Annotated in this window: 51 protein-coding genes (2 of these 51 cut by a window edge); 32 read left to right on the top strand and 19 right to left on the bottom strand. The window is 45.4% G+C overall.

Going from position 1 to position 57,671, the window contains the following annotated elements:
* Nucleotides 1-190 carry the 3' portion of a DUF2188 domain-containing protein gene (locus L0U89_RS14925; protein ID WP_234862250.1) on the top strand. It extends 38 nt beyond the left edge of the window, so the window shows 190 of its 228 coding nt (coding positions 39-228); its start codon lies off the left edge, out of view; its stop codon occupies nt 188-190.
* Between the two features lie 47 nt (nt 191-237).
* Nucleotides 238-1,134 carry a pPIWI-associating nuclease domain-containing protein gene (locus tag L0U89_RS14920; RefSeq protein WP_234862249.1) on the top strand — a complete coding sequence of 299 codons (897 nt, stop codon included), beginning with the start codon at nt 238-240 and terminating at the stop codon, nt 1,132-1,134.
* Nucleotides 1,135-1,295: 161 nt separating this feature from the next.
* On the opposite strand, the gene L0U89_RS14915 is transcribed toward L0U89_RS14920, so the two are convergent.
* From L0U89_RS14915 to hsdR, 7 genes are all read right to left on the bottom strand, one after another.
* Complete coding sequence (locus L0U89_RS14915) at nt 1,296-1,733, bottom strand: hypothetical protein (RefSeq protein ID WP_234862248.1); 438 nt, start codon at nt 1,731-1,733, stop codon at nt 1,296-1,298.
* Between the two features lie 23 nt (nt 1,734-1,756).
* A complete protein-coding gene (locus L0U89_RS14910; protein WP_234862247.1) occupies nt 1,757-2,077 on the bottom strand; it encodes a hypothetical protein in 321 nt (106 codons plus the stop codon).
* A gap of 134 nt (nt 2,078-2,211) precedes the next feature.
* Nucleotides 2,212-2,649 (bottom strand): helix-turn-helix domain-containing protein, encoded by a 438-nt coding sequence (locus tag L0U89_RS14905; protein WP_234862246.1) that lies wholly within the window; start codon nt 2,647-2,649, stop codon nt 2,212-2,214.
* A gap of 2 nt (nt 2,650-2,651) precedes the next feature.
* Entirely contained in the window at nt 2,652-2,972 is a 321-nt protein-coding gene (locus L0U89_RS14900; RefSeq protein WP_234862245.1) for a hypothetical protein, read from the bottom strand.
* Between the two features lie 132 nt (nt 2,973-3,104).
* Nucleotides 3,105-4,418 carry a restriction endonuclease subunit S gene (locus tag L0U89_RS14895; RefSeq protein WP_234862244.1) on the bottom strand — a complete coding sequence of 438 codons (1,314 nt, stop codon included), beginning with the start codon at nt 4,416-4,418 and terminating at the stop codon, nt 3,105-3,107.
* Nucleotides 4,415-5,878: a class I SAM-dependent DNA methyltransferase gene (locus tag L0U89_RS14890; RefSeq protein WP_234862243.1), complete on the bottom strand. Its 1,464-nt coding sequence runs from the start codon at nt 5,876-5,878 to the stop codon at nt 4,415-4,417. Before L0U89_RS14890 ends, L0U89_RS14895 begins: the two co-directional genes overlap by 4 nt.
* 6 nt (nt 5,879-5,884) lie before the next feature.
* Nucleotides 5,885-9,121: a type I restriction-modification system endonuclease gene (gene hsdR / locus L0U89_RS14885; protein WP_234862242.1), complete on the bottom strand. Its 3,237-nt coding sequence runs from the start codon at nt 9,119-9,121 to the stop codon at nt 5,885-5,887.
* A gap of 242 nt (nt 9,122-9,363) precedes the next feature.
* Between hsdR and L0U89_RS14880 the strand changes: the two genes are divergently transcribed.
* Genes L0U89_RS14880 through L0U89_RS14855 form a run of 6 tightly spaced genes read left to right on the top strand, consistent with a single transcriptional unit; the run spans nt 9,364 to nt 18,612 of the window.
* Entirely contained in the window at nt 9,364-9,810 is a 447-nt protein-coding gene (locus L0U89_RS14880; protein WP_234862241.1) for a response regulator transcription factor, read from the top strand.
* An 11-nt stretch (nt 9,811-9,821) separates the two neighbouring features.
* Nucleotides 9,822-12,377 (top strand): hypothetical protein, encoded by a 2,556-nt coding sequence (locus L0U89_RS14875; protein WP_234862240.1) that lies wholly within the window; start codon nt 9,822-9,824, stop codon nt 12,375-12,377.
* 2 nt (nt 12,378-12,379) lie between these two features.
* A complete protein-coding gene (locus tag L0U89_RS14870; protein WP_234862239.1) occupies nt 12,380-13,627 on the top strand; it encodes a hypothetical protein in 1,248 nt (415 codons plus the stop codon).
* Between the two features lie 6 nt (nt 13,628-13,633).
* Nucleotides 13,634-13,933 (top strand): hypothetical protein, encoded by a 300-nt coding sequence (locus tag L0U89_RS14865; protein WP_234862238.1) that lies wholly within the window; start codon nt 13,634-13,636, stop codon nt 13,931-13,933.
* A 10-nt stretch (nt 13,934-13,943) separates the two neighbouring features.
* Nucleotides 13,944-15,113: a hypothetical protein gene (locus tag L0U89_RS14860; RefSeq protein ID WP_234862237.1), complete on the top strand. Its 1,170-nt coding sequence runs from the start codon at nt 13,944-13,946 to the stop codon at nt 15,111-15,113.
* A gap of 34 nt (nt 15,114-15,147) precedes the next feature.
* Nucleotides 15,148-18,612 carry a M15 family metallopeptidase gene (locus tag L0U89_RS14855; protein ID WP_234862236.1) on the top strand — a complete coding sequence of 1,155 codons (3,465 nt, stop codon included), beginning with the start codon at nt 15,148-15,150 and terminating at the stop codon, nt 18,610-18,612.
* Nucleotides 18,613-18,769: 157 nt separating this feature from the next.
* Here L0U89_RS14855 and L0U89_RS14850 read toward each other — a convergent pair whose 3' ends face one another.
* Nucleotides 18,770-18,955, bottom strand: a complete 186-nt coding sequence (locus L0U89_RS14850; RefSeq protein WP_234862235.1) for a hypothetical protein — start codon at nt 18,953-18,955, stop codon at nt 18,770-18,772.
* Nucleotides 18,956-18,991: 36 nt separating this feature from the next.
* Here L0U89_RS14850 and L0U89_RS14845 point away from each other — a divergent pair, with 36 nt between their 5' ends.
* A complete protein-coding gene (locus L0U89_RS14845) occupies nt 18,992-19,777 on the top strand; it encodes a sterol desaturase family protein (protein ID WP_234862234.1) in 786 nt (261 codons plus the stop codon).
* A gap of 60 nt (nt 19,778-19,837) precedes the next feature.
* Here the strand turns inward: L0U89_RS14845 and L0U89_RS14840 are convergent, their stop codons facing one another.
* Entirely contained in the window at nt 19,838-20,779 is a 942-nt protein-coding gene (locus L0U89_RS14840) for a succinylglutamate desuccinylase/aspartoacylase family protein (protein ID WP_234862233.1), read from the bottom strand.
* A gap of 44 nt (nt 20,780-20,823) precedes the next feature.
* Here L0U89_RS14840 and murB point away from each other — a divergent pair, with 44 nt between their 5' ends.
* Nucleotides 20,824-21,873, top strand: a complete 1,050-nt coding sequence (gene murB / locus L0U89_RS14835; protein WP_369413256.1) for a UDP-N-acetylmuramate dehydrogenase — start codon at nt 20,824-20,826, stop codon at nt 21,871-21,873.
* On the opposite strand, the gene L0U89_RS14830 is transcribed toward murB, so the two are convergent.
* Nucleotides 21,870-22,361 (bottom strand): deoxycytidylate deaminase, encoded by a 492-nt coding sequence (locus L0U89_RS14830; protein WP_234862270.1) that lies wholly within the window; start codon nt 22,359-22,361, stop codon nt 21,870-21,872. The two genes, murB and L0U89_RS14830, sit on opposite strands and share 4 nt — an antisense overlap.
* 221 nt (nt 22,362-22,582) lie before the next feature.
* On the opposite strand from L0U89_RS14830, the gene L0U89_RS14825 reads away from it, so the two are divergent.
* On the top strand, nt 22,583-23,122 hold the full coding sequence (locus tag L0U89_RS14825) for a Crp/Fnr family transcriptional regulator (protein WP_234862231.1): 540 nt from the start codon (nt 22,583-22,585) through the stop codon (nt 23,120-23,122).
* A gap of 73 nt (nt 23,123-23,195) precedes the next feature.
* Nucleotides 23,196-23,759: an SRPBCC domain-containing protein gene (locus L0U89_RS14820; protein WP_234862230.1), complete on the top strand. Its 564-nt coding sequence runs from the start codon at nt 23,196-23,198 to the stop codon at nt 23,757-23,759.
* A gap of 28 nt (nt 23,760-23,787) precedes the next feature.
* Here the strand turns inward: L0U89_RS14820 and L0U89_RS14815 are convergent, their stop codons facing one another.
* On the bottom strand, nt 23,788-24,993 hold the full coding sequence (locus tag L0U89_RS14815; protein ID WP_234862229.1) for a succinylglutamate desuccinylase/aspartoacylase family protein: 1,206 nt from the start codon (nt 24,991-24,993) through the stop codon (nt 23,788-23,790).
* A complete protein-coding gene (locus L0U89_RS14810; RefSeq protein WP_234862228.1) occupies nt 24,990-26,834 on the bottom strand; it encodes a glutamate-cysteine ligase family protein in 1,845 nt (614 codons plus the stop codon). The genes L0U89_RS14815 and L0U89_RS14810 overlap by 4 nt, the downstream gene beginning before the upstream one ends.
* A 328-nt stretch (nt 26,835-27,162) precedes the next feature.
* Here L0U89_RS14810 and L0U89_RS14805 point away from each other — a divergent pair, with 328 nt between their 5' ends.
* Nucleotides 27,163-27,534, top strand: coding sequence for a hypothetical protein (locus L0U89_RS14805; protein ID WP_234862227.1), 372 nt, complete (start codon nt 27,163-27,165; stop codon nt 27,532-27,534).
* Between the two features lie 7 nt (nt 27,535-27,541).
* Here the strand turns inward: L0U89_RS14805 and L0U89_RS14800 are convergent, their stop codons facing one another.
* Both L0U89_RS14800 and L0U89_RS14795 read right to left on the bottom strand, forming a co-directional pair.
* On the bottom strand, nt 27,542-28,228 hold the full coding sequence (locus tag L0U89_RS14800) for a dioxygenase family protein (RefSeq protein WP_234862226.1): 687 nt from the start codon (nt 28,226-28,228) through the stop codon (nt 27,542-27,544).
* An 80-nt stretch (nt 28,229-28,308) separates the two neighbouring features.
* Entirely contained in the window at nt 28,309-29,436 is a 1,128-nt protein-coding gene (locus L0U89_RS14795; RefSeq protein WP_234862225.1) for an aldose epimerase family protein, read from the bottom strand.
* A 129-nt stretch (nt 29,437-29,565) separates the two neighbouring features.
* Between L0U89_RS14795 and L0U89_RS14790 the strand changes: the two genes are divergently transcribed.
* Nucleotides 29,566-30,420 (top strand): OmpA/MotB family protein, encoded by an 855-nt coding sequence (locus L0U89_RS14790; RefSeq protein WP_234862224.1) that lies wholly within the window; start codon nt 29,566-29,568, stop codon nt 30,418-30,420.
* A 95-nt stretch (nt 30,421-30,515) separates the two neighbouring features.
* On the opposite strand, the gene L0U89_RS14785 is transcribed toward L0U89_RS14790, so the two are convergent.
* The gene (locus L0U89_RS14785; protein ID WP_234862223.1) at nt 30,516-31,970 is read right to left on the bottom strand and encodes a PhoPQ-activated pathogenicity-related family protein; all 1,455 of its coding nucleotides are present in this window, start codon (nt 31,968-31,970) and stop codon (nt 30,516-30,518) included.
* A 183-nt stretch (nt 31,971-32,153) separates the two neighbouring features.
* Here L0U89_RS14785 and L0U89_RS14780 point away from each other — a divergent pair, with 183 nt between their 5' ends.
* Nucleotides 32,154-32,606: a GxxExxY protein gene (locus L0U89_RS14780; protein ID WP_234862222.1), complete on the top strand. Its 453-nt coding sequence runs from the start codon at nt 32,154-32,156 to the stop codon at nt 32,604-32,606.
* A 640-nt stretch (nt 32,607-33,246) separates the two neighbouring features.
* Here L0U89_RS14780 and L0U89_RS14775 read toward each other — a convergent pair.
* Nucleotides 33,247-35,961, bottom strand: a complete 2,715-nt coding sequence (locus L0U89_RS14775; protein ID WP_234862221.1) for a M14 family metallopeptidase — start codon at nt 35,959-35,961, stop codon at nt 33,247-33,249.
* Between the two features lie 199 nt (nt 35,962-36,160).
* Here L0U89_RS14775 and L0U89_RS14770 point away from each other — a divergent pair, with 199 nt between their 5' ends.
* The 7 genes from L0U89_RS14770 (at nt 36,161) to L0U89_RS14740 (ending at nt 44,234) form a co-directional block, all read left to right on the top strand.
* Nucleotides 36,161-37,024: a dienelactone hydrolase family protein gene (locus tag L0U89_RS14770; RefSeq protein ID WP_234862220.1), complete on the top strand. Its 864-nt coding sequence runs from the start codon at nt 36,161-36,163 to the stop codon at nt 37,022-37,024.
* A gap of 119 nt (nt 37,025-37,143) precedes the next feature.
* Nucleotides 37,144-37,380: a hypothetical protein gene (locus tag L0U89_RS14765; RefSeq protein ID WP_234862219.1), complete on the top strand. Its 237-nt coding sequence runs from the start codon at nt 37,144-37,146 to the stop codon at nt 37,378-37,380.
* Nucleotides 37,381-37,759: 379 nt separating this feature from the next.
* Nucleotides 37,760-38,269 carry a YcxB family protein gene (locus tag L0U89_RS14760; RefSeq protein ID WP_234862218.1) on the top strand — a complete coding sequence of 170 codons (510 nt, stop codon included), beginning with the start codon at nt 37,760-37,762 and terminating at the stop codon, nt 38,267-38,269.
* A 416-nt stretch (nt 38,270-38,685) separates the two neighbouring features.
* Nucleotides 38,686-39,795, top strand: a complete 1,110-nt coding sequence (locus L0U89_RS14755) for a DUF6544 family protein (RefSeq protein ID WP_234862217.1) — start codon at nt 38,686-38,688, stop codon at nt 39,793-39,795.
* Between the two features lie 114 nt (nt 39,796-39,909).
* The gene (locus L0U89_RS14750; RefSeq protein ID WP_234862216.1) at nt 39,910-40,893 is read left to right on the top strand and encodes an NAD-dependent epimerase/dehydratase family protein; all 984 of its coding nucleotides are present in this window, start codon (nt 39,910-39,912) and stop codon (nt 40,891-40,893) included.
* A complete protein-coding gene (locus tag L0U89_RS14745; RefSeq protein ID WP_234862215.1) occupies nt 40,883-41,680 on the top strand; it encodes an SDR family NAD(P)-dependent oxidoreductase in 798 nt (265 codons plus the stop codon). The genes L0U89_RS14750 and L0U89_RS14745 overlap by 11 nt, the downstream gene beginning before the upstream one ends.
* A 268-nt stretch (nt 41,681-41,948) precedes the next feature.
* Nucleotides 41,949-44,234: a hypothetical protein gene (locus L0U89_RS14740; protein ID WP_234862214.1), complete on the top strand. Its 2,286-nt coding sequence runs from the start codon at nt 41,949-41,951 to the stop codon at nt 44,232-44,234.
* A 644-nt stretch (nt 44,235-44,878) separates the two neighbouring features.
* Here L0U89_RS14740 and L0U89_RS14735 read toward each other — a convergent pair.
* Nucleotides 44,879-45,229, bottom strand: a complete 351-nt coding sequence (locus tag L0U89_RS14735) for a winged helix-turn-helix transcriptional regulator (RefSeq protein ID WP_234862213.1) — start codon at nt 45,227-45,229, stop codon at nt 44,879-44,881.
* 96 nt (nt 45,230-45,325) lie between these two features.
* Between L0U89_RS14735 and L0U89_RS14730 the strand changes: the two genes are divergently transcribed.
* The 6 genes from L0U89_RS14730 (at nt 45,326) to L0U89_RS14705 (ending at nt 52,493) form a co-directional block, all read left to right on the top strand.
* Nucleotides 45,326-45,733, top strand: a complete 408-nt coding sequence (locus L0U89_RS14730) for a DoxX family protein (protein WP_234862212.1) — start codon at nt 45,326-45,328, stop codon at nt 45,731-45,733.
* Between the two features lie 353 nt (nt 45,734-46,086).
* Nucleotides 46,087-46,827, top strand: coding sequence for a DUF3667 domain-containing protein (locus L0U89_RS14725; protein ID WP_234862211.1), 741 nt, complete (start codon nt 46,087-46,089; stop codon nt 46,825-46,827).
* A 141-nt stretch (nt 46,828-46,968) separates the two neighbouring features.
* Nucleotides 46,969-47,778: an alpha/beta fold hydrolase gene (locus tag L0U89_RS14720; RefSeq protein WP_234862210.1), complete on the top strand. Its 810-nt coding sequence runs from the start codon at nt 46,969-46,971 to the stop codon at nt 47,776-47,778.
* Between the two features lie 141 nt (nt 47,779-47,919).
* Entirely contained in the window at nt 47,920-48,282 is a 363-nt protein-coding gene (locus L0U89_RS14715) for a DUF2200 domain-containing protein (RefSeq protein WP_234862209.1), read from the top strand.
* 261 nt (nt 48,283-48,543) lie between these two features.
* On the top strand, nt 48,544-51,249 hold the full coding sequence (locus L0U89_RS14710; RefSeq protein ID WP_234862208.1) for a phosphoenolpyruvate carboxylase: 2,706 nt from the start codon (nt 48,544-48,546) through the stop codon (nt 51,247-51,249).
* A gap of 374 nt (nt 51,250-51,623) precedes the next feature.
* Nucleotides 51,624-52,493, top strand: a complete 870-nt coding sequence (locus tag L0U89_RS14705; protein WP_234862207.1) for a LamG-like jellyroll fold domain-containing protein — start codon at nt 51,624-51,626, stop codon at nt 52,491-52,493.
* 58 nt (nt 52,494-52,551) lie between these two features.
* Here the strand turns inward: L0U89_RS14705 and L0U89_RS14700 are convergent, their stop codons facing one another.
* Nucleotides 52,552-53,550, bottom strand: coding sequence for a Gfo/Idh/MocA family protein (locus L0U89_RS14700; protein ID WP_234862206.1), 999 nt, complete (start codon nt 53,548-53,550; stop codon nt 52,552-52,554).
* 169 nt (nt 53,551-53,719) lie between these two features.
* On the opposite strand from L0U89_RS14700, the gene L0U89_RS14695 reads away from it, so the two are divergent.
* From L0U89_RS14695 to L0U89_RS14680, 4 genes are all read left to right on the top strand, one after another.
* Nucleotides 53,720-54,445, top strand: a complete 726-nt coding sequence (locus L0U89_RS14695) for a 3-keto-disaccharide hydrolase (RefSeq protein WP_234862205.1) — start codon at nt 53,720-53,722, stop codon at nt 54,443-54,445.
* Between the two features lie 116 nt (nt 54,446-54,561).
* Complete coding sequence (locus tag L0U89_RS14690; RefSeq protein WP_234862204.1) at nt 54,562-55,374, top strand: LytR/AlgR family response regulator transcription factor; 813 nt, start codon at nt 54,562-54,564, stop codon at nt 55,372-55,374.
* A gap of 97 nt (nt 55,375-55,471) precedes the next feature.
* Entirely contained in the window at nt 55,472-56,092 is a 621-nt protein-coding gene (locus L0U89_RS14685; RefSeq protein ID WP_234862203.1) for a hypothetical protein, read from the top strand.
* Nucleotides 56,093-56,096: 4 nt separating this feature from the next.
* Nucleotides 56,097-57,248 carry a serine hydrolase domain-containing protein gene (locus tag L0U89_RS14680; RefSeq protein ID WP_234862202.1) on the top strand — a complete coding sequence of 384 codons (1,152 nt, stop codon included), beginning with the start codon at nt 56,097-56,099 and terminating at the stop codon, nt 57,246-57,248.
* Nucleotides 57,249-57,266: 18 nt separating this feature from the next.
* On the opposite strand, the gene L0U89_RS14675 is transcribed toward L0U89_RS14680, so the two are convergent.
* Nucleotides 57,267-57,671: the end of a PIG-L deacetylase family protein gene (locus L0U89_RS14675; protein ID WP_234862201.1), read on the bottom strand. Its footprint extends 453 nt past the window's final position; only the last 405 of its 858 coding nucleotides appear in the window; its start codon lies beyond the right edge, outside the window — the gene reads right to left on this strand; the stop codon is at nt 57,267-57,269.

Genomic DNA, 57,671 nt, shown 5'->3' with positions numbered 1-57,671 from the left:
AGACGGCTGGGCTGTCAGAGGTGAAGGAAATGGAAAGGTAACACGAGTTACCGAGACGCAACGGGAGGCTATTCAGATAGCTCGGGAAATCGCTCAGAACCAGCAATCCGAACTACTGATCCATGGAAGGAATGGACGGATTCGAGAACGCGATTCATTTGGAAATGATCCATTTCCACCGAAGGGGTAATAGCCCCTTCTTTTATTCTCTTTGACTAACTACTAACTGAAATAAAAATGGCCAAAAAATTCAACGCTGCTCAATTCAGAAGCAAAATCAATCAAATTCAAAACCAGCAACGTAGTGCTATCAATAAGTTAAATCAGCAAATTAGAGATCATAATCGAAAAGTCACCCAAGCTGTAAATACCTATAATCAGGCCGTTAGACAGCATAATGCCAGAGTTAGAGCAAATCGGCAAAGATTGAATTCAGCGATAGCAAGGTTGAATTCACAGGCATCAATGCGGTATTCAGTTACCAGCTCATCGGCGATCAGACTCTATCAAAGTTACCAGCAATTGGATAATCGCTATGAGTCAGGGTATTTAAATGACAGTTATGGGGATTGGATTGACCTGGCAGAAAGAGAAGCCGCCAATAGTGCTGAGCTTTCAAATTCCTTACAAGTACCAGCTGAGTCTAGTCAATTTATTGGCCCAGCGATCACTTCAACCATATCCTACGAGCTAAAAGTAATATCTGAGGATCTTGATAATCGATGGAAGGGAGCCATATTCTCACTTAGTCCGCATAATCCGGATGCTGCAAGGCATTTTTGTACCAGTTCCAGAGAAGTAATAATTCAGCTCATTAATTTGAAGGCTCCTGATGATGAGGTTAAAAGAAACTTTAGCTCCGTAAAGTTAACTGATAAAGGTGAGCCGACGAGGAGATCAAAAATTGAATACATACTCCATCTAAATCAACGTGATGCTTTGGCAGATTTTACCGAATCAAATATTGATGACGTAATGAATCTATTTGGAGAATTCAATGAAGGGACTCATGGCTCCGCCGGAAGATATTCCTATGATCAGCTTCTGAAATTGAAGACTAGGGTGGAGGATTCGATAAAGTATTTGTATCAGGTTGCATATCAAAAAAATACATTAACCTGGAGTAAAGAGTAGAATCACAGTTAGGAGGTCGGGAGAGTATGAGTGCCAAATTAAAGCAGCTATATAGCTACTTTTTAGGAGGCGCTGGTTTAGCCGGAGGGGTAGGGATTGTTCGGCCTTTGTTCCCTTTGTCTGGATTTGCTGGTTTGATAATTGGTTGTGGACGATGTTCTTTAGCCATGATTATAAGCGTTTATTGCTGCGAATAGTAAGATGCTTGCTATGCCAATTCCAAGTGAAATAATTGAGATGATGTTCAATACTGAAATCACATTGTTCCTGTCTTTTATTTTACAAGTGAGTTTATCATGGACCATTCCCTCGTCTAAATTCTGAATAGTCTTCTCATTGAATCGGCTTGATAAATAGTGGGAAATTAGGTTGATCAATAGAGTTGAAGCCAGAAATCCCCAACCAGCTATTAGAATCCATTTATGGGTAGAATGATCGAGAGGACTGATTTTCTCCACAAAAGTAAGTGTGATGATAAGGGCTCCTGAGGATATGAACGTAATGTATTTTTCAAAGTCATCATCACTTTTAGCCTTCTGTTCGAGAATTGATAATCTATATTCTCTCCATTCTTGAATTGCTTTTTTGCTTTTCCCCATGCATACTTAAGGTTTGAAAATCGCTAGCTCTCTTTTTCTAGTTCCCCGGCCTTATCTCTCAACAACTGCGAAATATCGATCGGAGGCAATAAATACCCTCCCATAGGTCCAAGGTTGGTGATTTGATACATGATGTTTCTGAGGTTATTGATCATCATGTTCAGGGTAGAAAACTGGCTAAGATTATTTCTCAACCCTTCATCTACATTTTCAGGATCTTGAATTCGGAATGTTCCTCCTCCTTCAACCATTAATTTATATCCGGGCAAAGATTTCTTCTTTCCAAAATTCACTTCGATTTTGGTAAATAGTTGGATTTCACCCTCCCCATCTGTTTTTCCCATTCCAAAATCAATGTCAACCGAATAGCTCTGAAAAAGGTCTTTAACATTGAAGCCCTCTTCTTCCGGGACGATAAATTCGTAGTGTGACTCCAATAATTTGAAATCCAATAATTGTAGAGGGGAAAATTTAGCTTTCATCCGGCCATAGCGATTGAATCCTGATCAGCATAGCTTACCGCCATTACCGTATGAGGATTAGTGACTTGGTTTTTTAATTTTAGGTACTCTTGGGTCTTTGACCATCGCTGATGATAAGCCATAAGCTCCTCCTGAACTTTGTCCTGGAGAAGTTCCTCGGTCATGACTTTAAATTCCAGACCTAACTCCATGGACATTCTTGCCAGAATATTCCAGTTGGGCTTCTTATCCCCACGGAATAACTGGGTAATGAAGGATGCTGAGGTTCCGATTTTTTCGGCCAACTCCTTTTTGGAGATTTTTTCAAGCTCCATCTTTCGATCTACCAATCCCAAAAACTGTAAAGCCAATACATCGGCCAAAGAGGAAACGCGGTCCTCATAAGAAATCTCATTGAAGAGATTTTCCCATTCATTTTTGATAGAATCTGTCATGATTAAGGGTTTAAGTCGTATTCGTACTTGGACACTCTTCTGATAATTGCTTTTTCTGTCGATGTCAGTTTTTGGGATTTCTTCTTTTCTAGAAGTTCTATCCCAATGATGACAAATCGCTCCGTGTCGCCATCAGCAAATTGCTGGCAATAGATTCTGGGATTTTTCTTCCCTTTAAACAGTTTAATAGCGGTAACCTTTTCACAACCTTTTTCAAAATCCTCCTTGTCGTACAAATCCCTAGGAGCTTGGTGGTTTAAAATCATTTCGACGGCTGTGTTGAACTTCTTTAAGTTTGCCGAATCTGATTTCAAAAAAGCCATGATTTCCCCAGAATTTTCCTCGTCCAGGTAAAGAGCTTTTTTTCCATCTTTCGAAACTTTGATCAGTTCTGCCTTTCTTTTCACGTCAAAATTAAGCAATAGGTTAATTTAATCAAACCATTTATCAAAAATCTACTCTTTCCCATAATCTTCCATCCCCTCCGCCACCATCCCCAATTCCCCAATCTCCCTCACATACTCCTTCACTTCCTGCCTGACCAACTCCCCACGAAATGCCTTCGCCAAGATCGCCTGTGGCATTTGATCAATCTTGGCTTTTAGGCTTTGATATTGGGATTCGATTTTGTCGGCTATGTTAAAAAGGGAATCAACGCGTGAAACAATTTCCTTTTGTTCTGCTTCAGGCGGAACAGAAATCTCCCACTCTTTGATTTTGCTTAAATTCAAATTTGGTTGATTTCCTCCTTCGGCTTTAGCTCTAATATCATTGTATTGACTTAAGCAATAGTAAAAGACATAGGTTCGGGTGTGGATTGGCATTGTTTCATTTACTAATGCGGCAATCGCTTGGTTCGTTGTAGCTTCTATTTTAAGCCATCCAACCTGCCCTCTGGTTTTGCCTTCACCATACATTGCAACTAAAAGAGTGTCAATCGGGAAAATCTTAACATTTGAGTCGTTTATTGCCAAATCTGTAATGAATTCGTCTGCTTCAAAAATTAGCTCATTTTTAACTAGACCTGATTTAACCCAAGGAATAGTTCCACCATCATAATACTCTTTAACGCCCCTTCGTGGAGTACCTCCAGTTTTAACTTCAAATAATTCACCGATTGTAGTTTCCTCCCATTCCCCGAAATCCTTCCCTTTTCTCCATTCCCTCGTCAACTCCCCCGTCACCGCTTGGGTCAGGACCTGCTGACGGAAGTTTTTTAGTAACTCGGGTATTCGGTCCAGCTTTTCCTGCACCCGATCCAAATGTCCAAATACCGCATCCAACTTCGCCACAATCCGCTGTTGTTCTGGGAGGGGAGGAAGGATTACAGGGGCATTTTCAAATTTTGATTTATTTACCATTGAAATTGTAGTCGAAGTTGAATTTTCAATCAACCAGCCTTTCAAGGTTAAAGACCAATAGTATATGTACTTAAAGTCAGCTATTTTTTCATCAACTACAATAGAGTTGATCTGCTGATTTGTTGCTAATTCTTTTCCTGCGACAGTGATATTTCCCAAGTCTCCAATGCAAGTGACTATGACTGACCCAGGAGGAATCAACCTTGCTTTTTCAGCTCCAAGCTCAGTTAAGGTTTCCTCAGTTTGAAAAACTATCCTGCTTTTTTTTACGTCTCCCGGTTTAACCCAAGGAATGTTTCCATTAAAGAATTCGGGATTACTTTTTGAAGGTGTATTGCCAGTTACCACTTTTCCAATCTTTGAAATAGTGAGTTTTCTCCACCCCTTCGGCAATTTCTCCACGCTCATCCCAACAGTCCGATTATCTGATCCAACTCTCTTTTGATTGCATCCAATTCGGAGGCGGCTTCCCGCGCGATGGCCAAGGGATTGCCCAAGTCGGAGTTTTTGCTGATGTTCTCGTCCTCGATCAGGCCGATATCCAGGGAATCGTTTTTGGCTGCAATCTGCTCCCGGGTAAAGACCTGCCATCTTGGATCATTTATGGCTTTTCGCTTGGCATCGTCGATTTCTCCGGCATAGGCTTCCCGCACTTCTTCCAGTGGGATCCCTCCGGTATAGGCTTTCACAAAGTCAGCAAAGGCCTCCCGGGTAAAGGGAGTGCGCTTTCCATAGCTCGGGGCATTGGTCCGCATATCATAAAACCATACCCGTTGGGTGTTTCCTGTTTCCTTTTTGCCACGGGTGAAGAAGAGCACATTGGTCTTGACCCCCGCCGCATAGAATATCCCCGTGGGCAGTCTCAGGACGGTATGCAGGTCGCACTTATCCATCAAGTCACGGCGGATCTTTTGCCCGTCGTTATCTTCGAAGAGCACGTTGTCCGGCAGCACCACCGCTGCCCGCGCCGTACCGGTATCCCGTCTCAGGGAGCGATAGATATGCATCAGGAAGTTGAGCTGCTTGTTCGAAGTTTTGATGGTAAAGTCATCCCGGGTGGGTCGCTCTCCGCCCTGCTTGGTACCGAAGGGAGGATTGGCCAGTACGCCGTCGAAGTTTTTGAATTCCTTTCCTAGTTCGGTCAAGGTATCGCCCATGGCGATTTTGCTTTCCAGCCCATGCAGCTTGGCGTTCATCAAGGCCAGTCGGTGGGCATCCTGTACCAGTTCGCAGCCGGAAAAGGCCTCGTAGACTTGGAACATTTTTTCCTTGGCACTTAGGGCATAGTAATCGTCGGTCTTTCGCTTGAGGTATTCATCCGCCGCGATCATAAAACCATAGGTTCCCGCTGCCGGGTCATTCCATCTTTCTCCCACTTTGGGTGCCAAAAGCTCCACCATCACATTGATCAAGGGTCTTGGGGTAAAGTACTGCCCAGCGCCGCTCTTTTTCTCCCCGGCGTTTTTCTCCAGGAGTTCCTCGTAGATGCTCGCGATCTTGTCCTGCTCCTCGTCCTCGAACCAGTCGATCTGATCGATATTGGTGATCAGGGTCCGCAGGTTGACAGGCTTGCGCAGGGTCGTGGAGGCATTGGTGTAGATCTCGGTGATCGCCTCATTGGAGGAAAGGGTACCCAGATTGGCCAGCAAATCCCGGTAGGTGTCAAAGAGCTCCTTGTTGTCCTTGATCTCCTTGAGCTTGGTCCAGCGGTACTGCTCGGGAATATCCTGATCAAACTTCTTAACTTCCGACAATCTCAAAAACAGGATATAGGTCAGTTCATTTAAATACTGGTGATAGGTGACTCCGTCATCCCGGAGGACATTGCACAGTTCCCACAGCTTCTTGGCAATTTGCTCAGCACTCATTGTATGTTAGGCATATAGATTTTGGTTCAGCTGAGCGATTACCTGCTCGAGTTGATCCTCAAATAATTTATTCAATCGCTCAAATCCCCCGGCCTCATTAAATGGCGGGGCATCCAAGTCTTCTTTTCTTAAAATCGATTCTTTCAGCAGTTGCAGTTCAAATCTGTCGATCCATTTGAGTTGGATTTTGTTCCAGGCTTTCATGGTTCGGATTGACTCCACCGCCCGCTTGATCCGCTCCTCGTGGCTGACCAGGGAACTCCCCAAGGAAAGCGTACGGATAAAGGAAATGATGTCCGCGGCAATGTCTTCGTTTTTGGCTTCCTTCCAGGCGGATTTCAGCATGGGCGCATTGAAGCCTGCCTGATCCAAGGCCAACAGCAGTTCTTTCAAAGACTTTCGGTCGAGTTCGGCTGGTCGGCTCGTCACGATCTTCAGTGCCTCGATGCGGTTTTGGTTTTCCCTAATGAACTGGGCGAAATTATCCAAATAATCGGCAGGTTTTTGCCCTTTTCCATAGCCCCGCTCGATTCCGTAAAGGCGATCCTCATGATCGGAGACCAAGGTTCCTGTAGGCGAAGGTTTTAACTCGTCCAAAAATTTCCAAAGTCCGGGAATGGATTTGATTTTTTCCACGGCCTTCTTGGAGCCCTCGGACTTCAGGAATTGGATGAGTTCTTCTGGATTTTGGCCACGCGTGTTGTACCGAAAACGCTCTTCCTTGTCTTCTTTCAGGTATTTGCGTTTGCGTTGAATCTTGGCGATGACCTGCTCGATCTGCCGCTTGAGTCGGTCTTCTTTTTCAATTTGATCCAGCTCATCGATGAGTTGTTGGAAGCTTGCATTGGGATTGGCGACCACGGGTTTCATTTGGGTAAAATCCTCCAAGGTCTCGTAGATCTTGACTGCATCGTAAATCTGAAAGACTTCCTTGCCGATCTCATCGCAGCGGCGGGTCGCCCGTCCGAGCATCTGTTCATAAAGGATTCTGGATTTGATCCTTCGGAGAAAAACCAGGTTACAAATCGCCGGAACATCCACCCCCGTGGTCAGGAGATCCACAGTGACGGCGATATTGGGGTACTTTTCGTTTTTGAATCGGGCTACTTGCTCTTCGGGATTATAGGATTTGCCGGTGATCTTTTGGATGGCATCGTCGGCTACTTCCACTCCGATGGCTTCAAATTCCTCCTTGAGGTATTGAACCACGCGATCGGCGTGTTCATCGGTAGCCGCAAATATCAAGGTCTTTTCCTCCCCATCGGGATCAAGTTCCTTCACCAAGTGCTGGATGACGGTACGGTTGAAATTCTCCGTGATCACCTGCCTGTTGAATCCGGCGATATCGATCTTGAGTTCATCCTCAAGCTGCTCCAATTCCAAAATAGCGTTGGATTCTTTGTCGTAAGCCTTGGGTTTTTCCCCTTTCTCCCATTTGATACCTTCTTCCCCTAGTTTGGTTTTGATAAGGATAGGCGGATCGTGATCAATCAGATAACCGTCAATGACTGCTTCTCGGTAAGAATAGGTATACACTGCCGAACCAAAAATCTCCGTCGTGTGAAGGGCGGGTGTGGCAGTCATGCCAATGGCATAGGCGTCGAAGTAGTCCAATACCATGCGGTACTTGCTCACATAATCCCGCTGATCCCGGAATTCCAGATCCTCCTCGTCAATTTCTCGATCCATCAAATAGCCTCGATGGGCTTCATCGACGATGATGCAGTCATACTGATCGATGGGCGGAATATCCTCACCTTCGTTGTAGAAAATTCGCTTGACCATGCCCTGCACCGTCGCAAAATGGAGCCTTGTGTCTAGTTCTGGAAGAATATGATTCAGTCCCTTGATATTATAGATCTCAGCGAAAGTATTCAGCCCAATGATTTTATTATCCTTGAAGGCATTGATGGCTTGGTTTGCAAGCAAAGTCCGGTCAACCAGAAAAAGGATTCGCTGAAAGCGGTTGGATTGAATTAGGCGGTAACAAAGACCGATGATGGTTCGAGTCTTGCCAGTTCCCGTGGCCATGGTAAGTAAGATGCGTCGGTCCTCGGGAGACTCGATGAGTTTTCGTTCTACCGCGGTGATGGCTGCCACTTGGTATTTTCTGAGCCCGAGTCCGGATTCTGATTCGAGGAAATCCGCCGATTCGGATTGGAGTTTGGTTTCTGCAGCGGCTTTGTCTTTTTCAAAAAGCTTGATCAGACCTTCCGGACTATACCAGCCTTGGAGGGCCCGTGATCGGGAATGGGGATTTCGTACATCCAAGAACCAAACCCCCGACTTGGTTTTGATTTGCTCGAGGTAGGGTCTCCCATTGGTAGAAAACAGGAAAGGGGCCCGATAGCCGCTCCAGGTTCCCAGCAATGTTGCTTCGTGCTGTTGGGTAAGCCGCTCGGCATAGATTTTTGCCTGCTGCAAGTCTGTGGAAATATCCGATGCGTATTTCTTTGCTTCGACTATTCCATACAGTTCAAAGCCCACAAACAGGGCATAGTCCGCCCATTTTTCTCCGCAGGGCCATTCGGCGATGGCGATATTTTTCCCACGTTGGGGAAGGGTTTTGTTTTTCTTGAAGTTGAGGGAATTCGTGTCCACTTCCCATCCTGCCAGTCTGAGTTGCTCGTCGATGAGCGTGCGGGTTTCCGCTTCCGACATCTCGATTTTGCTGGCGGCGATTTGGGATCTGGATTGGATCTCCTTGATTTTCTCCTCAGATAGGGAAGTTTTGTCCCGCTCGGCCATCAAACTGTCAAACCTTTCCTGAAGCTCCGCATAATCCTTTTCAAGGAGGTAGAGCGCGTGACGGGCATCCAGCTTCTCAGGGACAACGAACTTGATCCCATTGATATCCTCGTATTTTTCCGAATAAGTCTGATAAAACCACTTGGCAACCTTGAATGTCGAAAAAAGCAAATTCCTGGCATCTTCCGCAGTGCCTTTGTTTTGGTGAACAGCAATATTTCCCTTTTGCTTGATGGTGTGCATCAGGTCCTTTACCTGGGCTGGTAGCAGTTGCTCCATTTCCAAGGTCTTCAGGCGGTTGTGAAAGGAATTTTCAAATGGGAAATCCAAGCGATGTTCTTCAAACAAAATCTCGGTAATTCGTTCGGCAAATTGCCGCAGCTTAAAGATGCAAGTGACTGGATCCTGGTGGAGGTTAAATTCGGCTGATTGGCCAATATTGAACAGGATCGGGAAATCAATTTCTAAGAAGGAAAAATTCGAATTGTGCTGCATGCTTCTGGTTTGAAAAAAACAAAACCTCCTAGATCAATTTGACACTAATATATTCATTACTGATTTTAATCAAAAGATAATTTTGTTGGGGAAGTCAGAGAAACGTGAGGGATGGAATGGCTTGGGGTCCGTAAATGAATGTTGATTATTGATTCCCGCCAAAATTTAAAATATCCTTATTGAATATTGCTACCGAAAAGTAGATAATCAAAAGTAGTTTTGGATAAATAAACATTTTTTAAATGTCCGCATGTGTTTCCATAACTCTTTCCAACCAAAAAGCAGCTGGTTCGTTCGAAATGATTTTTTTCGAGGCTGAAAAATGGAACCAACAATCAGAGCAAGCGCTGCTGCAACAGCTAAAACAGATTCTTGACCTACTACATCAATTTTCAGATTCTTTTGTTATAAAGATCGCGTTTGAGGTTGAGGACATTGATGGGGCAAAAATTCGTCTCAACAAGTTACTTAAAGGCACAGCCCCATCGCTACATTTCAAACTGAGTTGTAAAGAAATTGAGGTGCTTGCATTATTGATGCAGGGATTGACGACAAATGAAATAGCCGAAAGACTCTTCGTATCGTTTCAGACCGTCAAATCACATCGAAGGCATATTCTTGAAAAAACAGGAGCGAAAAATACTGCAGCCCTAATCAATTATTACCATCAATCCTTCTTTGAGAAGTAAATATCACCCTTTTGGGTGATTGCCATAGACCTCGTTGTCGAAATACCTTTACACAAAACATTTTCAAGTACTTAACCGGCACAATTATGGCTACTCAACAGTTTGAAACCCCCTTTAGCGACACGCTCTATGGCCAAACAATCGAGAAGGAGTCTGAATTTAAGACCAATTACTCGCTCGTATTTCAAGTGGCGGAGGATAGTCCCTTCTCTAGGACATATAACCCGGGTTTATTTCAGCAGAATACTTCACTTGCCCAAGAGGAATTTGTAAGTCTTTTGGCGGAACTAAATAACCGGGAATTTGCTGAGACCCTTTTTGATTTGGCTCATGAATTCGAAAGCCATTTGGAGGAAGAGGTGAAGATTGAATTTTTTGATGGGGAATCCCAAATCGTGAAATCCAAGTTTAAAAAATATATCGATCCTGTTGTCACGGAAACTCACGCCATGATCGATAAAGTCTCCGATTTCTTTACAGAAAATCAGTTTTCCGAAGCAAGTGAAACTGAATTTGAATTATACCTTCAAAACCTGGAATTTGAGCACATCCGCTTTTCTCCTGCGCAGGAGCAATTTCTCGGAAAAGTCTTTGATAAAGTCAAGTCTGTAGCAAAAAAGGGAATTGAGCTCGCTAAAAAGGGGGTAAACGCAGTCGGGAAGATATTGCCGATTCAACAAGTCCTCGAAAAAATCAAGGGATTGGTTAGACCATTGTTGGAAAGAATACTCAAATTTTCCATCGGTAAATTGCCTAAGAATCTCCAGCCCCATGCTCAAAATCTGGCGAAAAAATTTCTTAAACTTGAATTTGAAGTTTATGAATTTGAGGGAACTGACGATTTGGAGGCGATCCAATATGAATTCGACGTCCAAATGACTCAATATCTCTTTGGTGGGCGACATAGTTCCAATGAGCTTGTTACTTTTGAATTTGAATATTTCGATGAACATGCAACCTCGCCGCAGGTATCCAAAAATGATGGGGAAAGCCTCCATCTGGCAAAATCCAAACTAATCCAGGGTCTACAATCCCTTGAGCCCGACGGAGACCCGACTCAACTCATTGAAAACTTTCTTCCTGTTGCAATTGCTGCACTTCATCCTGCGATCAAGATTGCCATCAACATTGCTGGAAGACAAAGAGTGATAGCTTTTCTAGCGGATATACTCGCTAAATTGATCAGAAACTATGTGCCAGAATCGGTTACTAAACCTCTTGCGTCCAGCATTATCGATCTCGGTATGGGAGCGATCGGTTTTGAGGTTCATGAACAAAACCGAGCAGATTTAGGGTATGAGGCTATCGTCAATACTTTGGAACAAACGGTTAGGGATTTGAATCTTGACAGCATCCAAATTGATAATGAGAATCTAGCTTCCGCATTTCTGGAATCATTTGAAAAAGCCGCTTCTGAAAATTTCCCGCCAAAGTATATCAAAGAAGAATTGAGGTCTGAAAAGACCAATGGGCTTTGGGTTGCCATGCCTAGAAGTACTCCACGTAAACGATACAAGAAATTTTCAAGGGTTTTTGATGTAGTTATTCCTCCAAGAAACCTTGCAGTCATAAAGACTTTTCGAGGTCTCCCTCTGGCTAATTTCCTAACCGATAAATACGGGATAGAAACCAATAAACCAATAAAAGCAAAAGTACACCTATATGAACTCTTAAATGGTGGAAGGCTAGACCATATCAGTAATGCGGAAAACATCCCTGGTTTGAACAAATCCCAACCCAAGTCCTGGGTCCAGCTTTTGCCTCTTACCAGGGAAGCAAGTACTATCATTTTTGGTGAACCAACTTTAGGAAGAGAAGTAAGTCCGGATGATATCCGAAGCAGGTACCAAAATGAAGATGGCAAAAGATTTTATTTTCTTGAATTAGAGGAAGCCAAACTAAGGATACCAGCCGTCAACCGATCTAGTCACAGACATATAAATTCATCGATTTATTCAAGTATTACTGAAAGTCGTTCGGCAGATGTTCAAGCTGTTATTGACTTCATTAAGGCAGAAATCAAGTTCAATTATTTTTTCAGTGAAGAGGATGCCAAACGCATCGTGGAGAAATTGAACAAAAACGATTTCACCGGAACGGCTTTGTCCATAAGAAACTCCTTTAAAAAGGTTTTTGAAAAAATGCTGAAGGGAAATATTTCCTCAAAAGTTAAGATCGTCCACGAATCGATCCCAGAATTATACCTTAATTATAGAGACGTCCAGCAGGAAGACTTTGTCGGTCTTGCAAACTTAGTTGAATCGGCGGGACAGTCATTGATCAGGAAGATCATTGAACAAATAGTTGAAGTACTTTCTCAAAAAGCTTACCATGGCGTATTAGAATACTTCAAGACCAGGGCAAAAGAGTTTAAGGAAGCTCAGGCTCAACCACAAGACGGAGTAACATTGAGAGTGACTTGGTCAAATATCGTCGGATTGAGCACATTCAGACAGGTCATCTCTACAATGCTAGCTAAGGGGCCTTTCGGGTCTCTAGCAGATTTATCTGTTCCGCAGTTTAGGAATCCAACTATCAAAATTTTCCCAGGCAAAAAATTCGAATAGTCATGATTTCCTACACCATATCAGAAACCACGTCCAAGCGCCAAGTATATCATTGGCTCCAGGCTTCTTTAAGGCTAGCTCAAATTGAGAATCTTGCTTCAGGATATGCCTGGCATGGACTAGATGAGAAAGTTTCTAGATTGATTAAGGAAGGACTTTCACAAAGCCTTGAAGGGCTTGTGAATATGGCCCAGACATTGGTTGATAATTTTCATCGCCATCCTGTTCAATCTTCCCTTAATGATCGCTTATTTGAACTTAGAAATCGATATGTCAGAGTGGAGGAAACAGTACATTTCTATACGATAGCGATCAATTCCCGAACCAATCCGACAGTATCTGCTCTACTTCGAGCATGTGATATCCTATGTGTAAAAAGTATGAAGTCCATCTTGCAAGATTTGGAGCACCCATGCCCATTAGTATTGACCTATGTGGAAAAAGGTCTTGGTGCTTCAATTCTTAAGTCCGGTCTACGTTTATGGGACGGAAACACCAGTAGAGTTGCAGCTATCAAGGTGACACAGCACAATTTGTATCGCCCAACGGCGATCATTCATGAAACAGGCCACCAGGTTGCACATATTTTGGATTGGAATGCTGAATTATCGGAAGGTTTGAAAATGGGCTTGAAAAACTTCCCGGAAGATATATCGGACACATTTGCTTCCTGGGCGAGTGAAATTGCAGCAGACGCTTACGCATTTGTCCACACAGGATATGCCGCTGTCGCAGCCTTACATGACGTAGTTAGCGGGAGTCCAAATGCAATTCTTGCCTTCCATCCTAAAGATCCCCACCCGGTTGCATTTGTCAGGGTGCTTATGAATATCGAGATGTGCCGACAAAAGTTTGGCCATGGCCCTTGGGAGGAATTGCAGGAATCATTTTTAAATCAATATGGAGCTGAACTAAACTCCAATCCAAATCTACGCTTTGTCAATCAATGCTTGGATGCACTGCCTTCCGCCGTTCGGATAATTCTGGACCAGCGATACCGCGCCTTTCGTGGGAAGTCTCTCTCTGAGTTGATCGATCCAGAAAAGGTAAGTCCATCTCAACTGTTTAACCTTGAAAAGTCTGCAGGCCCATCGCTCTACCATTCGCATGCCTGGATTTGGCAAGAAAGCATTAGGATATTAGCACTCGGAGGGCTAAAGATAGGAATGGCTCAGGGAGATCTTCAAAGCCTTTATAAACAGCAAGAGGAATGGATGATTAGATTGGGGTATACAGGAAATTTAAACTAAAAAACCATGAGCAAAAGTGTAGAAAGTATCCAAAAATGTCTTGACAAGCTTGGGATCGAATATTCAAGCCTAGAGAAACAAATGGCGGGTGTAAATGAAAAGAATGTCAAGGACATAAATGTAACTGAACTGGCAAAGCGACTTACAGAATGTCAAAATGAAATTGAGGCACTCACTAAGAAACTAGAGGAAATCAAGATGTCATCCGTAGAATTAAATGACGTGGGCCAAGACAAAGTTAATTATGAAAGACGAAGCAGGTCTTATTTAAAGGTAAGAAGGCTATATCCAATATTAAACATTTAAAATTAAGAATATGGAAATTATCGAACAACTATTCAATTCTTATGGAGGAAGCAAAAACCCTCCGAGTAAGGAAGAATTTATATATGAAGATGACAGCTCTAACTTAGAAAAGAGTATTAGTCAACATTGGGAATCCCTTATCAATGGAAAAATTCCTGACTATTCTCTGGAAGAGGTCCCTCCCTACCATCTTATCTACGCATACTTTTTGGAAAATACCAGAATTTATCAAATTGTTGAAAAGCTGATTTTTATGTTTAGAAATGATGAAGAATTAGGCGTGGCCATTGCAAATAATCAGATTCATAAACAGGCTTTCAATTGGATAACGAATACTGAAAACATCTTCTTCAAAACTCTTCCTAATACCAGCTACCTAAATTATTCCGGCAACTTAAGACCAAATCCTGAAGCGAGTAGGAGAAATGCATATTTCAGACTGCTGGGTATGGATCTGGCTTTTGGTATGCCCACAAATCCTTCTTCTAATGAGTTTGTCTACCATAAGCCAAAATTTGCAAACCGGGAATTCATTCTTCTTTTCGAGCAATTTTTATCCGAAGTGTGGCAGGCATATATCAATGCATCCAACTCAAGTGGCGCTAATACTACTGATTACGAACGAATAAAAAACATTGTCACCAAGATTCGGCTGATGCTGATGGCAAGAAGAGGGGGATCTGGATTTATCAACCTTGCTGATTACAGATATATGAATCTATCAAAGGAAGAGTTCAACTCGGTCATCCTGATGTATTGGCTTTTGTACGTCTTTTTATCCAATTCGCCCCTAATTGTCATGTTGGGTTGCCAAGCCAACTCTCCTTCGGAAAGATTGGAGATTCTGGGTCAAAAAGTTGGCCTTCCAGCACACAAGAAGTCCATGGCCTTGATGGAACTATCGGGACCCTCTGCAGCTGTATTGAGAGCTATTGAATATGGGACATTTGAACTTACATCGCCTGATCTTTGGATTCAAAAAGCGATAGAAAGCAGGAGCGCCTTGGGCAGTCCGGTTGCTTCAGATCCTCAAAAACAAGCATTGACAGATCTCCTAAACATCATCAACAATTGGGAAAATGCTACTGGACATCGGATCAAGAATCCGGAAGGTGGAATTTCTGGTAGGGTGAGTTTGAATGGCCAAAAATCAGTGCCTGAAAGTTTAGCTCAAAACTAGGTAGTAATTGGTCATCTTATAAAAACAAACCCCAATGAAATCACCGTTTCAGAACTTCCAGGAAGATGGTAAGGGACTATCGTTCGATCTAGAAAAACAAGGTAATCTGGAACGGTTCACTCCGTTTAGCAAACTTTCTGAAAAGGAATCAATTGATCAAGATCAGGATGTGAAGATTTTTGATTTTATTCCCAAAATTGACATTCCAAAAACCTATTCTAACCTATTAGACATTTTTACCTACCAGTTCCAATACAGTCCTATATGTTTTAAAGAGGTTGCTACTCCAGGATTTCCACCTAGCATTAGAGTTAAGGTTGATGAGATAGAGATAAATCATGAAAGAATTAAATCATTAATCACGAGAAATCGGGAGAGCTTAAATAAATTTAAAATTAACCCATTGGATGTTGTCACAGATTTGAAACGATATGTTGATTTTAACATTATCGAACGAAGGATCAGTGAATTCAATAATAAAAACCTCGATAGAATCGAGATCAATAAAGATGAAGTGATTAACTCAATTTTTGTAATCGCTGTCTTAGAGTTTCAAAAAAAGATTGTTTCAAAAAAATTGAATGAATTAAAGAATTCGAAGGAAATCGATGGGATCATAGGTGAAAAAACATTGTGTAGTTTAGGGATTATAGAATTTAAAAATCGAAGCCAGAAACTTAATCCTCTAAAAAGTATAATAGACACAATAAAGAAAAGAGAAATTCAAATTCAAATTGGAACAAAAAAATGTGACCATACAAACTGGAATGAGTTCACGTTCAATACCTATTTTTTAGGCTTAAGTTTCAATTTACCTGTTCACTATACCTTAGTGAAACAATTGAGATTGGCTGAAGACTATCTCATTAATCTTGATAGATTTAAGAATAAAACTATTTCACAAATCTCTGATGAATTGGGAATATGTCACAAGGATAATCAAGACCACAAAGGAGGGAGACGTAGAATTGGGTCAAACAGCATGCATAATTATGGATTGGCTTTAGATGTAAACTATCATGGCAATCCTTGGATTATTGGCCAAGAACCAAGGCTTCCGGTTAATCCAAAGCCAGGAGAGAAAAATTTCCTTGAAAAGAAAAAATTGTATGACGAAGCGTATGAAAGATTGTTAAAACACATTCAAACCTCTAGGAGGTTATTAAGCCTTTTGAAAAAATGTTCCGCAAAAGTTGGAAAAAATATTAATTTTTATGGGGCCACTTCTATAGCTGATCTACTCCGAAAGTCTGCCATTAAAAATAATGGAAACACTAATTTAATTTTTGACCAAATTTATCTTTTAAATGATCTCTTTAAAATCTATTTGAAAGAGATCGAAACAAAAGAACAAACTTTTTGGCGGGGCCATAGTTCATTTAAGTCGGGCAATAGGAATCCCCTCAATGGTTTTTTAAATTTAGATAAGGATTTAGTTTATTCCTTGAGAAGTGTCGCCAATCTGTGTTGGGGAGCAATTGATTTTGGAAAAGACAATGGAGATATAATGCATTTTGATGCTCGAACAATATTTCCATATGGTAAACTAACAGTTCATATCCCTAATGAAACACATCCCAATTTTATAAACACAGAAAATCAAAAAGAATTTGAACTGGAGATAAAAAATGGTCAAAATAACCTAAACATTAAATACCTCAGTGGCACTTCCTTTATTGTACCCATAAAATTAGGAAAAAATCTACCCTTCAAAACTGGAGTGTTTCTGCCAACCAATTACAAAAGGACCCCATTTGTCGATCTGGTAATTTACCTGCATGGACATATGGACAAATACAGTCCAGAAAAATTTAAAAAGGAGGGGATTGAGTTTTATTGGGAGAATTATTCCAAAATAAAAGAATTTTTTGAACATAGTAGGGGGAATGCGATATTATTAGCTCCTACACTAGGGCTCGTTTCAAGTAAAGAATTTGGTGATCTGGGAAAACCTTATGGCTTGGACACTTATGTAAGTTCCTGTGTGGATCAACTTAGGCAGCGTAATTTAATACCAATTCATTCATTTCCTTTTAGAATTATCCTGGCAGCACATTCCGGTGGAGGAAAGCCTCTGGGGGAAATTTTGAACCAAGAAAATAAGCTTTTGAAGAATGTGTCAGAAGTCTGGGGTTTTGATTGTCTTTACGGGGATTCAAAAAATGGAAGATGGGTTAATAATTATGCCAAATGGTTGAGTTCAAAAACAGAATTAAACCTTAAGAGGTACTTTTTTCATTTTTCAGCAACCCCAACACCAACGCGAGCAGGAATAAACCTTGAAAATAGGTTTCCTGATAATGTCGTCAATATCTACTTGAAAAATACAAATCACAGGACCGTAATCGAAACTGCCTGGAAAAACTACATTAACAAATATCCTCTTTTTGAGCCCTTGAAAAAATTCGCAGCTTGGAATCCAAAAAAAGTTAAAGAATACTTTGAGGTTAGTATTGACTTTTATGATTCAAATGGCGCTGATTCTAGAGAATTTCAGGAAAATGAGACTAATGATTCAGGATTTGAAAATTCCGATCAAGACGATTTGGGTTTTATACACCAATTTGAAGAAAACCCTTTTTCAGAAAATTTCACTTCAAATGAATTAGAGAACGAATTTAATCACCAGAAGGCTATTGGTTTAAACCGCAAATACTCTCAAAATCTTGGTTGGGGAGCATACCAAGAACAAATTAACGAAATACTCCTTCCCTATTCAGGTATGGAAAAGGTGAGTCTGGGAGAAGAGGCTTTTGTTAAGGCCTTGGCCAGATGGAAGGGGGAAAATGGTTTGCAACCAGATGGGGTTTTGGGCCCAAAGACTTGGGGAATTTTGAAACAAATTTTAAGACTGCCTAAGGACCCACTCATTTCTACCCCCTCCCCAATTAACCCAAATCATAGGTTTGATAAGAATCCGTTTGAGTTCAACAAGTGGTACGCAGACAAGGTAATACAAGCCATGGACCAAGGAATTGTCGGTTCAAATTTCAATTCAAAGAGACAACTTGAGGAAATCAGCAAGGGAAATCGGATTTTCAATATCAACCCACAAGAAAGCCTTATCCAAATTCTGCCAATTATTGAACACATCGCAACAAATGCATGGAAGCAAAATTTTCATGAAATAGTGATTGGAAGCTTTATCAGAAATATCGGCAATAACGGGAAATGTACCGGTCACTGCCTAGGCAGAAGTATTGATATAAATTATAGGCAAGGAGGATTTAATACGCCAGGTGCATTAGAAATGGTGATCAATATCCTCGATTATCTAATGACCTTACCATCAAGTTATCGTAAAGGCATATATTTAGGATTGCCATTTCAAGGAAGATTCTTCGGGAAACAAGATCTCCCAAAATTCAAATCAACGTCAAGTTCAAACCTGATTGATTCCAGATTAAAGGAACTCATTCCTCAGTTAGGCGGTGTTTTTCCCGATAATGATGACCATTTGCATATTCAGGTACTGTGGGACACCAATAACAGAAAATAGTCTCTAAACACTTAATTAAAGCTGGTAACAAAATTCCTGAACGGGATCAATCGTGCATTTATTGCCATAGCAACTTAACCTTGCAATATCCTAACCTATTTTCAATCTTAAATCCTAGTTTCCGGATTCCTAAGTAGACTCCCTCCCGACCATCATCCTACTTTGACCTGACATCCTCCCGATGGCCAGGTGACTCTTGGCCTATCCAAACACAGTCCATCTCCAGTCCAAGTCCAATCGGAAACTGCGCATACACTGGCGCAACACTCTTCGAAACCTGCGCCTGCGACAAGTCCGCGAATTCAACTTCAGCAACGCTTTGGAAAGGCTCAGCATCAAACAATTTTGCTTAATTTAGGCCCGCAAGATATACTTGGCTATGTGGCAGGATTTTGTTACCCGATGGTTTTTTGTCGCTGAAAAAGTGGGGCTGCGGTATTTCCTCGTAGCGGGGATTGCCTTTTTTGTGTTCTATTTCTTGCTGCACAGGGTCATGCAGCAGCGAAAGATGCAAGGTAAGTTCCCAAAATTGGGGGATTATGGGCGTGATATCCTTTACTCGGGGATCACGATCCTGATATTCGCGACGATGGCAGCCTTTGTGTTTGTGGTACTCGATCCTTACACCTTTTATTACAGGGATGTGGAAAAATATGGTTGGTTTTACTTCTTCCTAAGTTTTCCGCTGATGGTCCTGGTGCACGATGCCTATTTCTATTGGATGCACCGACTGATGCACCACCCCAAATTGTTCAAGGCGGTGCACAGGGTCCACCACCAAAGTACCAACCCTTCACCATGGACCGCCTACGCCTTCCACCCTCTAGAGGCGGTCATTGAAGCTGGAATCATTTTGGTGTTGGGTTTTGCCATGCCGGTTCATTTGGGTGCTTTTGCCATCTTCATGCTGTTTCAAATCACCTACAATGTCTACGGGCATTTGGGCTATGAGCTTTATCCGAAAAACTTCCACCGCAGCGCCATCGGCAAGTGGATCAATACCAGTACCGCCCACAATCAGCACCATCAGTTTTTTCATGGCAACTATGGCCTGTATACGCTGATTTGGGACCGGCTTTTTGGCACGCTGCGCAGCGACTACGATGAAAAGTACGAAATGGTAACTGGTTCGAAAAAAGCAGCGCAGGTGATGCAAAAAGCCTAGGTTGCCTTTGGACTGCCTAGCGACCAGGTTTTTTGCAGTTCCATTGGATCGGTGTACCAGCTAGGCGCTTCTACCTACATGTATCAACGCATCACCCGCATTGACCACAGGGTTGTTGTTGAGACCGATCACGTGGCCGTTGTGGGTCGCCTTTACCGGGATTTTGACTTGGCCATAGGGATCTGAAATCTTTGCAAGGATTTGGCCTTTTCTGACCTCTTGGCCCAACTTTGCACTTGAAGTAAAAATCCCCGAAACCTTTGCCCGGATCCATGAACTTTCAGGAAGGATGATCCCTGGTTTTGGTTGCGGAGCCTTTTCGACCATCTCCAAAAATTGCAACATGCGCAGCGTACCTGCCACGGCTTCCTCCACGGCGTAATCGTCCAGCCGCATGGATTCCCCCCCTTCATAGACAAGGATATGCTTGCGCTGCTTGTAGGCTTCCTTGCGAAAGGACTTGTCGATATGCGGAGAATCCAAGATGAAGTGCGTACCAAAAGCCCTTGCCAGTTCGAAACCCTTTTTATCCTTGAAATCGACCCGCACTTGCGGATAGTTGGACAGCATTCTGCCACCGGTATGGAAATCGATGCCATAGTCGATCTGCGGGATGATCTGGCTGGACATCATAAAGGCGATTTGAGATGCCAGAGAGCCCTTTTTGCTCCCCGGAAAACTCCGGTTCAAATCCCTGCCGTCGGGGAAAGTCCGTGAATTACTGAGAAAACCATATACATTGACCAAAGGCATCAAAATAACAGTACCTCGCAATGGCTGGATCAGGTTATCTTCCAACATCCGCCTGACAGCTACGATGCCATTGATTTCGTCGCCATGCACGCCACCGGAAATCAGCACCACGGGTCCATCTTCCTTTCCCCTGCGGATGAAAACCGGAAGGTCAATCAGCGTATGGGTGGGCAAGCGCGCGATGGCAATGTCGATATTGAGGGATTGGCCGGGCCGTACTTTGATGCCGTTGACAATGATTTCTCTCATAGTGTGTAGGTGGTTTGCCGCTGAGGCTTTCGGATTTGGGCAAAATATGCTTTACTTCGCAGCACCGCTTTTTTGCAGCTATGAATATACAAGAAAACATTTCCCTCCTGCCCTACAACACCTTCGGAATGGACAAAAAGGCCCGTTTTTTTGTCAGGGCCCAAAGCGAGAAAGACGTGATCGATGCGCTTCTCTTTGCCCGGGAAAAGGGGATTCCCCTGTTGGTCCTCGGCGGAGGCTCCAATATATTGTTGACAAAGGATTGGGAAGGCTTGGTGCTGAAAATGGAAATCAAAGGAATCCAAGTGGAAGATTGTTCTGAGGATGAAGTCTTGGTAAAAGTCGGCGCGGGCGAGAATTGGCATGAGTTCGTCCTATTCTGCATCGAAAACGGTTATGCTGGCGTGGAGAATCTTTCCCTTATTCCCGGTACCGTCGGGGCCTCTCCCATGCAAAATATTGGAGCCTATGGCGTGGAAATCAAGGAAGTATTTGACAGCCTATGGGCCATTGAGCGAAGTGAGCTCGCAAATAGAAGATTCTCCTGGGAAGAATGCGCGTTTGGCTACAGGGAAAGTGTATTCAAAAGCGCACTCAAAGACCAATACATCATCACGCAAGTTTGGTTTAGGCTTTCCAAAAAGCCGCAGATCAAAACCTCTTATGGAGCGATTCAGGACACCTTAAAGGAATTAGGAATTCGACAGCCTAGCATCAGAGATGTCAGTGAAGCAGTCATCCAAATTCGCCGCAGCAAACTCCCCGACCCTGCCGAAATCGGCAATGCAGGCAGTTTCTTCAAGAACCCGACGATTCCTTTGGAACATTTTGAAAGGCTAAAAAGCGAATATCCCAACATTCCCGGTTATCCCGGGCAAGATACTGTAAAGGTTCCCGCAGCTTGGCTGATCGAGCAGACTGGATGGAAAGGGAAACGTTTCGGGAGTATCGGCGTGCATGCCAAGCAGCCTTTGGTCCTTGTAAATTACGGAGGCGGAGAGGGAAAGGATATTGTCAAGCTAAGCCAAGATATCCAATCTTCAGTATACAAGAAGTTTGGAATAACGCTCCAACCTGAGGTGAACTTTGTCTAGATCAGCGGATCTTCGAAAATGATTTCCTTCGGGTATTTGGCTACTTCTACGCCAAATTTTTTGAGAAAATCCAAGCCCTCATCAGAGGGTAAGCCTTTGTACTCGGCGTACGAGTACATGTAGACGACCTTGACAATTCCCATTGAAAAAATGATACGTGCACAGGCCAAACAAGGCGCCAAGGTGACGTACAGGGTAGAACCCTCTACGGAAGTATTGTTCTTCACGGCATAGAGAATGGCATTCTGCTCTGCATGCAGGGCCAAGGTACAGCTTCCCTTGCTGTCACGCGCGCAGCCCGTGTCGGGAAATTCCTCGTCGCAATTGTGGGTGCCGGCAGGAGGACCGTTATAGCCGATAGAAATGATGCGGGTTTCTTTGGTGAGCACCGCTCCGACGTGCTTTTTGATGCAATGGGAACGCTTGGCCAAGTTGACCGCCAATTCCATAAAAATATCGTCAAAGTGGGGTCTTCCGGTGTTTGTCATCTGCAAGCCAATACCAATGGGGTGTTTTTCTCCAAAGTCCAAAAGTAATCAAATCTGTTTTTCCGCAAACAGGAAAAGCACGAATTGATCGATGTCGACAAACCAGCTTAGCGGCCCGCTTCTTGATTTTGGAAACTTAAGTTCCAAAACTCATCCAATCTGCTTATTTTCCAGCTTGAAGATTAAGTCAAATGGAAGCATTCAGGGATGCAATTTTACAAATGATCAAGGCTTCGAAAGAAGAGCTCGCCGTTTTTTTGGATTTGTGCCATCTCAAGACTTTTTCAAAAAACGAAATTGCCCTACAGCCTGGGACCATTCCGCAGGAAGTACTATTCATCAAAAGCGGTCTGATTCGCGTCATCATAACCGACCGCGATGGAAATGAGCACACCATTCATTTTGCCATGGAGAACCAATTTATAACAGACTATTCGAGTTTTATCCTGCAGCAACCGGCATTGTATTCAATGCAGGCCTTGGAAACCACGGAAGTAGTGGTATTGCCGCGAAAAGCTATCGAATGGGGCTATAAAAACCTCCATGAAGGCGAAAAAATGGGCCGACTCGTCGCTGAGTTCTATTTCATCTACCAGGACAACCGAATCAAAAACATCTATTCCCGCAGCCCAAAGGAAAGATATGAGGCCATCACGGAGGTTTTTCCAAACATCCATCAGCGGGTACCCCAACACATGATTGCATCCTACCTAGGCATCACGCCCGTCCATCTAAGCCGACTGAAAAAATCCGAGCGCTGAGCGGGTCTAAACATTTGTTAACGCCCCCTGCCCTGCATTTCAAATAGCTTTGGATCAAACATATCCAAATCTTATGAAAGCTACCTTCATCTCCATCATCGCTGGATTGGTCGGATTCCTGACTGGACCGCTTACTACGAATCCCAGTGCTAGGAATTATAACCAAGCAATCCTTTGGCCGGAAGGATTTAATCCCACCGAGAGTAAGTTTTATGTGGAAAACGAAATCGAAATCGATGCCTCGCCCGAGATCGTCTGGTCTATCCTGATCGAAGCGGAATCATGGCCCAATTGGTACGTGGGAGCAAAGGATGTCAAAGTCACAGGAAAAAATTCCCCATACCTGTCTCAGGAAGCGAAATTATCTTGGAAAACCATGGGGCTAAAATTTGACTCCGAAGTAAAGGAGTTTGAAAGCAATCAGAGACTTGCCTGGCTTTCAGACAAGAAAAGTATCCAAGGCTACCATGCTTGGATCATCACGCCCACGGAAACCGGCTGTCGTGTCCTCACCGCAGAGACACAAAACGGTTGGTTGACTTTCTTTGAGAAAACCTTCCAACCCAAAAAGCTCCATCGGCTGCATGACATTTGGCTGGCTGCATTGAAGCAAAAAGCTGAAAGTGCGCAACCATAGATTGAAGTTGATCGGAATTGATCGAAACCTACCACCAAGCAGCTTCTTTGTAGGTCTGCTTTTTGGTAGCGCGTTCCCGGTTGTACAGACGAATGAACCTCCCGTCAAGGACTTTCAACCTATATCCCAACAAGTGGAAAAGCTGTTTGGCGAGGAACTTAGCGACTTTTCTGTCCACCCGGAGTATTTCCTTTTTCTTGTTTCCCCAAGAAACTCCGGGAAGCAAGACAAGCAGATTGTCAAATTTGAATTTCCTCAAGAAGGCGGACAGGTTGAGAAAGAACCTCGGGACCTTCCGGATGACGAAGAATCCCTCTTTCCCTTGGCTTTGATAAAGGGGCATAAAAATATGGGCATCTTGGGGAAACAAGATTTCGTGACCTTGGTGCAGTGCCACTGGAGTGCCTTTTTGGACCGTCTGAAAACTCTCAAATCCCGGCCGCATCCTGAATACCTCAAATTCCGCCACCTTGTACACTTCGATGATTTCAAAAAACGAACCCTTGTCAAAAGCCGGATGCTGGAGTGTCCGATATGCTTCCTGCGAGGAAGCAGGTCCATCAACCTGAAATATCCCGGCAAACTCCAAACACAACTGGGAAAATGCCTTGCAACGCTCGATGGACTGTGGATCCTGGTGCTGTCCCCCCTCAAATCCCAAGGCGACATATCCCAGTTCATTGACATAGCTCAGCAGTGGTCCCGTCAGGTATTCCTCGATCCCAAGGATGATAGGAACTGGAAAGAGCGCCGCAAATTTACGATTTGCAAGCGCGTCATTGATCGTCATAAACGGGGCGGATTTGCCGGAAGTCGTGTGCAGGTCAAAGAAATAGAAAGGACCCGCCGAGGCATCAATTACCTCCTCGAGAAAATCCAAAATCTCAAGCATTTCGTGCTCCTCTTCCAGTAGGACCGGTTTGATGCGGATACGTTGAATCGCCTCTTTTGTCCAAAGTCGATTCAGGTCCTCATCCAAATACCTGCTTTGCTTCTCCAGCGCCCTGATGTTTCCGCGGATCCCGATCACGCGTCCCTTCAAATCGTTTTCTCTCGGGGATAACGCTGCGAATAACCGCTCCAGGGCTGTTACACCTGCGGGTTCGTTTCCATGAATGCCCGCGAAAAATATGGCCACAGGTCCTTGCTTTCGGCTTCCGATATCCCCGATAATCCTCAGCGGACTTCTCGGAGGAAGTTTATCTTTTACCAAACGATGGAGTGCCTTTTTCATAGGTCTTTGGAGGTGATGATACCTATCAGTTTGCCATCCTCCACGACAGGAAGGGAATGAATCCCAAACTCATCCATAAGCCTTTTCGCCTCCTCCGCAGATTTGTCGGCTTCAATGGATACCAAAACCCGCTTCATGATTTCCCTCACCGGACGGACAAGATTGTTGGGCGTTTCGGAAATCTTAGCCAAATCAGTCGAAGAGATCATCCCCAACAACAGCCTGTCGCCATGCACGATTGGCAAATGATTGATATTTTTCCATTTCATGATATGCACCGCCATCTCGATCGGATCGTACTCATCCAAAGTGAAGATATCGGTATTCATTACGTGCCTCACCCTCAAAAATGGCACAGAGGAACTTTTTCTCTCCGGAAGCCCCCATTCCCCGATCGGGCTCCCTTTTTCCTGGTTCGAAAACATCAATTCCGTAAGCAATTGGTTGGCCTCGTGCCGCTTTTTGGTCTTTAGTAAATGTCTGAAGCTTTTGGTGGTCCATTCGGCACCGTTGTGGGACTCGATTCTTTTTTGGATAATGGCCAAATATAAATCCGCCTCTTGGACAGCTACGCCCACACTTAACAATCCCTTCTTGGCCAAGGGCAGCATTACTTCGGACACCAAATCCCTTGCAGTCCAGACTTTCCCATCCCATTTCATGGGAGCACTCAGGCCGTATCTGGCGGCGGCGAGAAAATTGGTTTTGACGTCCTTGAAATCCATCATTTCATGGATGTTTTGCATGTCAGCAGGCATTCCTTTCATCAGTCCGATCCAAAACGCCAAGTTTGCGACTTCATCCACAATGGTCGGCCCCGAGGGAATGTACCTGCATTCGATGCGCAAGTGGGGTTTTCCATCGCCGACCCCAAAACAAGGCCGATTCCATTTGTAGACTGTGCCGTTGTGGAGACACAGCGCCTTCAGCTTTGGAATTTGACCTTCTTCCAATAAACCAAAGCTGTTTATCCCAAGATCAGCCGTGAGAATTGCCTTGAATCTTGCGATCTGATCCTTAAACACGTCAGCGACAGACCCGGTGTGCCAACCGTTATCGAAACTGACCCGGGCTTGACTATCGTTCAGCAAATGGGAACTCGCCCTTACGTCTACACTCTGGGCGAACAATGCGAGGCGGGTTTCCTGCCATAATTCTTTGCCGAAAAGCAGGGGAGAATTCACGGAGACAGCCAAAACCGGTGCTGAAATGGCATTTGCCCAATTCAACATGGAGACAAACTCGGCAGGGGTGGTTTGGAGGTGGATTTGAAAACTCGTGTTACAGGCCTCCAGCAAGACAGAATCGTGTGAAATGGTAACTTCATCCAAGCCTTGGATATGGATTTGAAAATCCGAGCCGCGGGCATTCCTTGCTGCTTTGTTGAGGATGCCATAACGTTCTACCGGAGTCAGGTATTCAGAACGGGTATGGGCTTGTGTCAAAGTCGGCAAAATCCCCGTCAGGATGAGCTTTGAACCCAACTCAGATGCCGCTTGCTGTGCCTTTCTGATATGGGCCTCCAAATCCTCCTTTACCTTGCCTAGGCAATTCTTACCCAATTCAACAGGATCTAGGTTGATTTCGAGATTGAACTTTCCGATTTCCGTGGTGAAATGGACGTCGTCCAGCTTGGCGAGCAATTCCTGTGCACGCGGGTCAGGCATATATTCCCCATCGACCAGAAAAAGCTCCTGCTCTGCGCCGATTCGAAGCGGTGCAGTTTCAACCAAACCTTGATCGAGCATATATTCCAAAGCCCGCACGTCCTGCATCAGGCGATGTAGAAACTCGGCACGGTCTTCGGGGCCCTCCAGTGCCCTCACATTGTGTACACCCATAATTGCTCCTTCCTGAACAATTGAAAATTATGGATAAAAGAAACCAATAATTATGAGCAAAGTCACTTAACTGCTTGATAAAAGCCATGAATCCACCAAATTGAAAGGGAAGATTTTATTTAGGGAAAAGATTGAATAATGTATTCCGGACTCGATCGAAGCCTTTCGGTCGTTTTTGACAACTGACTTGTTCCTTTCGACGTATTAAAACCGTCAGAAAGGGTACATGAAGTAATCCTAGCCTTAGATATTTTGTTCAGAATATCCTTACTCAAACAGGAACCATGCAGTTTAGTAGATAAATCTCAAAGCATAAAAAACCAAGCCTATGAAAATTATACCGCTTTTTACAATGCTCTTTTTCGCTGCCCTTGGCACCCATGCACAAAGCGAATTAAGTGGAACACCTAATTCCGCACTTTTCCAAAATAATAAATTGAAGCTTGCTTTTTCGGATACCAAACAGACCCAAAACGTGGTGCTATTCGAAAGCATCCAACCACTTAGCAATGCCGATTCGCTTGTTAACAAAATCATCCCCCTGAGCACCGTTCGGGCCGAAGAAATCGTTTACATCATGCCCATCAAAGAACTCGAATCAGACTCCCGCATGCCCGTGCACGTTCCAAATCCAGAAATCCATTATACCATACTAGACAAAAAATTGGGCGGGCTTGTCATCGATCCGCGTAAGGATTGAATAGCACCTAAGCGACAGTAATCGTCTTTTTTAGGGTAAAACCATCCTTTAGGTTGCCAGTGACAGAGTCTGCCATGTTGCCTGCGAGGCTGTTGCGGAAAAGTCCGTCGTCGGCATTGGGTGTGTCCTCTTTTCCTTTGTAACCCTGAGTGGAATAGACTACCGAAGTACTTGATTCGGGAAACGCTACTTGGGTAGCAAGAAGGGATTTCCCATCCTTGATCACCTCGACATGGATATGCGGTGCCCGGCCCGGATACCAACCCGGAAAAATGCTGATGAAGGAAACCTCACCGTTTTGGTCTGTCGTCTGCCTTCCGCGGAGAAAGGAGACGTTTCGGTAATCGGCCTCCTGCAGGCGGTTTGCACCGTATTCCGAATAGTTGCCGTCCGCATCACAATGCCAAACATCCACTTGGGCACCCGCAATGGGCTTACAGTCTTCACTTTGGTCTTGGATTTTTAGATTGATCAGCAGAGCGACTCCCTTTCTGTCGGTTACGATATTTGCCCGCATCAATTCCGTAGGCGTTTTGATCGGAAACGGGCCTCTCATTTCCGAAGGCGTTTTCTCGCAAGCGGCCAGATCATCCAACTGCGGGTTGGCAGGACCCTGTCCCACGATCGTATGGGGTAGCGCCACAACGCCACCAAAACCAGCCAATGTTTTTTTGATAAAATCCCGCTTTTTCATGGTCTTCTGGGTTAGGAATAGTGGGGTAAGTTAATGATTTTCAGTTACTTTTTATCTGTACCCAGAATAAATGAAATGTCCTACTTCTTCATTCCAAACTCATACACGATCTCATGTCGGTAAGTCTCGCCAGGATTAAGTCTCGGAGATGGGAAATTAGGCTGATTGGGTGAATCGGGGAAAAACTGCGGCTCCAGGCACATACCAAAATTCTTCCCATAGGTCACCCCCCCCGTGGTTTGCTTTCCATCTAGAAAATTGCCGGAGTAAAATTGGACACCAGGCATGCTGGAATAAACCGTCATCGTACGGCCCGTTCCTTCATGGACCAATTCAGCCATCTTTGTGAGTTTTCCATCGTGTTGCTTCTTGATTACAAAATTATGGTCATATCCGGCTCCCGTTTCAGCAATACGCTCTCCAATCAAATGCGGAGTGCGAAAATCAAACGGGGTTCCTTCCACGGGAGCGATTTCGCCGGTCGGAATCAAGCCCGCATCGACAGGCGTGTAATGCTCTGCGAAAATGGTCAATTGATGTCCCAGGATGTCTTCCTTCATTCCCGAAAGGTTGAAATAGCCATGATGGGTCAAGTTGACGATGGTCGGCTTGTCGGTGGTGGACTCCATGGTGATGGAGAGTTTGTTTTTTTTGTCGAGTATGAAGGTCATCGTCGTGTTCAAATTGCCAGGATAGCCTTCCTCTCCATCTACACTGAGGTATTCCATCTTCACACCGACAGCATTTTCCAAGCTATCGATGACAGAGGCCTTCCAAAATTTCTTGTTAAACCCTTGTAGCCCGCCGTGCAGGTGGTTGGGACCATTATTCGTAGCCAACTGGTACTCCGTTCCATCGATACTGAATTTGCCTTTGGCAATGCGGTTGGCATAGCGGCCCGCAGTCGCACCAAAAAAATAGCGGTCGTTGATAAAATCCTCCACTTGGTTGTAAGTAAGCATGATATTTTCGGAATTTCCGTCTTTATCCGGCACCAGGATACGGGAAAGAATGCCTCCGTAATTGGTGAGCTCGACCTCCATCCCGTTGCTGTTTTTCAAGTTAAATACCTGGGCGTCTTGGTCTCCCATTTTGATGTTGCGAACATTGATTTCAAAGTTGATCGTCTCGGTCACGGCTTCTTTTGGTTTGGGTTGGCAGGCAATAACAGCCAAAATGATGAAAATCAGAAAGCTAGTTTTGAACATGGTTTGACTGGGTTTATCAGGTAAAATAAAACTAAATACTCGAATTTCATCCCATTTTTAGGATCAAATCACCCTGCTCGATTTGGATGGCTTCATTTTTGAATTTTAGTACCAAAATCGAAATTCAATATGAAAAAAATTATTCTATTATCCCTTACTGCAGTCGTATTTACTGCTTCCTGCGTATCGAAAAAGAAATACGTGCAACTGCAAAATGACCTCATGAAATCCGAAACAGCGTTGGCGGAGACGAGGTCCGAGAAGGAAACCTTAGAAGCTGAAAATAAGGTTCTTGAAGAAAAAATGGGCCGTATTGAAGCCCGTGTTAACGAGTACAATGCAAGAATCAATTCCCTAAAAGCTGACAATGATGCGAAGTTCAGCTTGGAAGGAAAAACCCCTATGTCCAACATCACTAGGGAAAAACTGAAAGCGACTTTGGCTAACGTCGATGCTGCGGAATTGGCCAATGCCAAGACCTTGGAGGACTCCATCAACCTGGCTATCGCGCACAACATGAAGAAATCCATCACGGACGGCAGTGCCGAACAGGATGAAGATATCCAAATCGATATCGACAAGACCGTCGTGATGATCAATGTATCCGACAGGCTACTTTTCAACACCGGTAGCTACCAAGTTTCCAGAAATGCAGATGGGCTTTTGAAGAGATTGGCAGAGGTAATCAACGCCGAGCCTTCCCTGGAAGTGATGATCGAAGGACATACGGACCCAAGGACGATCCAAACCGGCGTATTGCAGGACAACTGGGATCTGAGCGTAAAGCGTGCAACTTCCATCGTCCGCATTTTGCAGGACAAATATGATGTTGCACCGGAAAAATTGATTGCCGCGGGCCGTGCAAGTTACATTCCGCTCGTCGAAAACGACTCAAAGGAGAATATGGCCAAAAACAGAAGAACAAGGATCGTCTTGATTCCTGATTTGGATAAATTCTTCGCGATGATTGAACAAAAAAATTGATCGGAAAAAGCCCTAGTACTTATTTATCTCTAACACAGATCTAAACACTAAAAAAGCCGGTTTTGCCGGCTTTTTTGTTTTCCTAGAGTTTGGAATCATTGCTGTGTGCCCATGGGATTCTCCGATTCAAAAGATTCAAAAGGATAAGTCCGTGGCAATACTTCAACTCCCGTAGTCAGTTTAATGGGCGCCTGTCCAGGAAATGTGATTTCCACAAAATAGGCAGTGTACCCTTTTTCTGGCTGCTTCATGGCGATCTCGTAAGTACCTTTTTCATTGACCAAAATCTCGGTAGACGTCCACTTTGGCCCCAATACGTCGATTCTGAAATCCCTTGCATCAGGGTTGGTCGCAGACCAAAGCTTGATAGAAGCAGGCTTTTGATTCGGGTCTGTTTGGACGAGTATCTTGTCCCCCTCGATATTCCATGAATAGGAAGGTCTCGTGGCCTTGTTAAGGACGGAAGCGTAGAATGAGATCATGTTTGGCAGCGCGTCAGACTCCCGAAGATCATGTCCAAAGTTGGGGACGTATTGCAGGTGCTTTTCGCCGGGGAGGCTATCCCAATAGAACTTCCAGCTGTCCGGGAGAAAAAACTGGTCCCCTGCGGCATTGATCAAGAGCTTGGGTTTGTTGGCATAGGCCTCCAAAAAAGAATATGGCTCGGTAATCTCCAACAGGCGCTCGTACTCGGCACTTCCCTGCCAGTCCATGATTCCCTCCCGCTCATAATCTTCGACCGCAGGCGCCCAGAATCCATAATTTCTCCAATGGTGCTGAAAGGAAGGTTGGATATTGAGCAAGTCGATCACAATCGGAACAAAAGCCACTACCCTGTCGTCGACCGCCGCCGTGGTCCACGTGGTCCAACCACGTTTGGATGCGCCAGCGACCACAAATTTGTCCAGGGTTTTACCCTTTTGCCCAGCCACTTCGGTCGCGACATCCATGGCCAACTTCACGGCTTTGGTCATCGGCAGCCTCGCCAACCAAATCGCATCTTCATCCTTGGCTCCTCCTTCCAAAAACTTCCTCCAGCCATAGGCAATAATGGCATCCTCATACCGCTCGCCGAAGGTGTCATTCGCAAATACGACCGGCTGGAAGGGCACGTTGTGGATTTCTGCCACGATCGAGTTGGTGCGTTGCGCTGTCTCTAGAACCAAAGCCGCCGGTTCGGTTGGCATCTTCGAATCCTTGCTACCACCCCCAATCCACATCAAGCCCGTTTGGTGGGGTGTATCCTTGGGAATCACAACAGAGACCCAATGCCACCACTCCGTTTCGTTGACAATATCTTTCGTAAGCCAATTTTGGGATACCATTTTGAGTACTACATAGTCATAGGTTTCCGTAGAGTTGCTGTGGACCATTTCATAGCGAAAGTCGGGGTCAGGTGCGTGGACATAATCCTTAAGCAACGTCATTGACCTTTCGGCCAACGGCTCAGACATGATTTCCTTTGCCTGTGGCTTGCATTGGCTAAAAAGTAGTATCGCAGCAATCCAAATCAGGATGCCAAAGCGGGACAGTTGAAGTTTGTGTTTCATGGGTTTACCGTTGTATGAATTGGGAAGTTAAGATAGGAAAAAAAGGTTTGCTAAGGTAAAGATCGAAATCAGCTAATCATTCCTTGGATCATCATTGCTTGAATAAGGAATCGTAGGTAGCTCAAACTATTGATTTATATAAGGTAGACTAGATAAAAATTAACTTTTTATTATTAGTTTCAAATGTCTATTTCCAGCAACAATCCTCATCCGACTACAGCCATGATGTATTCCAAATCCGATCTCAGAAACCTGACCTACAAAATCAACGGCGCTGCAATCGAAGTCCACAAGCATCTCGGGCCGGGATTATTGGAATCAATTTACCACGAATGCATGAAGCACGAGCTTCGGCTTCGAGGATTAAATTTTCTTTCGGAAATGAACATTCCGATCCACTACAAAGGCATCAATATGGCGACTAATCTGCGATGCGACTTGTATGTGGAAGAATGCATTGTCGTCGAGTTGAAGTCTGTGAAGGCAGTCGAACCGTACGACGAGGCTAAACTTATGACTTACATGAAACTTCTGAATGCGCCAAAGGGAATCATGTTCAATTTCAATGTAGCACAACTTTACCCAGACGGACAAAAGACCTACGTGAATCAACTTTTCAATGATTTGGACGAATGAGTGAGGCTTAGAATACGAACCACAAAAGCGACAAAAGAAGACAAAAGAATTCAAGTCTTTTTTTTTGCTTTTTGATCTCTTTTGTGGTTAAAATCACCTTTCTCGTTCCATGCGCCGACGCCAAGTGGCATTTTCGGAATCTCCATTGACTCGGGCGAATGAGTGGGGTTTAGAATTCGAACCACAAAATCGACAAAGGAAAACAAAAGGCACAGGAAACTTTTGATCTCTTTTGTGGTCCAAAATTCACTTTAGTCCATTGCCCTATCACGAAAAACCCTCCCCGCTTGTTTGATGATTTTGAGGAAGGATTCCAAACAAAGTCAACCACAAAAGGGACAAAAGACAACAAAAGAATTCAAGCCCTTTTGATCTATTTTGTGGTTAAAATCACCTTTCTCGTTCCATGCGCCATCGCCAAGTGGCATTTTCGGAATCTCCATTGACTCGGACGAATGAGTAAGGCTTAGATTACGAACCACAAAAGCGACAAAAGAAGACAAAAGACGCCTGAAACTTTTAATCCCTTTTGACCTCTTTTATGGTTCAAAATCAGTGGTAAAGGAAAAAGGCAAAAACCCGGCGAGTCGATGTGACTCCACAGGTTTTTGCCTTCTCCAAAGCTAAAATCGTCTAATTACTATTTCAAATACAGCTGGTTGAACAGCATCTTGAAGGTATTGTGTGCCTGGGCGCGGAAGGTTATTTCAGGACCGAAGGCATAGAACTTACCTTTTCCGATCGGTGCCTCAAAAGCCACCACCCCATTTTTCAAGTAACCTTCTCCCCATGCCCAACCGGATACCAAAGGAGAATCTGTCCCAAACCAAGCAATGGGCTTTACACCTTGAATCGCAGCACTTGGAGCCAAGGTAAACACCGGGCTGTTGTTAAACACCATATTGGCTGTGCTGCCCATGCCCCAATTGGCGGGGCTGCTGCTGTCCAATTGTGCCTTCAGGATACTTCCCGGTACGTAAAACTTGTCTCCAGGAAGCGGCCTTTCACGACCATCTTGCAGTTTTTCCACAAGGGCATTGCTTACTGGAAGCCCCAAATCGAAGGCAAAAGAAGTACTCGCGCCGACCGCAACGACATGTCCTCCGTCCTCCATAAACTTCTTCAATTGCGGTACCGACTTGTCTTTGGTCAATACACCCAGCAACTTGTGGTATTGGGCATCGATGTCTTCAGCTTTTGGCATACCGCCCCAACTTCTAATGGTGCCGGGCGCACCTGCACCGATGAAGAGGATTACATCATATTTTGATTTCAGGTTTCCGTTGTCGATCTCCTGCGAATAGATGACCTGGAAGGGGAAATGATACTGCTCCATCATCCAGCGCACCCAACCCGATGGCATGGAGCCGCCGTAGTGGTCAAACAAGGCGATCCTTGCAGGTTTGATTTTCACTGATCCAGAAGGTCTTGAAGATGCGACCATCTTCACGCCAAATTCTTTCGCAGCCTTGTCCAAAACCGCCTTGCCTCCCGATACATGGAAACTTCCTGCGGGCATTCCAGAAGTCGCAGATGTGGTTCTATAGACATCCACGCCGGATTTCAGCAGGTCATTGACGGCAATGAAGGCATTGTTTGCCCGTGCATCGATCAAGAATCCAGATCCACTTGGCAACTTACCTGGCGCAAAAGCCTGCACCTGTCCATAAGGAATCGCCTCAAACGGTCCGTCGAAACCTTCCAAAATCCTGTCAAACTCCACGCCCATCTGCAGGGCCAAGGACCAGCCTGCAGCATCGTAAGGACGGATCGGAGGTCCTCCCGGATATTGGAAGTCGTTGGGGTGATCCTGCGGCTCAAACATATCCAAGACATGTGGACGGAATGCCTGGGCCGATTTGACCACATAGGAACCTGCTGGATAGTTTTTGCCATTGACTGTGAATGCGGCTGAGGCTTTGTGCACTTTGATGCCAGATTTGATCAGGGCATTGACAAATCTCGTGGCAGTGCCAAAATCCGCTTGGTCTGCAGGGAGGATATACCCTCTTGGATCACGCAGATTCGGATCGCGGAATACCGAATCGAAGAACTGCACAGGCAGACCTGAGCGCATGCCATAATAGGCCATCTCAGGGTCATCAGCGCTTTTCCTTTCCTTCGACTTTTCAAAGGCCGCCTGTACCGCAGCGGATCTTTTTGGATACTTGGTCCAATGATCCATGTTGCCGCGATCGATGCTGTTTTTACCCATTTTGTAAAAATTGTAAAGCAAGGCATCGGCATTTCGCGAAGCGAAATCCAAAATGGCCATGTTGAGGGAAACCGAATAGTCGATGGACTGCTTGAAGCTCCACTTCTGCGGCTCAATCGGGAAAGGAGTAGCATGTGTCGGAATCAGGCGCTCGGGTACCAAGGGAATTTCCGAAGGAGTCGGACCACCCGTAATTTCGGTCAAAATCCCGATCATGTTGTGGAAATACGGCGTAGTGCGGAGGCCACCATTCCACCAAGAGGAAAACACAGAACCACCCAAACGGGTATATCCGGGCCTTCCCTCGGCATTGAGTCGGTTGATCATCGCGGCGCCGACCCCATCCAAGGAGGTCATGATCAGGGGATCAAAGACATGGTTGAATGGATCCCTGTAAGGTGGGCCCGCAACGACGGTACCCGCAGGGGAGGTCTGATGGTGGTTGTAGATGATCTGGGGAAGCCACTCCACATACTGCTGCAGGGAAGTATTGGTGGTTTCCTTCATGTTCATCATGAAAAAGTCCCGGTTGTTGTCGTGGCCGACGTACTTTTGGTACATGTAGGGCGTGTTCATGTTGCGTTTTTTCAGATCCGTGGGACCCATGTACCAATTGGTGACTATCTCCTGACCATCGGGATTGACTTGGACCATCAGGATGATCAGGTCATCGAGAAACCGCAGGATCTCGGGATCATTGCTGCTTACCAATTCATAGTAGGTCGGGATGAGCTGGTGCGAACCTACCGTCTCCGTGGAGTGCAGACCCCCATCGATCCAAACCACAGGCTTCCCCTCGACGACAAGCTTTTTGGCCTCTGCCTCGCTGATTTCTGCCCGACCAAGGAGTTGGGAGATTTCTTTGTAGCGGTCGAGCTTCTTGTGGTTCTCGGGGGAAGTGATGATCATCATGGGCATCTGCCTGCCCTCTTCCGTAGGCCCAATTTCCACAAATTTGACCCTGTCGGAGAGTTCCGCCAGTTTCCTGAAATAGGCGTCCGTGGCCGTGTAGGTGGCCAGTTTGTAATCCTCCCCGATCTCAAATCCAAAGTGCTCTTTGGGAGTGGGGATGCGCTGCGCAAAACTCATGGACACGGCCAATGCCCAAAGCCATGCCGTGAGGAAGTAGTTTTTTCTCATTTTAGTCCGGTTGATGCTATTTCCCACAAGTTAAGCCAAGTTGGCAAAGCACCCAAAAGTCCGACCGTGATCGGACATAATCGGGTTTGATTGGTTCTCTGTTACGCTTAGCATTTTGTAAATTTGTCAAAAGCCTATTTTCAAATTTCCCGGCAAACAAGAAGGAAGATTTACTGTTACCATTAACAACATTTATACTATGCAAAAACTCATTCTTTACCTGAACCTAATCCTGATCGGATTATTGGGCTTACCGACGGCTATGCCTACGGAGAAGCCCTTGGACACCGATATCACGCTATGCCATACCGGCCCTTCCGAGATGCTGGCATTTGTGGATGATCCGGAATTTATGAAATTCCACCCTGCACCACTCGCCATGGACTTTGTAGGCTTGGGGGAAATGACCTCCTTCCCTACTCCGGATGGCAAAACCGCGAGCGGCTACCTGATCAAAGCCTCCAAAAAATCGGATCAATGGCTCTTTGTATTCCAGGAGTGGTGGGGCCTCAACGACCAAATCAAGGCTGAAGCCGACAAATTCTACAATGACCTTGGCGGCAAAGTCAACGTGATTGCCCTTGACATGTACGACGGCAAGGTCACCAGCAATCCCCAAGAAGCCGGTGGCTACATGCGCGGTACGGACGAAAAGCGCCTCGAAAGCATTGTCCTCGGTGCCAAAAACCTGGCAGGCAAAAAGGCCCAGATCGCCAATGTCGGGTGGTGCTTTGGCGGGGCTTGGTCCCTGAAGTCTGCCCTACTGCTTGACAAACAAAACGTGGGTTCCATCATCTACTACGGCATGCCCGTACGCGATGTCGAGCAACTCAAAAAGCTGAATTCCGATGTATTGGGCCTTTTTGCGACAGAGGAGTATATCTCCAAGACCGTGGTGGAGGAGTTTGCCGCAGCGATGAAAACGGCCGGAAAAGACCTCGAATACAAGATTTTCCCGGGCGTGCACGGCTTTGCCAACCCGTCCAACCCCAAGCATGACCCTGCACTGACCAAGGAAGCTTATGGCATGGCCTTGGCGTATTTGAAGGGGAAGTTTGAGTGAGAGATTTAGAAAATTGGAAAATTGGAAGATTGAAAGATTGAAAGGTTAAAAGGTTAGAAAGTTAAAAGGTTGGAAGATTGAGGGGTTGGGATTTTCTGGCTGGAGACTGAGAGGAAAAAATGGAAGACGCCTCCTGCCCAAAAGCAGGAAGCCTTTTTTTTGATACTGGGAATAGATCCAGTTTCCTGAATACGGCAGGTTTTCTCCTGTTATCGCACATCGAAAGCACATTGCCCAACTGGAGATGGACTGGACATGCACTGGGTATGGACTGGAGAAAGACTGGACAAGCATCGGGCGGGAGTCGGGTGGTACTGGGATGTCACTTGGATGATGGTGGGGTGATTGTGGGGTGAAGGAGGAACCAAGTACAACGTACTAAGTACCAAGAAGCAGAGCGGTTGCTTTAGCATATGCAGAATTCCAAAAAGGAATAATGGCCCTTCCTAAGGTGGGTAGGCATAGACGTCGAATCACGAGTTACGCTCAATAAGGAAGTCTGTAGCATTCGGGCAAGGAAGTTTTGCCGACCGAAAATCAACCCGCGAGAATGCTCAACAATTGCCTGCCAACAACCGAAGGATTTGACCAAGTTAAAAGCCCAATCGATGAATTGGATGTTTAGACTTTTAGGTTTAAGTTTAGATAATCGAAAAACATCCGCTACAGTTGTGTGCAGCCAGTTCGGGCATGTAATTAACTGACGAGTTATAATCTAAAAAGGCATTTTGAATCATGGATAACCTAAGAGTAACAACCAAACTGACATTTGAGGACTTTAGAAAAGTAAACTTCTACTTTCTTTACAGGAAGACTGGAACAAAAGTCTCTTTGGCAATTGGGGCAATTCTTTTACTCATAATAGGTTTCAGTTACCTTACTGAGATGCCTTTCTTTAATCAGTTTCCGGCTATTCCCTTTGCATTGGCTCTTGCGATGACGATTCTTCCACCATATTCTGTATTTCGAACCGCTCGAAAAAATTATGAGTCGAATAAGATCATTAATGAAAAGATTGAGTACGAATTCGACAAAGACCAAATTTCAATTTCCGGCGAGTCATTTCACTCTAAGTTTTCGTGGGACAAAATATATGAACTATCGACTACAAAAAGTTGGTTTTTGATTTGGCAAACACGACAGGTTGCGAACGTTATTCCAAGACGTGACATCAGCGACAATCAGATTGAAACAATCAAAGGACTTGTCAAAGATATCCCACAATTAAAAAAGAGCTTTAAATAGAAAACATCGTGAGCTGACCGTTTCGACTGACCTTAATGTGAATGATAGACTAGGTAATGATTGAGTAAAATAATTCGTCAGAGGACAACTACTAGTTAAATTTAAACTGTCGACAAAACGGCCAGCGCCCAGTCGGGTAGACGGCTTCGCCAGATTTCTCTGAAGAGCTGCGCCCTCCTATGACCTAAGGTAGCGCTTGGAATACAGGCCTCACGTCCTTCCCTGTATCCCGGTCACCCACAAAAATGTCGTAAAGAAAGTTTATCATTCGACGATGAAGGATTTTTCCGCTTTTGGAAGCCAATTGAATTTGTTATTTTTAAGTGTGGGTCTGAAGCGTACCCGAATCCGAATTGAGGCGATTGAATTTTCTGACCTAGATCTGGTACCCCAAAAACTTAAATCCTTAAGAAACTATGGGAGTTGCATTTTTTACGATCGTCCTCCTACACGCCCTGATCCACCTGCTCGGATTTATTAAAGGTTTTGGCTTCAAGGAAGTACGTGAATTGAGTCTTCCTATTTCGAAACCGATGGGTGTGGCTTGGCTCGCCGCGGCTATTTTCTTGCTGGCATATGCCATTCTCTTTTTGGACAAGGTCAAATACGGCTGGATCATTGGACTCATCGCAGTACTTGCATCCCAGGTGCTGATCATCCTGTTTTGGAAAGATGCCAAGTTTGGCACAATTCCCAATGTCATCATCCTCGTTGTCTCCCTGGTACAAATGGGGCAATATAGATTCGATCAAATAGTCCAAGAAGAAAGGGGGCGGATATTGAGCGACAACAAGCAAAATATTACCCAAACTCTGAGCGAAGAAGCCATCCGTGATTTACCGAAAGCGGTCAAAAACTGGCTGCGGCGGTCGGGCGCAATCGGAAAACCCTTCCAAAGCCTTGGAAAAGTGGTGCAGCGAGCCGAAATGCAGATGAAACCGGGCCAGGATTGGATGAAAGCTTCCGCGCTTCAGTACACGACGATCGATAAGCCCGGATTTATTTGGACGGTGGATGTTCGGATGAACCCTTTATTTGGCTTCCGCGGCAGAGACAAGTTCGAAAACGGCAAAGGCGAAATGCTCATCAAGCTGAATTCCCTGGTAAATGTGGTAAATGCGCAAGGCGAAAAGTTGGACGAAGGCTCTCTTCAGCGCTATCTCGGCGAAATGGTTTGGTTTCCATCCCTGGCCCTCAGTCCCCATGTACGCTGGGAAGCGATCGATGACACTTCGGCCAAGGCGACGATGTCGTTTAATGGAACCGAAGGAAGCGGGATTTTCTATTTCGATGTAAATGGAGATGTGAAAAAGTTTGTGGCTTGGCGTTTCCAAGGCAGTAAGGAAAATGCGCAGCGGCATGAATGGGTCATGGAAATTGAGGATTTCGGGGTCTTTGAAGGTATCCGGGTGCCTACGAAAATGACCGCAACCTGGAAACTCGATGCGGATGAATGGACCTGGCTCAAGTTGGAAGTCACTGAGATTCGGTACAACGAGCGGGCCAAGGAAGGAGCTTGGGATTGAATTACGTGCTGGCTGGTATTGATAGTGGTCATTTGGAAGTGAAAAATTTTGGCTCCTGAGAAGAGGTCATCGAGCCATCCGATTTGAATATACCAATAAATAAACCTTTTTGCTATGAACGTATTTGTCACCGGAGGAACTGGCTACATTGGTTGCCGTCTTGTTCAGCGCCTAATCGATAAAGGGCAAACCGTAGTCGCCCTCTATCGGCAGGATCACCCCCCTATTGAGCATCCATCCCTGCGCTGGGTAAAGGGCACTTTGGACGATGAGGATAGGATTGTCGAATTGCTTCAAGGCTGCCCGCAGGTGTACCATATGGCTGCCTTGGCGCGCATGTGGCATCCGGATAAAAACGCATTTTTTACCACCAATGTAACTGCGACGGAACACCTACTGCGGGCAGCACAACGGGCCGGGGTCAAGCGACTGGTATTTACCTCCACCGCATCGGTGATCAGCGGATCCGTCAAAAACCCAGTCAGGGAAAATGATCCCCTCTTGGAACCTTTGGACGATGATTATGCCGCCTCGAAATTTATGGCAGAGCAAATGGTACTAAAAGCATCCCGACCGGGGTTTGAGACGGTGGCCGTCAACCCGCCCCGTGTCTATGGACCGAGCTTGGTGGGTAACAACCCGGTGAACAACCTCGTCAAGGGCTACCTGAAGCGCCGGTTTTACTTTGTGCCCGGCGATGGTTCCTACTCGGCCAATTATGCTTTTGTCGACGATGTGGCGGATGGGCATATCCTGGCTATGGAAAAGGGGAAACCCGGTGAGCGCTATATTCTTGGCGGTGAGAACCACAGCTACAACAGCTTTTACAGCGTCCTCGAATCCCAACTGAGACTCAAACGAAAAAGCTTCGGAATGCCACAAGGAGTCATGAAAGCGGTGGCGGCTTTATCGGACGTGATTACGCGCGTCTCGGGCCGGGCGCCCTGCGTGACCAGCCCTATGGTGGGCAAGCTGTATTCCAACCGCATGCTGTCGATAGAAAAAGCTGTTAAGGAACTCGGCTATCGGCCGATACCGCTGTCAGAGGGCCTGCGCAGAACGATTGAATCAATTCAAGGACAAAACCATGGAAAATAATACATACGCCATCATCACCGGTGCCTGCGGTGGACTGGGCACTTCCTTTGCACTCGAATGTGCCGAGCGCGGCTATAATCTTCTCCTCGTTGACCTGCCTGCCGCCCATCCGGAGAACCTGGAGCGGTTTCTGCAGGAAAACTATCCTGTGCAGGTGAAATCCATCGCCTTGGACTTGACCGCTCCCGAGGCTCCTGCGCAGCTGTTGCAGCGGGTGAGGAACGAGGGAATGGCTGTAAGCCTGCTGGTGAACAATGCTGGACTTCCCCAGAATGATTTTTTTGAAAATACAGACAGCGACTACATGCGCAAGATGGTTGAGGTCAATTGCATCTCCTATGTCTCGCTGACCAGTGCCTTGCTGCCTGAATTGAAAAAGCATCCGCAATCCCATATCATCAACGTAAGCAGTTTGGGCGGATTCTACACGCTTCCGCGAAAGACCTGCTATTCGGCCACGAAAGGTTTCGTCAGACAATATTCACAGGCATTGAATATGGAGATCAACCGCTTTGGCGTACATGTCAGCTCCCTATGCCCCGGCCCGATGACCACCAATATCAACAACTATATGCTGCACCGTGATTTGAACTGGTTTTCGCAGCAGATGCTGGTACATCCCAGGGAAGTGGCCCGTTACACGATGGACAAGGCGCTGAAAGGAAAAGAAATCATCATTCCGGGCAGGTTGAATAGGATATTGCATGTCTTTTCCTCTGCCATACCTCCCGTCATCAGCAAGAAGCTGATCATGAATTCGATGAAGCAACTGGATAAAAAAGGATAGGTAAGCCCTGCTTGATATTAATAGGGATGGATGGATCCAACCGGTCCGGGAAACCAAAACATTGTCAGCAAGTGAATAGATTCCTTTTTTGGCAGGAAATCGAAGGGACATATTTGTCCAAAAATCGGGTCGCGTGGAGAACCTTGGTGGCGAAAATCCACGCGTGTAAAATGCAGGAATATCGACAATGTCTTTGAATAAATACCAGAAAGGCTTAATTTCTACAATTAATTGAAAAACAGAATGTTATCAACTAATTTATAACTGAATGAAACAAAGCATCTGCCATTCTCTCCTGCTGACCTTTGCCCTTTTTAGCAATAGCTTTGGACAGTCTCTCGAAAGGATCTTCTATTCGACGTTTAGCCCACAAGGTTGGGATATATACCTTTCAAAAGACAAAGGAAAAAGTTATAAAAATTTCACTGACAATCCTTCTTTAGATTATGATGCCGTTATAAGTCCGGATGGTAAATGGGTTGTATTTACGTCCGAAAGGTCAGGCATACCTCAACTCTATGTACAGGCCATCGATGGGAACTACCCTCCTTCGCTTTTGATCAAAAGCAAGTCCTTTCAGGATCAGGCAACATTTTCGCCTGATGGCAGTCAATTAGCATTTGTGGCTTCCCATGAAGGAAACTCAGAAATTTATCTCATCCCTTTTCTTCCCGACTCGATTCAGGATATCGAAATAGCCAAAAATCTGACCAACCACCCAAGTGGGGATTTTCGGCCCGCATTTTCACCGGATGGACAGCGAATTGCCTTTAGCAGTGACAGGGATCACGAGATAGTCCCACACCCCCAATTTCCATTCGCCCGTCAGCGAATAGGAGATATATATTCGGTAGACATATCTGGCGAAAACCCCACTCGGCTGACTAATTCGGAATTCTGGGACGGCAGTCCGAGATGGTCAGCCGATGGAGCAAAGATCATTTTTTATTCGGGCCGAAATGGTCAGAATTCAATTTTTGAAATGGATGCTGACGGATCCAATCAACATCAAATCATCGAGTTTTCCGGACCGGCTGTTTCGCCAGACTATCTGCCGGATGGGACCATCGTATTTACGACTTGGCAGAATGAGAAAGACTTCAAAGTCATGAAGTTTGACCCTAATTCGAAAGAAATTACTCCTTTGATTTCCAACGGCCCCGATTTGATGTTCAATTTAGACAGTCATCTGAATGGCACGATGGTGTTTCACGGTGGCCCCTATGCGGCCAACCATGGGGTACCGGGAAATTTTGGTTTTGACGGAGATGTTCTTGCTAAGCTTCCAGACACCGTTTCATTCGCTGGTCGGCAGGTGAATGTATACGGAGTAAGAAGGGCTTTTGTGGCTCCCCCACAAAAAGGAAATACTTTACTCTTCTACGACGCAAATGATATTCAAAGTTTTTGGGAATTTCTCAAGCCACTGGGCTACGGTGTTTTTTGGCTCCCGATTCTTGTGCTTGGTATGTTTCTTTCAGGCTTATTTTTAGGAGTTAGACATAGGAAAAAGATTTCGTTTTGGAGATTTCTTTTGTTCAGCCTATTGGCCATTGTCTTTGGATTGATTACAGGAGGCACTTTCCTTTGGGTAGATACCATCAGCCCGATGCCTATCAGTTCGATTCGGTGGATAATGGGCTTGATGACAATTGTTTTGCTTGGTTTAACCTTGTGGGCATACAAAAGAGCGATTCGAAGTAGGAGGAACGGAAACGAGGCCTACATTCTTTCCCTGTCATACAGCTTTCTTTTCGGAGGATTATCACTATTCTCAGTATTCTGTACAGTTTTTATCAATCAAATGGTAAATTCTACCTTGCATTTTTATCAAGTTGATTACGTGACAGGGGAAAAAAAGCAACTATTTGTTTTTGAGAAAGAATCCGACACAAATCCAGCAAATTTTTCAGTATTGGACAGCAAAGTCAGCCATGATGGAAAAGCATTTATTTTCACGACAGGGAGCTTTCGAGCCAATGCAAGGACGCAAGGTGACCTTTGGAAATATGACTTTGAAACCAGACTTATTGAAAAACTATCTGACTCGCCGTACAATGATGGATTTGGAGATATCAGTGAAGACGGCAAATTGGTTTTTAGGAGCGGCAGAAGCGGTTACTTTGACATCTACTTAAAAACAAATGACGAAACCATAAATCTGACTCAGGATTCCCACCGGGATAATTTTCCAGCCATATCCAAACAAGGCGATAAAATTGTATTCTCTTCCGACCGGCTAAGAACGGAACACGAATACAAAACAATGGACATTTTCCTCATGAGCTTAAAACCCGATGGTACTTGGACCGAGCCGGAAATCATTTCAATCGGCAGCGGACAAAATGCACATGCACATTTCTCACCCGATGGCGAATGGGTAATTTATACCACCGAAGGATACGGCATAAATGATGAACAAGCTTTGATTCAACCCATCATTTTTTCACCGCAGATGTATGGGGAAATCGTGGCATACAACGTTCAGACAAAAGACCGAATACGGCTCACTCACAATAAATGGGAAGAAGGGACTCCACTTTGGGTTGAATAAATTTCGTTCGAAATGGCCGTTTTTTGATGCAGCCCTTCTTGCTTGCTGAGCAAAGCATAAAACAAACCTTTCAGCTGTTGCATACGACAATAATGACCACGATTGGTGCGTGTATGGTACCCGATCAACCAAACAAGGGAGACCAGGAACAAAAGCAAACAACCTACCAATGCATCATCCATAAAAAGTCATTGTATCGTCCACAAAAGTGGTGTTGCGGAGCACTTTTCCCAATACGGAGAAATGCGTATTTATCGGAAGTTTTTGCTCTCGCCGAAGACCCTGATGGAGTGAATGGAGTTTGGATTATTGGATTTTGGGGTGTTATGCGCCAAAGGCAACATCTGTTGCCGTTTTGTAACCTGCCTTTGAAGTAAGGAAATAGGCTTCTATAAAGATGCATAGGATTTTTTGAGCTACCGGTTCGTCGGTCGGGAAATGCAGTAGACTCCCTCTACCTAGCGCACAGGAAATTAGGTCCCTTCAGGAAATACCTTCGAACTGAATTTGTCAAACTCACCAAGTCCCTGAAACGGGCACACTTGACCTGCCTGGGATTTTTTTAACGGTCCAGCATTAATGGCAACCCTTTGGCGACAAAATTAGCCTTCGACCTAGCGTTTATGAACACAAAAATAGTCCAACTATTTCCCGAGAATCTCTTTGCGGTGATTGAGGCCCCAAGTGTGAAGTTCATTCATCACCTTTTCCAAGGACATGGCATATTCAGTCATTGTGTATTCTATGGAGACAGGGTAATCGTCATACACAGTTCTTTTGATCAATTTGTGCTGTTCCAAGTCCTTCAACTCTTTTGCAAGAACCTTCGAACTAATCTTCGGAATACTTCTTTCGATATCACGAAAGCGTTTATTGTTATGCTTGATGGAAACAAGAATCATCATCTTCCATTTCCCGCTGACGACATCGAGTGCATCGCGGATGGGCAACATGTCTTTCAAACAGTTTTCCGACATTGGTTTTTCTTTTGCCATTGATTCGTTTTAATTCTGCTTACTTTTAGGAAACCGCTTACTTTTGGAAAGCAAATGTAATTATGTTTGCACGATCAAACCAAATCAATCTACAAAATGGCAAACAATCAACATTCAAAGGGACTCCACATCAGTTTATGGGTGGCACAAGTATTATTGGCCTTGGCATTTGGCATGTCAGGATTTTTGAAGATTTCTTCTCCAGTTGAAAAATTGGCGGAAATGGGAATGACCTTCGTTACCAGTTACGACCCGGCTACGGTTCAATTCATTGGCGTTGCTGAATTGCTGGCAGCGATTGGACTGATTTTACCTTCGGCACTGCGTCTATTCCCAATCCTTACACCACTTGCTGCCACTGGACTTGCAATTATTATGATCCTGGCAACACAATATCATGTTGCGCATAGCGAATCGCCAATCGCAAACCTTGTTTTATTCGCTATCGCTGCTTTCGTTGCTTGGGGAAGATTCAAGAAGGCTCCTATCCAACCAAAAAAGTAACAGGTATTGCTGTTTTCCTTGGGCTAAGGCAAAACCAATTTTTCCTTTGGGTCGACATGACCAATCGTCCCAAAGGGATTTTTTTTCGCTACTCTGATTGAAAAATCGGGCACCAACTCGGGTAACCGTTGGAAATACCTCCCTTTAAACTTGCTGATTGTTTGAATTCTGCGTTTGCTGGCCATTGCACGCTCCAATTGGGCTGCGGAAGACGAAAATGTAATCCCCCAGTTGAGTTTCCATGCCATTGTGCAGTTACATGAAGACCTTATTTTGTCTATTTTTAGATTGTCTAAAAAACGGGAAGACTTCAGTCTCATGAAAGATTTTGGTCAATCCTAACGTGGAAAAAAATGCACTGCAAAAACTGTGGACATAAAATCGATGGGAACTTTTGTAGCCAATGCGGCCAAAATTCAAACGTTTCCCGAATTACATTCGGCAGCATTGTCCAAGAGATATCCGAAAGTCTATTCCAAGTCAACCGAGGGCTGTTTTTCACCATCAGGGAACTGTTTCTAAGCCCGGGGCAGAGTATCGATGATTTTCTCGAAGGCAAAAGGAAAAACCACTTCAAACCGATCGCCTATGTGCTTACCTTGTCGACCCTGTATTTTTTGGTCACGAAACTCACCGGTCAAAACACTTATTTGGATGATTTTATCGCTGGTCTCAGATCAGGAGTTTCCGAAACCACTTCGGGTTTTGAATTACTCGACATCGTGACTTGGCTGGCGCAAAACTACGCCTACGCTGCCTTGTTGCTTTTACCGGTTTTTTCGCTCGCTTCCTATCTGGCTTTTTATGGTTTTGGGAAAAACTACCTCGAACACATCGTCCTCAACTCTTATGTCACCGGACAGCAGGCGATTTTCTACGCGGTCTTCGCGATTGGGGGCAAGTTGATCGACTATTACATCTTGGAGTTGTTTCCATTTGTGTTTTCGATCGGCTACGCTTATTGGGTCTTTTGGCAGTTTTTTTCCAGGGGAAGTCGATGGGGAAATTTGCTGCGATCTACTGCGTCCTATCTATTGTACCTGCTCTTTAATTTGGTGTTTTTCCTTTTGATCGCGTTTGTGGTGAGGTGGTGAATAAATGCTGCGCCAAGGTTGAAATTTGATCAAAACACAAATGCCAGACCGCGGGAAAACGTTATCTTTTCATATTGATGTTTTGCATGCAAAGCCATTTCAATCAATAAATTGTCAAGAATACCAATTTCAACTCTGATCATGATACAGCACATGAAGCCGCTCATCAGCTTTCTCCTTTTCCTTAGTCTACAAACCGTTTCGTTCGGGCAAAACGTTGAAAAAACCTATCTTTTGGTACATGGTGCCTGGCACGGTGCCTGGTGTTGGGACAAAATTGTCCCCTTGATGGAGGCCAAAGGCTACAGGGTTGTTGCGATTGATCTACCAAGCCACGGGGCCGATACCACCGACGCGAGTACGGTGACATTTGACGACTATGTTTCCAAAGTGACGGAGACTGCCCACAGGTTGGAGGGCAAGATTATCTTGGTGGGTCATTCCATGGGTGGGACCGTGATCTCTCAGGCAGGTGAGGTTTTGGGCAAGGAAAAAGTTGACAAGCTGGTGTACCTGGATGCGTTTCTTCCTAGAGACGGTGAATCTGTAAGTTCCTTGGCCCGGATGATCGAAAGTAGCCTGCCGGTAGACAGCACACGGCTAACCATTGGGGCGGGACTTATAGTGGGTGCAGACGGAAAAACGAGCACATTTAAGCCAGAAATCGCTGATATCCTGTTCTACAACGACTGCAGTCAGGCCGATCGGGAATTTGCGCACGAGCGCCTGAGTCGGCAGGCATTTGCACCTCTCGGGACACCCGTATCAGTCAGCGACGGCGTATATGGAGCCATTCCCAAATATTATATCCTCTGTACCGAAAGCAAGGATCTTGACAAATCGATCCTACCAACACGGGTACAATGCGAAAAAGTGCTGAAGATCAGATCTAGCCACTCCCCTTTCTTTTCCAAGCCAAAGCAGCTGGCAAATATGCTGATGCAATTGTGAGATGTGAAACATCTGATGGTAACTTTCTTTGAAAAGGCGGATATTGTGATTTAAATTGGTGCTTGAAACCTATTCCAATCCTTGAGGAGTAGTTTTTTTCTCAGTCCATACTGATGTGAACCCTGACAAAAAACCACCACTATGAACTCCACAGCCCATCACGACGAGCGCATCGCTAAAATGACTTTCTCTTCAGTCTATCCGCACTACCTAACGAAGGTGGAGAAAAAAGGTCGGACGAAGCAGGAATTGCATGAAGTCATCGAGTGGCTGACGGGCTTTGATGAGTCTAGGCTGCAAAACCTGATAGACAGCAGGGCGACTTTTGAGGAATTTTTCGGCCAAGCCAAATTGAACCCCAACGCGAAGTTGATCACGGGCCTGATATGCGGGTACCGCGTCGAGGAAATCGAAAATCCCCTGACCCAGCAAGTGCGGTACTTGGACAAGATCGTCGATGAACTGGCGAAAGGGAAGAAGCTTGAGAAGATTATGAGGGGGTGAAATGGGCACTCTTGAAAAAAATAAGCAACCATTATTCTCCTTTTCCAATCCATCCAATCGGTTTTTAGGTCAACGCTCGGCAGACATCAAGAAGTTAGTGTCTAGAAAAGCAATTAGATAGAAACTTCTTATCCCAGTCAGAATAATCTCTTATCCATTTTGTCAAGGGAAAAATTACGATCCCAATTTTTTGTTTTCGAAATTGCGTATCGACGCCACGCAAAAAGTCTATTTCTCCAAAAAACGCCACAGAATCAAGCCATGCAAAGCATCAAGGACCCATTTCAAAAACTCGCCCAGGACAGGAAGTTCATAATCGAGTGCTACGGCGAGATGCTGACCCGAATTCAAGAAGAAAAAGTCGCCGCACAGATCGTTCAATCGGAACCTGAGGGTAGCTGGGAATCAAGTGAAATCCCCATTGAGAAAACGATCCAATCCCTGAGCATTTACTTCCAGTTGATGACATTGGTGGAGGAAAATGCTGCAACCCAATACCGGAGAAAATTGGAGGATAGGGAAAGCATCGCTTCAATCAGAGGTTCTTGGGCCGAGGCACTGGCAATTTGGAAATCGCAAGGAGTATCTGAAGATGAAATGTTGAAGGCCATTTCGGCAACTTCCGTCAATCCTGTACTTACGGCACATCCCACCGAAGCGAAGAGGATTACAGTCATCGAAATACACAGAGAGCTTTACCTGCTGCTCGTCCAGCGGGAAAACCCCTCGCTCAGCCAATTGGAGCAGCTTGCAATCCGGGAAAAAATCATTCAACTACTGGAGCGGTGGTGGAGGACTGGTGAAATCTATCTAGAGAAACCCGACATCAGGGATGAACGTGCAAATGTCATCCACTACCTCAGCAAGGTATTCCCGATGGTAATCCAAAGAAGCGATCAGCAGTTGAAAAATTCCTGGATTGCCTTGGGTTTTGACCCCAAAAAGATCAAGGATGTCGACGCTTTTCCAAAAATAAAATTCGGCAGCTGGGTCGGGGGTGATCGGGACGGACATCCCTTTGTCACGCCTTCGGTAACCCAAGAGACTCTTTTGATCCACCGTAAGACCGCATTGGGCCTCATTCGGGAGGAATTGATGGTATTGGCAAAGAAACTCTCGATATCAGGCATCACCAATCCCCCTCCCGCACAGCTTCAGGAAGCAATTGCCCAAAAATCCAGAACGCTCGGCGAGTCGGCGACAACCGCAATTAAAAGAAACCCCATCGAACCCTGGCGCCAGTTTGTCAACCTGATCATCCTCCAATTAGAAAACACAGTTTCTGAAAAAAATGCTGACTCAGGTGCCTATTTCAAATCAGCCCAGGCATTGGAAACTGATCTTGCTGTTCTTAAAGAGTCTTTACTGCAAAATGGCATGGCCATGATAGTAGAGGACTTGATTTTCCCGGTGGAAAGGGCATTGAAGTGCTTTGGATTCCACTTGGCCAAATTGGACATCAGGCAAAACAGCGCATTTCACGACAAGGCGATTTCCCAAATCCTCGCTGGAGCTGGCTATACAAATGTAGATTTTGCAAATTGGGCCGAGGAAAAGCGGGTTGAGTTCCTGAGCGAACTTCTTAGCAAGCAAACCCCAATTACGGATATTACAATATCCTATGGTGCTGAAGCAGACAATATCCTCGACTGTTATCGGGTAGTCCGTCAGCACATCAACGCGTATGGTTCTGCAGGTATCGGATCGTTCATCGTCAGTATGACAAGAAGCCTCAGTGATCTTCTTGCGGTTTATTTTTTTATGCAGGAGACGCAATTACTGCAAACGGATATTCGCGTAGTGCCATTGTTCGAAACGATTGAAGACCTGCAACACGGACCTGTGATTTTGGAACAATTCCTACAACACCCGATCACCCAACTGCGTGCCGGCAAGCTTCATCGTCAGCAAGAGGTAATGCTGGGCTACAGTGACAGCAACAAAGATGGTGGCACGATTGCGAGCAAATGGAATCTTTACAAAGCAGAACAATCACTTTCGGAAGTGGGACGAAGAAATAACTTTGAGGTTCATTTCTTCCACGGCACCGGGGGTACCATCAGCCGAGGAGGCGGAAAATACCACCGTTTTTTGGAGAGTATGCCAAAAAATTCCGTCAATGGGAGCATCAAAATCACAGTACAAGGCGAATCCGTGGCGCAGCTTTTTGGCAACCCACTGACTGCCACCCACAATATCAACGCACTCGCCTCGGGAGTTGCACGTCATATTGTCGTTAGTAAAAACGGCACTGCAGAAAATGGGACTGCAAGCACCACGATGGAATTTTTGGCTGAGAGGTCCTTTAGACACTACAGGGAATTGATCGAAACGCCCGGCTTTATCAACTTCTATGGAAAGGCTACTTCCATTGATGTATTGGAGCGCAGCAAGATAGGTTCCCGCCCCGCTCGAAGGACAGGCACCAGAACACTCAATGACCTGAGGGCCATTCCATGGGTCTTTAGCTGGAACCTTTCCAGAATTTCACTCACAGGATGGTATGGACTTGGCCAGGCTTTACTGGAATTAAAGACCGAAAAACCAGACGCTTTCCGAGAGTTGAAGCGAAGCGCCATTGATTGGAGTTTTTTGAAATTCCTGTTGATACAAACCGAAACCAACCTGATACTTGCAAACGATGCGGTAATGAACTGGTACGCCGCGTTGGACGAAAATGAGTCAGAAAGGAACCTTTTCATGCAGAAGATTTTGAATGATTATCGAAACGGACTGGCAATGATCGAGGAGGTATTTGATGAGCCTGCCGCAAGCCGGCGGGACGGACAATACGACAATCTCAAATGGAGGGAATCCAAGTTGCTGCTTTTGCACCAGTTGCATATCCATTACTTAAAGGAATGGAGAGCAATTCCAGATGAATCCAGCGCAGAAAAGGAAAAATTACTTACCACGCTGTTGAGTCTGGTAAACGCGCTGTCCAGTGGATTGAAAAATACGGGGTGATTACTGTCCCTTGATTTTGATTTATCCGAAATTAGGCAGATTAAGGAACCCAAAGAACCAAGTAAAATATTCGGTCCGCAATGTGGGAAGAAAAAGAATCGTCTTCAGTATTGATTCCAAAATCAGGCATTTATTTCCAAGATTTTCAAGATTGCGATACTGGAGGAGGTGACCGTAAATGGAGGGATATTGATCTCGATCGGATAGGCTGGTTGCGCCTTCATCAAATTTGCATTAGCTCATTACTATCGTAAATTGAATCGCGTCAGATTATGGATCTCGGGAATTCGAGTTTACTTTCCTTGCTGCTTGATGTAAGAATACCTAGGCTATAACAAACGGCTTTTACTACACTTCGAAACTATATGGAAAAAATGAGCTGGATCTTGACCACAACGATCATCTGCTTTTTCACCCTAGGCACGATCTCGGCACAAGGACAGAAGCAGGCTCTAGAAAAGACAATTCAATCCACGCGAAATCTGGTTGCCCTGTGGAAATTTGATGAGCCCAGCGGCAAACCCCGAAAAGCCAGGGGAAAGGGGAAATTCCGGCTCTATGAACAGGGTGGGAAGGTGGAAAGAGTGGAGGACGGTCCAGTTTCCGGATATTCGATCAAGCTTGATGGCACAACCTTCCTCAGCCTACCAAACGACAAAACCGGAAAATTGAATATTCATGGACCAGGCAGTACGGTGACCGTGCTAGCTTGGGTAAAATGGAGCGGCGAACAAACCGGCTTTTTAGGCGGCATGTGGAACGAATATCAGGACGGTGGCAAACGCCAATATGGTTTGTTTATATCGTTGCCGCACTACAACGGAAGAAACCAGGTTTGTGGTCATATTTCCAAGACCGGAAAACCGACTCCACCCTTTCCCTATTCAATCGATTATTCCGCAAGCGCGCAGGAAGTTCCTGTAAACGAATGGTGTTTGGCTGCATTTACCTATGATGGCACCCATATCAGATCATACCTCAACGGGAAGTTTATTGCCCGTGATCCCGAACTGATAGAACATACCGCCGGGTTTGAAGGGTATCCGGATGGATTGGTCCAAAGTAAAAACCCTTACTTTTTTCCCGAGGGGCTTGGCAACAATGGATCGGATTTCACCGTCGGCGCAGTTCTGCTACGAAGGGGCATGGGCAATTTCTTCAAAGGGTCTATCGGAGGGCTTGCGGTTTTTGATCGAGCACTAGAGGAAGAGGAATTGCAAAAATTCGCTGATCTTAGTTTTTAATCCACTATCCTGCAGCAGGTGATGAGGGAAAAGACCTATGCTGCCTTCCCTTTTATTGCTAGTCTCTCCCCACCAACCTATCCATCACCAAATTGGTCCTGGCTGCACTGTGACCCGTCGATGGACAAATTCCCGTGCCCAAAAGATCGGACACAATGCTGCTGATCAAAGGCTGTTGGATATGTTTTGGCAGCTCCAATTCGTGAATGGTGGGAGAATCCCCTTCGTCCCAAAGCTCAAATGCTCCTTTCCCAAAGGTTTCAAACCGGATCATGCCCTTGCTTCCATAAATGAGGGTTTCATCCACCTCGGAATGACGGGAAGTGGTAAAGCACCAGTTGCCTGTACCGAGCACGCCATTTTGGAATACAAATGAACCCGTGACGATATCTTCGGCGGCATAGGCTTTGGCTTGGTTGGCAGAAAATCCCTTGGCTGAAATGACTGGTCCAAAAAAGAAATCAAGCAGGTCCAACTGGTGGGAAGCCAAATCGAAGAAATACCCCCCTCCTGCTATCTCGGGGTCCACCCGCCAATTGTTTTCCAAATGGACGATTAAATCGGGTTTCAGGACCTGCTTCAGGTTGATATGGACGCTGCGGACCTCGCCAATTGCACCCCTGTCCAAAAGTTCCTTGATCTTCAGAAAATGGGGCAAGGCCCTTCGGTAGTACGCCACATAAAGCGGCACATGTGCCTTTTCACAAGCGGCGATCATTTCCACACATTCGGCATAGTTCCTCGCCATCGGTTTTTCGACATAGACTGGCTTACCTGCCGCGGCGACCATTTTGGTCAGGGGAAGGTGCATGTGCGGAGGCGTCGCGATGTAGACGGCATTGACTTCCGGGTCCTCCACCAATGCCTGGGCATCTGTATACCATTTCTGTACGCCATGGCGAAGGGCATAATCCCGTACCTTTTCCTCGCTGCGGCGCATGACAGCGACCAATTTGCTATGGGGGACGATCTGCATGGCAGGTGCGGATTTGACCTCACAGACGTTGCCAACACCCAAAATACCCCAACGGACTTCCGAATCTTCGATTTTTTTCATGGTATACCAATCTAAAATGAAATCCACATTTTTCTCGCAATCAATATAAATTTCTGAAGGAAAAATTCCTGTACATCATCTTCCCGATGCCCACCTGCCCGTGTAAATCGGATTTGAATTTCCCTCAAACCTAATTATCCTTGTCATCATCCCTAACCCAAACCGAAAAATGAAATGTACACCAAGCCATCGACTCCTACTTTTGTTGACCATCCTCTTGCTCCAAGCATGTGGAAAAAAGGCAGAAGGCCCCAATTCCCTCAGCAAAGCGGAGAAAAACGAAGGCTGGGAATTGCTTTTTGATGGGGAAACCACCAATGGCTGGCATGTCTACAACAAAGGCAAATTAGCCTCTATCTGGCAGGTCAAGGATGGCGAACTCTACAGCAACCCTGAAAACATGTCCTTGGAGACGGGCGACTTGGTCTCAGACCGTCAGTTCGAGGATTTCGAGTTGAAATTTGAGTGGAAAATGACCAAAGGCGGCAACAGTGGCGTCTTCATCAACGTGCTCGAGCGGGAAGATATCCCAACGCCTTGGGCTTCAGGTCCAGAGTACCAACTTTTGGAAAATTCCCATCAGGACTACACCAATGATGTAAAGCGCCCGGGTTGTTTATATGGATTTGATGCGCAGAAAAACCGGATAGAATCCCTCCCTTTTGGACAGTGGAACCAATCCCGCATCCGGCAGGTCGACGGTAAAATCGAGTTTTACCTCAACGGTGTCCTCACCGCGGAGAAAGACCTTACCTCAGCAGAATGGCAGGCAAGCGTGGCCGAAAGCAACTTCAAGGGTTTTCCGGAATTTGGCAAACGGATCAGCGGACATATCGTGCTGCAGGATTGGGCAAAGGGTGTTGCGTTTAGGAACATCAAGGTAAAGGTTCTCTAGGATGAGTACCTTAATTGGGATTTTACTATCGAAGCTTGGTCAAACCTGTTTTTGGGTATAAAAATTCATCATTTTTATCTCCTAAATTGCCCAAAATCGATTGACCTTTAAGACCAATGGAGAAAAACTCGGCAAATAGGCGCTTCTACTCACCGGAAGTATGGATCTTCCTGCTTGCCATTCCCGTGATTTCCGCAATCAATTTTTACCTGACCTATTCCAATATCCAGTTCAATAGCTTCTTTGCAATCCGCTATCTTATAGATACGCTCCAAGGCTACGCCGCTTGGCTGATTGTCCGCGAGATCATCTTTTGGTTGGATCGCAGGCTCCCCTACCAAGCCGGCATAGGCAAAAGAATCCTCCTACAGGTTGTGCTCACGACTTTGGCAGGACTGGCTTTTATCGCCATTTCGACGGAGATCCTGAGTATCCTGATCAAAAACGAACCTGCCCCGATCGACTTCTACTCCATGGACCTGGTTATCATCGGGATTTGGTTTTTTGTGATCAACGGCGTGTACATCGGGATTTACTTTTACAAGAGCTTGGAAATGGCCGGACAAAAGAAGCCCGAGATCGAGAAAAAGGGGATTTTGGTCAAGACTGGCAACCAAAGCCTGTTGGTGAAGGACTCGGAAATCGCCATGCTAATCGTTGAAGACGACTATGTCAGCCTTGTTTCCTTTGCAGGGAAAAAATACCTCCTCGACAAGTCACTCGATAATTTGGAACAAACGCTTCCTCCCGATTCATTTTTCCGCATCAACAGACAGGCCATTCTCCATCGGCAGGCGATCAAAGGATTTTCCCGAATTGACAATGGAAAATTGAAAATCCAACTTGCCATGGAAACCAAATCCCTTCCAGAACTCAGCATCAGCAGGATCAAAGCGGCTGCATTTCGTGCTTGGTTTATTCCTGCATGATGCATTTCAGGGTGAAAATCCTATCATTTCAAGCTTTTCGATTATCCCGGTCCTGCATCGGGCTATTTTCAGCTTTTATTTTTGGCGAAAAAAAACGATGAAAAAAAACCTCATTTTAATCTTGCTCCTCTTGTGCGTCCTCTTCCCGGAAGTTTCCGCACAAGAGGACTTTCAAAAAGATTGGCGCAATTTCCCCATTGTTGTATCGCTGCAATTCCACGCCATCAGCATGCCGTTCCGGAATATGGGCTCCAACTTCAAGAACTTCGGCCTGGGCATCGGAACCGAAGTCAGCCACAACGGAAGCCAAAATTGGGTACAGCAATTTGAAGTCGTTTTGTTCAAAAATAAAGCGAGCGGCAACGGTGTTCACCTGACCACCCAAGTTGCTTGGAGGCCAGGTTTTGGATCGGGTGTGTTTGGCGAGCTGAAGGCCGGTATAGGGTATCTGATTGCCAAGCGGCCGGGCGATGCTTGGGCAATGAAGGATGGTCAATGGGAAAAACTTCCCCACGGCAGAAAAGGCAAGTTGACCATTCCGGTAGGTATCGGCGGCGGCTATTATTCCTACAGCGACAAGACCTTTGTTTCTCCATTTGTAGGCTATCAGGTATTGTTTGTGTCCAAATACAACGCAAGCATTCCCGTCATGCCGCAATCCCTGATCCAATTTGGCAGCCGCATCCATCCCAACTATTCCAACACCATTGTAGACTAGATCCATGAAAACATACGCTGTTTCTATCCTATTGGGCATTTTTTGGATACAGGTACATGCGCAGGACTGGTCTGTCAGGGCCTGTGCCGACAAACCCAACGAAGCTGCCAATCCGGCCTTGCAGGATGCGCTGGAAACGCTGGTGAAAACCGGGATCCCCGGAGCTGTAGCGGTCGTGTACAAAAAAGGGAAATTTGAGCACTATGCCGCAGGATGTGCCAGCATTGAGGACAGGGTTCCCATGGGGACTTGCCAAGGCCATTATCTCCAAAGCATCGCCAAGCTCTATCTGGCGGTCACCGTGATGCAACTGTCGGAAATGGGAAAGGTGGAATTGGACCAAAAGATTGGCCAATACCTTCCTGCGGAGGTTTTGGATTTGCTGCCCGATTCGGAACAAATCACGGTGCGCATGCTCCTCAACCACACTTCTGGACTTCCCGAATACAACGACGTACCGCTGTATGTCACCCGATTGCTTCAAAACCCCGACAAAGTCTTTGAGCCCATGGAGCTATTGGGCTATGTAAATTCGAAAAAGCTCGATTTCGAGCCAGGAAGCAGGTATTCTTACCGAAACACCAACTACCTCGTATTGGCACTTTTGATGGACCACTTGACCTTAGACCATGTAGCTTTCATGAAAACCCAAATCTTCGACAAATTGGGTCTTCAAAATACATTCTATCGGATTTCCCCTGAATCACCAGCCAAAGAGGCCATTGTCCAAAGTTATTGGGACCGGTTCAGTGATGGAAAAATCGAGAACATCTCTCAATTCCAGTGGAACAATGTGGCTTCCATGATCGGAGACGACGGCATTATCAGTACGACCGAGGATGCCATTCTCTTTCTGAGAGGGCTGATGGAAGGAAGATTGATTTCCGAAAACTCCCTTCGGGAAATGAAGTCTTGGGTCAAAACCGCAAAGGGCGTCGAAGAATACGGTCTCGGTTTGGACTTGGGGAGATTTGCTGGACAGGAGGGAATGGGTCACAGTGGCGGAGGTTTGGGATCCGGAACACAGCTCTACTATTTTCCAGAAAAAGACCTTTATGTATTTATGGGCATCAACCTGGGCACCGTGACTGCCAGCCCTATTCATGAGAAAGCCGAGGAAATTTTGGAGCATATCTATCAAGTCCTTCTCAAGTAGGGGAATTGATAGCGCGCCTTAAGGTTTCTTTCCGAATTCCCAAAAGTATTCCCGATCAAATACCCTGGAGTAGACAAACTGAGGCAATTCTTCGCGATACGGCATCAAGTCCCTGAATACCTGCTGCTGTGTGGCATGGGCTTCCATCATATGGACCAAGGTCGGAAAATGCTGGGTCGTAAGCACGGAAAAGTCGGGAGGCGGCAGTCCCCTCCCCTCTTTCGGATAGTTTTTTTGGAAGCCCGGGGAGATCTCCAGTGCGATGGCAATCTGCTTGGGAGAAAGCGTGAGTTGAAAATACTGTTTTGGAGAAAATCCGGGATGCCCATTTCCTTCCAGAAACACTTCTTCCAAAGCTCTAGATGCTGCCCGATGATCGGGATGTCCATACAAACCCACCTCGCTGTCAAAACTCAACAGGAT

The sequence above is a fragment of the Mariniradius sediminis genome (assembly GCF_021491425.1).
Taxonomy (GTDB): Bacteria; Bacteroidota; Bacteroidia; order Cytophagales; family Cyclobacteriaceae; genus Mariniradius; species Mariniradius saccharolyticus.
This window is presented reverse-complemented; position numbering and strand designations above follow the sequence as displayed.

Excerpts from the sequence above, each read along its gene's own strand:
- L0U89_RS14740 (WP_234862214.1), top strand. The coding sequence starts at position 41,949 with ATGAAACAAAGCATCTGCCATTCTCTCCTGCTGACCTTTGCCCTTTTT.
- L0U89_RS14695 (WP_234862205.1), top strand. The coding sequence starts at position 53,720 with ATGAAATGTACACCAAGCCATCGACTCCTACTTTTGTTGACCATCCTC.
- L0U89_RS14865 (WP_234862238.1), top strand. The coding sequence starts at position 13,634 with ATGAGCAAAAGTGTAGAAAGTATCCAAAAATGTCTTGACAAGCTTGGG.
- L0U89_RS14840 (WP_234862233.1), bottom strand. The coding sequence starts at position 20,779 with ATGAGAGAAATCATTGTCAACGGCATCAAAGTACGGCCCGGCCAATCC.
- L0U89_RS14680 (WP_234862202.1), top strand. The coding sequence starts at position 56,097 with ATGAAAACATACGCTGTTTCTATCCTATTGGGCATTTTTTGGATACAG.
- L0U89_RS14755 (WP_234862217.1), top strand. The coding sequence starts at position 38,686 with ATGGGAGTTGCATTTTTTACGATCGTCCTCCTACACGCCCTGATCCAC.
- L0U89_RS14815 (WP_234862229.1), bottom strand. The coding sequence starts at position 24,993 with ATGAAAAAGGCACTCCATCGTTTGGTAAAAGATAAACTTCCTCCGAGA.
- L0U89_RS14790 (WP_234862224.1), top strand. The coding sequence starts at position 29,566 with ATGAAAAAAATTATTCTATTATCCCTTACTGCAGTCGTATTTACTGCT.
- L0U89_RS14810 (WP_234862228.1), bottom strand. The coding sequence starts at position 26,834 with ATGGGTGTACACAATGTGAGGGCACTGGAGGGCCCCGAAGACCGTGCC.
- L0U89_RS14745 (WP_234862215.1), top strand. The coding sequence starts at position 40,883 with ATGGAAAATAATACATACGCCATCATCACCGGTGCCTGCGGTGGACTG.
- hsdR (WP_234862242.1), bottom strand. The coding sequence starts at position 9,121 with ATGCAGCACAATTCGAATTTTTCCTTCTTAGAAATTGATTTCCCGATC.
- L0U89_RS14795 (WP_234862225.1), bottom strand. The coding sequence starts at position 29,436 with ATGTTCAAAACTAGCTTTCTGATTTTCATCATTTTGGCTGTTATTGCC.
- L0U89_RS14910 (WP_234862247.1), bottom strand. The coding sequence starts at position 2,077 with ATGGGAAAAACAGATGGGGAGGGTGAAATCCAACTATTTACCAAAATC.
- L0U89_RS14780 (WP_234862222.1), top strand. The coding sequence starts at position 32,154 with ATGTCTATTTCCAGCAACAATCCTCATCCGACTACAGCCATGATGTAT.
- L0U89_RS14830 (WP_234862270.1), bottom strand. The coding sequence starts at position 22,361 with ATGACAAACACCGGAAGACCCCACTTTGACGATATTTTTATGGAATTG.
- L0U89_RS14890 (WP_234862243.1), bottom strand. The coding sequence starts at position 5,878 with ATGAGTGCTGAGCAAATTGCCAAGAAGCTGTGGGAACTGTGCAATGTC.
- L0U89_RS14785 (WP_234862223.1), bottom strand. The coding sequence starts at position 31,970 with ATGAAACACAAACTTCAACTGTCCCGCTTTGGCATCCTGATTTGGATT.
- L0U89_RS14900 (WP_234862245.1), bottom strand. The coding sequence starts at position 2,972 with ATGGCTTTTTTGAAATCAGATTCGGCAAACTTAAAGAAGTTCAACACA.
- L0U89_RS14845 (WP_234862234.1), top strand. The coding sequence starts at position 18,992 with ATGTGGCAGGATTTTGTTACCCGATGGTTTTTTGTCGCTGAAAAAGTG.
- L0U89_RS14915 (WP_234862248.1), bottom strand. The coding sequence starts at position 1,733 with ATGGGGAAAAGCAAAAAAGCAATTCAAGAATGGAGAGAATATAGATTA.
- L0U89_RS14775 (WP_234862221.1), bottom strand. The coding sequence starts at position 35,961 with ATGAGAAAAAACTACTTCCTCACGGCATGGCTTTGGGCATTGGCCGTG.
- L0U89_RS14880 (WP_234862241.1), top strand. The coding sequence starts at position 9,364 with ATGTCCGCATGTGTTTCCATAACTCTTTCCAACCAAAAAGCAGCTGGT.
- L0U89_RS14685 (WP_234862203.1), top strand. The coding sequence starts at position 55,472 with ATGAAAAAAAACCTCATTTTAATCTTGCTCCTCTTGTGCGTCCTCTTC.
- L0U89_RS14870 (WP_234862239.1), top strand. The coding sequence starts at position 12,380 with ATGATTTCCTACACCATATCAGAAACCACGTCCAAGCGCCAAGTATAT.
- L0U89_RS14820 (WP_234862230.1), top strand. The coding sequence starts at position 23,196 with ATGAAAGCTACCTTCATCTCCATCATCGCTGGATTGGTCGGATTCCTG.
- L0U89_RS14765 (WP_234862219.1), top strand. The coding sequence starts at position 37,144 with ATGGAAGACGCCTCCTGCCCAAAAGCAGGAAGCCTTTTTTTTGATACT.
- L0U89_RS14700 (WP_234862206.1), bottom strand. The coding sequence starts at position 53,550 with ATGAAAAAAATCGAAGATTCGGAAGTCCGTTGGGGTATTTTGGGTGTT.
- L0U89_RS14760 (WP_234862218.1), top strand. The coding sequence starts at position 37,760 with ATGGATAACCTAAGAGTAACAACCAAACTGACATTTGAGGACTTTAGA.
- L0U89_RS14770 (WP_234862220.1), top strand. The coding sequence starts at position 36,161 with ATGCAAAAACTCATTCTTTACCTGAACCTAATCCTGATCGGATTATTG.
- L0U89_RS14800 (WP_234862226.1), bottom strand. The coding sequence starts at position 28,228 with ATGAAAAAGCGGGATTTTATCAAAAAAACATTGGCTGGTTTTGGTGGC.
- L0U89_RS14920 (WP_234862249.1), top strand. The coding sequence starts at position 238 with ATGGCCAAAAAATTCAACGCTGCTCAATTCAGAAGCAAAATCAATCAA.
- L0U89_RS14690 (WP_234862204.1), top strand. The coding sequence starts at position 54,562 with ATGGAGAAAAACTCGGCAAATAGGCGCTTCTACTCACCGGAAGTATGG.
- L0U89_RS14720 (WP_234862210.1), top strand. The coding sequence starts at position 46,969 with ATGATACAGCACATGAAGCCGCTCATCAGCTTTCTCCTTTTCCTTAGT.
- L0U89_RS14705 (WP_234862207.1), top strand. The coding sequence starts at position 51,624 with ATGAGCTGGATCTTGACCACAACGATCATCTGCTTTTTCACCCTAGGC.
- L0U89_RS14855 (WP_234862236.1), top strand. The coding sequence starts at position 15,148 with ATGAAATCACCGTTTCAGAACTTCCAGGAAGATGGTAAGGGACTATCG.
- L0U89_RS14715 (WP_234862209.1), top strand. The coding sequence starts at position 47,920 with ATGAACTCCACAGCCCATCACGACGAGCGCATCGCTAAAATGACTTTC.
- L0U89_RS14905 (WP_234862246.1), bottom strand. The coding sequence starts at position 2,649 with ATGACAGATTCTATCAAAAATGAATGGGAAAATCTCTTCAATGAGATT.
- L0U89_RS14710 (WP_234862208.1), top strand. The coding sequence starts at position 48,544 with ATGCAAAGCATCAAGGACCCATTTCAAAAACTCGCCCAGGACAGGAAG.
- L0U89_RS14730 (WP_234862212.1), top strand. The coding sequence starts at position 45,326 with ATGGCAAACAATCAACATTCAAAGGGACTCCACATCAGTTTATGGGTG.
- L0U89_RS14735 (WP_234862213.1), bottom strand. The coding sequence starts at position 45,229 with ATGGCAAAAGAAAAACCAATGTCGGAAAACTGTTTGAAAGACATGTTG.
- L0U89_RS14725 (WP_234862211.1), top strand. The coding sequence starts at position 46,087 with ATGCACTGCAAAAACTGTGGACATAAAATCGATGGGAACTTTTGTAGC.
- L0U89_RS14805 (WP_234862227.1), top strand. The coding sequence starts at position 27,163 with ATGAAAATTATACCGCTTTTTACAATGCTCTTTTTCGCTGCCCTTGGC.
- L0U89_RS14895 (WP_234862244.1), bottom strand. The coding sequence starts at position 4,418 with ATGAGCGTGGAGAAATTGCCGAAGGGGTGGAGAAAACTCACTATTTCA.
- L0U89_RS14825 (WP_234862231.1), top strand. The coding sequence starts at position 22,583 with ATGATCAAGGCTTCGAAAGAAGAGCTCGCCGTTTTTTTGGATTTGTGC.
- L0U89_RS14860 (WP_234862237.1), top strand. The coding sequence starts at position 13,944 with ATGGAAATTATCGAACAACTATTCAATTCTTATGGAGGAAGCAAAAAC.
- L0U89_RS14750 (WP_234862216.1), top strand. The coding sequence starts at position 39,910 with ATGAACGTATTTGTCACCGGAGGAACTGGCTACATTGGTTGCCGTCTT.